Source organism: Streptomyces sp. SYSU D01066-1 (assembly GCF_054956795.1).
Genome location: NZ_JBUDHV010000032.1, coordinates 1 through 54000, shown reverse-complemented (window position 1 = coordinate 54000; position 54000 = coordinate 1). Strand labels below are relative to the sequence as shown.

The following is a 54000-nucleotide window of genomic DNA, read 5'->3' as shown; positions in this document are numbered from 1 at the left end:
GTACGTCGCGGGCCAGGCGGCAGACGATCGGCCAGCCCCGGCCGCCCACCCGCCAGCGGCCCTGCCGGTCGGCGGGCGGCCGGGGCACCGGCAGTTCGTCACTGCGGTCGCTCACCGAGACCCGCAGCCCGGGTCCGTCGACGTCGACCCGGAAGTCGGTGACGCCGCCGCCGTGCAGGATGGCGTTGGTGGTCAGTTCCGAGGCGACCAGTACGGCGTCCGAGAGGGCGTTCGCGTCGCACCGGGTGCCGCCCTCCCGGCAGCGCGCGGTGACCGCGCGTTCCACGGCCCGCCGGGCCTCGGCGGGTTTGCTCGGCCGGGGCGGCCGGTACGGTCCGGCGCCCTCGCGCCCGCTGCTGTTCCGCTCGGTGGCGGAGAAGGTCATGGGCCTCTCACACATCCGTCAGCTCCCTGTCGTGTGGAACATCGTGTGGAACCGAGCCGGAGCCCGCCCTGCCCTCGGCTGCCTCGTGTTCCGGCTGACCTCTGTCCGCACCCGCAAACCTCGGGGCCTCCGTACGGTCCAACGGCCATACGGCCGCCCTGCCGGGGGTACGCGGTGTGCATGGCGGATGTTGTGGACTCGGACGAACTGCTGCGGCGCATGCACCGGGCGCGGGCCTGCGCGGCCCAGGAGGAGCGGACCTGGCGGACCCGGCGGGACGAACTGCGGTCGACCGACCCGGAGGGGGCGCGGGAGGCCGAGGTGCGGTCGGTGGCCTACGAGGCGGTGCTGCGGGTGCTGGACGAGGTGCTGACGCCCGGCCGGCGCACCGAACGGGACTGACCCCTCGGACGGCGCCGATTGCGGTGTCCGGGGCGGGGAAGCCGCAGGGCATGGCCATCGATCACACTCAGGCTCCGGTCCTCCAGGCTCTCGCCGACTACCGCCGGGAGGGCCGGCTGTCGTTCACGCCCCCGGGGCACAAGCAGGCGCGGGGCGCCGACCCGGCCGTCCGCGAGGTGCTGGGCGACGCGGTCTTCCTCGGTGACGTACTGGCGACCGGAGGGCTCGACGACCGGCTCACCCGCGACCGGGTGCTCCAGCGTGCCCAGGAGCTGATGGCCGACGCCGTCCACGCCGAGCACACCTTCTTCTCGACGTGCGGCAGTTCCCTGTCGGTGAAGGCGGCGATGCTCGCGGTCGCGGGACCGCACGAGAAGCTGCTGATCGGCCGGGACGCGCACAAGTCGGTGGTGTCCGGCCTGGTGCTGTCGGGCATCGAGCCGGTCTGGGTCGAGCCGCGCTGGGACGCGGAGCGCCACCTCGCCCATCCGCCGTCCGCGGCGGAGTACGAGGCGGCCTTCGCCGACCACCCCGACGCCAGGGGCGCCCTGATCACCAGCCCGACGCCATATGGTGCCAGCGCGGACCTCGCCGCCGTCGCCGAGGTCTGCCACCGGCGCGGGCGGCCGCTGATCGTCGACGAGGCGTGGGGCGCGCACCTGCCCTTCCACCCGGACCTGCCGTCCTGGGCGATGGACGCGGGCGCCGACATCTGTGTGACCAGCATCCACAAGATGGGCAGCGGTCTGGAACAGGGTTCCGTCTTCCACCTCCAGGGCGACCTGGTGGAACCGAAGCTGCTGGGCATGCGCGCGGACCTGCTGAGCACCACCAGCCCGTCGGTGCTGATCTACGCGGGGCTGGACGGCTGGCGCCGCCAGATGGCACTGCGCGGGCAGGAGATCATGGGCGGCGCTCTGGAACTGGCGGCGGAGGTGCGGGCCGCGGTCGAGGAGATCGACGGGATGCACGTCAACGACCGGGCGGACTTCTGCGGCCCGGGGCTGGCCGACGGTTTCGACCCGCTGCCGGTGGTGATCGACCTCGACGGGCTCGGCATCTCCGGCTACCAGGCCGCCGACCTGCTGCGCGAGCGGCGCGGCATCGTCGTCCACCTCTCGGACCACCGGCGGATCGGCACGCAGATCACCCACGGCGACGACCAAGACACCACCGGGGAACTGCTGGCGGCGCTCAAGGAGCTGGCGCGGGCCGCTCCCGAACTGCCCGACGCCCCCCGGGTGGCGGTCCCGTCACCGGCCGGGCTGCGGATGGCGCAGGTGCGGCTGCCGCGGGACGCGTTCTTCGGGCCGACCGAGGACGTTCCCGTGGAGCGGGCGGCCGGCCGGATCGCGGCGGAGATGATCACCCCGTACCCGCCGGGCATCCCGGCCGTCCTGCCGGGTGAGCGGCTGACCGAGCCGGTGCTGCGCTATCTGACCAGCGGCCTGGCGGCTGGCATGTACCTGCCGGATCCGAGCGACCCGGCACTGGAGACCGTGCGGGTGGTCGCGGAGAACGCCGGCTGAGACCCGGGCCACGGCCTCCGGCACGGCAGTTCCGGCCCGGCGGGTCCGGGTCGGGCGGCCCGTGCCGCGCCGGACCGGCCCGGACCGGATCGGACCGGATCGGCCCGGATCGGCACTCCCGGGACGGCCGGGACCGGACGGGCGCCGGTCGGTCCGGCCCGGCGCGGCACAACGCGGCACGGCACAGCGCGGCACGGCACGGTGACGCGGACGGCGCCACCGCCGACACCCGGCGCTCCCGGCCGCACTCCGGTCACACCCCGCACGGCCCGCCCCCGACCCGCACCGTGCGACGGGCGGGGCGGGTGAGACGGGTGAGACGGCTCACTTCTCCCGCCCCGGGTTCAGGGAACGCCCACAGATGGTTTAGCGTTCACCTATACGTGGTGACGGAGTCGATCCGCGCGGTCCTCCGGTACCACTGTTCACGGCCCTGGTTGGATCCCCCCGTCCAGCCAGGGCTTTTTCACGCCGTCACGGAACCTCCCCGCCCGCCGAGGTGCCCGAGTCCGCGCCGGCCGCTGAAATGGGCGTAGGGAAGAACACCGGAACCGCATCGCCGGCGAGGAGTTCCGTGTCATGACCAAAGCGATCAAGCTGCTCAGCGCCCTCCCCCCGCCCCAGCGGGCACGCCTGACCGAACTGGCCGAGGAGGTCCGCTTCCCGGAGGACACCCGGATCTTCGAGGCCGGCGGCGTGGCCGACCGCTTCTGGGTGATCCGCTCCGGCGCCGTCTCCCTGACCCAGCAGGTGACGCCCCTGCGGAGCGTGCAGGTCGCCGGCCTCGGCGCCGGCGACCTGCTCGGCTGGTCCTGGCTGTTCCCGCCGTACCGCTGGGACTTCGGCGCCGAGGCCTTCAGCGCGGTGCGCGCCTACGAGTTCGACGCCGCCGCGGTGCTCCGGCTCTGCGAGGACGACCCCGGGCTCGGCGTGGTCCTGGTGCGGTCCGTCGCCGAGATCCTGGCGCACCGGCTGGAGGCGACCCGGGGGGAGCTGCTGGATCAGTACGCGCTGCACCGGCGCGGCGACCCGCTGTAGCGCGTCAGACCCGGTAGCGGCGCAGGGCGGGCACCGTCAGGGCCAGGCCCAGCATCACCGCGACGACCAGCAGCCCGCCCCCCGTCACCGCGCCGCGCGCCCCGAAGGCCGAGCCCGCCGTGCCGTGCAGCACGTCGGCCAGGCGCGGTCCGCCCGCGACGACGACCGTGAAGACGCCCTGCATCCGGCCGCGCATCTCGTCGGTCGCGGCGGACAGCAGGATGGCGCCGCGGAAGACCATGGAGACCATGTCGGCGACGCCCGCGACCGCGAGGAAGACCACCGCGAGCCACAGGCTGCCGCTCAGCCCGAAGCCCGCGACGGCCGCGCCCCAGGCGACGACCGCGCCGATCACCATCCAGCCGTGCCGCCGGGCCCGGGAGAAGGTGCCGGAGAACAGACCGCCGACCACCGCCCCGATGGGGATCGCCGCGTACAGCAGCCCCAGCGCGAGCCCCTCGCCCCAGCCCGCGTACGTCTCGGCGGCGAGCTGCGGGAACAGCGCCCGGGGCATGCCGAACACCATCGCGACGATGTCGGCGAGGAAGGACAGCAGCAGCACCGTGTGCCCGGCGATGTAGCGGAACCCCGCCACCACCTCGCGCAGGCCCGCCCGGCGCCTGCCGCCGGTCAGCGGCGGCAGGGCGGGCAGCCGGTGGACCGCCCACACCGTCACGCACAGGGCGACCGCGTCGATGAGGTACAGCTCGGGCAGGCCGATGACCGGGATCAGGACGCCCGCGAGCAGGGGCCCCACCACCTGACCGGTCTGCATGACCGTCGAGCCGAGGGCGTTGGCGGCGGGCAGTTCGCCCTCGGGGACCAGCCGGGCGATGGAGGCGCTGCGCGCCGGGGAGTTCAGTCCCCAGAAGGCCTGCTGGAGCGCCAGCAGCACCATCAGTACGACGACCGACTCCAGGCCGGTGACGGCCTGCGCCCAGAACAGCAGCGAGGTCACGGCTATGCCGCTGTTGGTGATCAGCAGCAGCTTGCGGCGGTCCATGGTGTCGGCGACCGCGCCGCCCCACAGCGCGAACACGACCAGCGGCACCAGTCCGGCCAGGCTGGCGGCGCCCACCCAGGCCGAGGAGCCGGTGATGTCGTAGATCTGCTTGGGCACGGCGACGGCGGTGAGCTGGCTGCCGACGGCCGTGACGATGGTGGAGACCCACAGCCGGCGGAAGGCCGGGCGGCGCAGGGGGCGGGTGTCCATCGCCCAGCGGCGCCAGCCCCGGCGCGGGGCGCCGGGCGCGTCGTCGGGGCCGGAGGCCTGGGCCCGGGGTTCGGTACTGCTGTCGCTCGTGTCCACGCATTCCTACTTGGTCGTTACATCTTTCGGCTCCCTCACTATCGCAGGGCAGTGGGGCGGCACGGTGTGACGGGCGTCAACTCCCGGCGATCAGCGAGACACCGAGGACGAACATGACGGCGGCGACCAGGCCGTCCAGGACCCGCCACGCCGTGCGGCCGGCGAGGAGGCGGCCGAGGTGGCGGGCGCCGAAGCCGAGCGCGGCGAACCAGGCGAGGCTCGCGAGCGCCGCGCCCAGGCCGAAGCTCCAGCGCAGCGGGCCGCGGTCGGCTGCGACGGAGCCGAGCAGGAAGACGGTGTCCAGGTAGACGTGCGGGTTGAGCCAGGTCAGCGCCAGGCAGGTGAGCACCGCCCGCCGCCGGGAGCCCGCCGGGTCCCCCTCCTGCGCCCGCAGCACGCCGGCCGGCCACAACACCCGCCGGGCGGCCAGGGCGCCGTACCCCAGCAGGAAGGCCCCGCCGATCCAGCCGACCGCCGTCAGCGCGCCCGGCCAGGCCACCAGCAGGGTGCCGACCCCGCCGACGCCCAGGGCGATCAGCACCGCGTCGGACAGGGCGCAGATGCCGACCACGGCCAGGACCGCGTCCCGGCGGACGCCCTGACGCAGGACGAAGGCGTTCTGGGCGCCGATGGCGACGATGAGGGAGAGGCCGGTACCGAAGCCGGCGGCCGTGGCGGTCAGGGCGTTGTCCATGCCCTTGACGCTAAGCGAGCGGCCACCGGGCGTACAGCTAAAGATTCTTACGTATCCTTAGCCCTCGTGAAGGTGACGCGATGACGGCATCGGCGACGGCGGCACTGGGCGACCTGCCCCTGGACCAGGTGCGGACCCTGCTGGCGGTGGTGGACGAGGGGACGTTCGAGGCCGCCGCGGCGGCGCTGCACGTGACGCCGTCGGCGGTGAGCCAGCGGGTGAAGGCCCTGGAGCAGCGCATCGGCCGGGTCCTGCTGCTGCGCACCAAGCCGGTGCGGCCCACCCCGTCCGGCGCGGTGCTCGTGCGGCTCGCCCGGCAGGTGGCGTGGCTGGCCCGGGACGCCCACGCGGAGCTGGGGCTGAGCGGGGCCGGTGAGCCGGTCCGGGTGTCGGTGGCGGTGAACGCGGACTCGCTGGCGACCTGGTTCCTCGACGCCCTCACCCGGGTGCCGCGCGATCCGCCGCTCTGCTTCGAACTGCGCCGCGAGGACGAGGACCACACGGCGGCCCTGCTGCGGGAGGGCGTGGTGATGGCCGCGGTGACCTCGTCGCCGGACGCGGTGCCGGGCTGTTCGGTACGGCCGTTGGGGCGGATGCGCTACCTCCCGGTGGCCGCACCGCGGTTCGCCGCCCGGTACCTGTCCGGGCCGCTGCGCCAGGCGCTGGCGAAGGCGCCCGTGGTGGTCTTCGACCGGCGCGACGACTTCCAGGACGGCTTCGTCCGCCGGCTCGGCGGCGGGCACGGGTCCGCCGGCCCGGTGCGGCACTACGTCCCCACGTCGGAGGGGTTCGTCCAGGCCGTCGCCGCCGGCCTGGGGTGGGGCATGGTCCCCGAGCCGCAGGCCGAACCCCTGCTGCGCAGCGGCCGGTTGACCGAGGCGGCCGCCGGGATGACGGTCGACGTGCCGCTGTACTGGCAGCAGTGGAAGCTCGACTCGCCGGCCCTGGCCACGGTGGCCGAGGCGGTGCTGGCGGCCGCCGCCCGGGCACTGCGGGGGTAGGGGCTCCCCGCGCGAGGGGGAACTGCCGTACCCGGAAGCGACTTTGCGGCCTTCCGCCCGTTTGGCCCCACGTCCTCGGGTCACCCGAGGGTGAGCAATCCGAATCCGTGACAGCGCGATACGACGATCGCAGGTGACTTTGATGGACGACTGGCGAGAGCACGCGGCCTGCCGCGCCGAGGACCCCGACCTGTTCTTCCCGGTCGGCACCTCCGGCCCGGCCCTGTTTCAGACCGAGCGGGCGAAGGCGGTCTGCCGGCGCTGCCCGGTGCGGGAGCGGTGCCTGGAGTGGGCCCTGGACTCGGGGCAGTCCATCGGCGTCTGGGGCGGGACCGACGAGAACGAGCGCCGTGCCCTGAAGCGGCGCCTGGCGTCCCGTCGGCAGACCGGCTGACCCGGAGGCGGAGCGGAGGGGCGGACGGCGCCGGGGCCGCGTAGGCTCGGTCCCGGTGCCGTCCGCCGCCGAAGGGGGCTGAGCCGTGAACGTCCGTGTGCGCCGCGTCTACGATCCGCCCGAGCCGGACGACGGAGCGCGGGTGCTGGTGGACCGGCTGTGGCCGCGCGGCCTGAAGAAGGACGCCGCGCGCGTCGACGAATGGCCCAAGGAACTCACCCCGTCCACGGAACTGCGCCGCTGGTACCACGCGGGCGAGGGCTCCTACGAGGAGTTCACCGGACGCTACGAGGCCGAACTGGCCGCTCCGGAGGCGGCCGGGGCACTCGACCGGCTGAGGGAGCTGGCGGACCAGGGGCCGGTGACGCTGCTGACCGCGGCCAAGGACACCGGCCGTAGCCACGCCGCCGTCCTGGTCCGCCTGGTCCGCGGGGACTGAACACCGTCGTCCCCTCCGGCCCCGGACTTCAGGCCGTCTGCCGTGCCGCCGCGCGTCCGGCCGCCCGCCCCGAGAAGAGGCAGCCGCCCAGGAAGGTGCCCTCCAGGGCGTTGTACCCGTGCGCCCCGCCGCCGCCGAACCCGGCCACCTCACCGGCCGCGTACAGGCCCTCGACCGGCGTGCCGTCGGCGCCGAGGGCGCGGGAGTCGAGGTCGGTCTGGATGCCGCCGAGGGTCTTGCGGGTGAGGATGTGCAGCTTGACGCCGATCAGCGGACCGGCCGCCGGGTCGAGGATCCGGTGCGGGGCGGCGACCCGGCTGATCCGGTCGCTGAGGTAGCGGCGGGCGTTGCGGATGCCCTGGACCTGGGCGTCCTTGCTGTAGGGGTTGGCCATCTGGAGGTCGCGGGCCTCGATCTGGCGGCGGACGGCGGCGGCGTCGAGGAGCGGCTTGTCGGTGAGCCCGTTCATCCGGTCGACGAGCTGTTCGAGGGTGGGCGCGGTCACGAAGTCGGCGCCTTCGCGCACGAAGGCGGCCACCGGCCCCGGGGCGCCCTTGCCGACGACCCGTTCCCGCAGGAAGGCCGCCCGGTCCTTGGCCGTGATGTCCGGGTTCTGTTCGGAGCCCGACAGCGCGAACTCCTTCTCCACGATCTTCCGGGTGAGGATGAACCAGGAGTGGTCGTAGCGCGCGACGTCCTGGTCGGTGCGCAGGTGCCTGAGGGTGCCGAGGGTGTCGTAGCCGGGCAGGCAGGGGTCGGGCAGGCGGCGGCCGAGCGCGTCGAACCACATCGGGGACGGGCCCGGCAGGATGCGGATGCCGTGGCCGGGCCAGACGGGGTCCCAGTTGCGCAGGCCCTCGGTGTAGTGCCACATGCGGTCGCGGTTGACCAGGCGGACGCCCGCCGCCGCGCTGATGTCCAGCATCCGTCCGTCGACGTAGGCGGGGACGCCGGTGACCATCTCGGCGGGCGGGGTGCCCAGGCGCTCGGGCCAGTACCGGCGGACGGTGTCGTGGTCGGCGCCGATGCCGCCGGAGGCGACGATCACGGCCTGGGCGGTCAGTTCGAAGTCGCCGGCCCGGTCGCGGTTGGAGGCGACGCCTCGGGGCGAGGTGTCCGCGGCGAGGACCGTGCCGCGCACGCCGCGCGCGGTGCCGCCCTCGACGATCAGCTCGTCGACGCGGTGCCGGTGGTGGAAGGTGAGCAGTCCGTCGCGCACGGCCTGCCCGGCGTACCGCGCGAAGGGCTCGACCACTCCGGTGCCGGTGCCCCAGGCGATGTGGAAGCGGGGCACCGAGTTGCCGTGTCCGTCGGCCCTCAGGCCGCCGCGCTCGGCCCAGCCGACGCTGGGCAGCAGCTTGATGCCGTGCCCGTCCAGCCAGGACCGCTTCTCCCCCGCCGCGAACTCGACGTACGCCCGGGCCCAGCGCACCGCCCAGGAGTCCTCGTCCTCGAGGCGGTCGAAGCCGGCGCTGCCCTGCCAGTCGCTCCAGGCCAGCTCGAAGCTGTCCTTGACGCCGAGGCGCCGCTGTTCCGGGGAGCCGACGAGGAACAGTCCGCCGAACGACCAGAACGCCTGTCCGCCGAGGTTGGCGGCGTTCTCCTGGTCGACGAGGGCCACCCGGCGGCCCCGGCTGGTCAGTTCGTGCGCCGCGACCAGTCCCGCGAGGCCCGCTCCGACGACGATGACGTCGGCGTCCATGGTGACCGTCCCTTCCTCGTTCCCCAGACCGTCCCGCTGCTCTCTGTTCCCGCGGTGTCCCGGCCGGCTCGCCGGCGGCGCGGTCGTCGGCCTCCGCGGCCGGCCACCCGGCACCCGCCCGCCCCGTCACCGCCGGTCCCCGTGTGAGACGGGAACGTATCCGATACGACGGGGCATGCGAACCTCCCGCACCCTACTTGGAACCCGGGTTCGATTGAGAGGTGTGCTCAGGGCACGGCCACGCACCTCCGGGGCTCCCTCCTCTACCTCTCGCCGCCCGGCCTCTGGTTGGCTGTGTCCGGTCCACCAGCCCCCTCAGAACGCGGAGTGAGCGATGAGCGCCGACGTGCGGCAGGTCGCGGACGGCACCTACCTGGTGCACGGCAGCGACACCAACTGGGTGATCCTCACCGACGGGGACGCGGCGACGCTGATCGACACCGGCTACCCCGGTGACCGGCAGGCGGTACTCGACTCGCTGGCGGCGGTGGGGAGTTCACCGGAGGCGGTGGCGGCCGTCCTCGTCACCCACGCCCACAACGACCACCTGGGCTCCGCCGAGTACCTGCGCACCGCGTACGGCGTGCCCGTCCTGCTCCACGAGGCCGAAGTACCGCACGCCCGGCGGGACTTCCTCCAGCAGGTCTCGATCCCGGCGGTGGTGCGCAACGCCTGGCGGCCGGGTGTGCTGCCGTGGATCGCGCACGCCGCCCGCGCCGGCGGCACCGCGCACCTGCCGGTCGCCGAGCCGCGGCCGTTCCCGGTGGCGGGCGCCCTGGACCTGCCCGGCCGGCCCGTCCCCGTGCACACTCCGGGGCACACGGACGGCCACTGCGCCTACCACCTGCCGGACGCCGGGGTGGTGATCTCCGGTGACGCCCTGGTCACCGGACACCGCATCTCCCGGACCGAGGGGCCGCAACTGCTGCCCCGCATGTTCGACCACGAACGGGCCCGGACGGTGGCGTCGCTGGACGTGTTCGAGAAGCTGGACGGCGATCTGCTGCTGCCCGGGCACGGGCCGGCGCACCGGGGGTCACCGGCCCGGGCGGCGCGACAGGCACGGGAGCGCGCCCAGTCCGCCGGCGGCGCACAGAAATCCGCTCGCCACCGTTGACGCGGAACTCCCCCGGCGTCCGGGCACAGCACGTCTAGACTCTGCCCATGTCGCCGCATGAGCCGGACCGGCTCGTTCCCCCTTCGGAGGTCCTCGCCTCGCTGGGGCTCCGCCTGCCGCCGGTCAGTCCGCCCAAGGGCCGGTACGTGCCCGCCGTCGTGAGCGGCCGGTTCGTCCTCGTGGCGGGGCAGATCCCGCTCGTGGACGGCAGGCTGGCGGCGACCGGGCGGGTCGGCGGGGAGGTGACGGTGGCCCTGGCCCGGGAGCTGAGCCGGCGCTGTGCCCTCGCGTCGCTGGCCGCTGTCGACGCGGTGGCGGGGATCGACCGGGTGAGCCGCGTCGTCAAGGTCACCGGGTACGTCGCGGCGGCACCCGGCTTCCGTGACCTGGACGCGGCCGTGGACGGTGCCAGCGGCCTCTACGAGGCGGTGTTCGGTGCCCGCGGCGCACATGCCCGTGCGGTGGCGGGGGTCGCGGACCTGCCTCTGGACACGCCCGTGGAGATCGAGACCCTCGTCGAGCTCGGCCGGTGACGGCGGGGCCGCGCCCTCACAGGGGGACGGCCGTGCCCGTGATGCCGATGCCGGTGCGCGGGTCCTCGGGGACGGTGACGGTGATGGTGCTCGGACGGCCCATGTCGTACCCCTGGAGGACGGTCAGCCGGGACGGCAGGGGGATCAGGCCCGCCTCCCGCAGATAGCCCCCGAGCGCGGCGGCCGCGGCCCCCGTGGCCGGGTCCTCGAAGACCCCGCCGGTGGGGAAGGGGTTACGCGCGTGGAAGAGCGTGGTGCTCTCCCTGAAGACCAGATCCACCGTCACCCAGCCGTGGCGGTCCGTCAGGGCGGCCAGGCGCGGCATCTCGTAGTCGAGGCGGGCCAGCCGGTCGCGCGAGGCGGTGGCCAGCACGACGTGCCAGGCACCGGCGTAGGCGGCCCGGGGCGGCAGGTGCGGGTCGAGATCCGACGGCCGCCACCCCAGGACGTCCAGCAACTGCTCCACCTGGGCGTCGGTCACCGCCGCCGTCCGCGGGGGCACGCTGGTCAGGGTGGCGAGGTGCCAGCCGGTGTCGTCGACGCCGGTGTGCACCGGGACGGCACCGGCCCGCGTGTGCAGGGTGAGGTCGCCCGCGCCGTACCGCCGGGCGAAGGCGACCGCGGTCGCGATGGTGGCGTGTCCGCAGAAGGGGACCTCGACGCTCGGGCTGAAGTACCGCACGTCCAGGTGGCCGTCGCCCTTCGGGAGGACGAACGCGGTCTCCGAGTATCCGACGTCCCTGGCGATGTCCGCCATGTCGGTCTCCGGCAGTCCGGTGGCGTCCAGGACGACACCGGCCGGGTTCCCGCCGTCCGCCTGTTTGGTGAAGGCGGCATAGCGCAGTACTTCCATGGTCACCACATCAGTCAGATCAGATCAGATCAGATCGGTTCGGTTCGGGGCCTGGTCCCGGCGGGCTCAGCCCCAGGCCAGCAGGTCCCCGGTGTCGGCGAGACCCAGGGAGAAGCCGAGAGCGATCCGCCGGCCGCCGTGACTCGGTGTCACGGCGTGGTAGTTGCGCGAGTCGAAGAGCAGGCCGTCCCCCACGGCGGGCCTGATCACCAGGGACTCGTCGTCCCGCACGCACTCCTCGGTGAAGCCGTACGAGCCCAGGGACCGGTGGCGCTCGTCCTCGGGCCGCCAGCGATGGCGCCAGATGACGGTCTCGCCACCGGTCTCGGGCACGGTGACGTAGACGTTGAAGGCCAGCTGTGCCACGAGCGGCGTGTCGAGCAGCGGACCGGAGAACTCGCGTCCGGCGTCGTCGTAGTGCACCAGGAATCCCCCGGGGGCCTCGCGCGCCACTCCGGCGCCCAGCTCACGGCCGCCGCGGCGTCCGACGCCCACCGTGCCGGGCCAGTCGGCCCCCAGGGCGCGTCGCGCCATCTCCCAGGGATCGAAGGGAAGGGACAGCCTGCGCCAGCCCGCGCGCGCCGCCTCCAGAGCCGGCCAGTAGGCGTCGGCCACGCCACCGTCGGCCCGGTAGTCGCTGACGCCGATGCCGAACCGCATCACCATGGGCTGGACGCGTTCCGCACCGTAGTTGTCGAACTCGGCTGCCAGCAGGGACCGCGCGACGCGGTCGCACACCGACGGGGGGAACAGGTGCGGGACCCGCACGGCCGCACAGCGTCCCGACGCCAGGTCGGCGATGTGGCCGCGGCTGAAACCCGTGGCGGTGACCACGCGGAAGAAGGGGTCGTGCACGTCCGTCGAGGCCATCGCCGTGTCACTGGTCATGGCTGCTTCCCCTCTCAGCGGTTTCCGTCGGCCGCCGCGCCATCATCCCAACAGCAGCGCGGGGCTGTAAGCCAACTTCGCGTCGCGCTCCAGGGCCCGGTGATCCTCCTCGATGGACTCCAGCGCGAGGCGACGGGCCGACTCCAGCCGATCCTGGTCAGCGTCGAGTTCGGCGTCCTGGTCCGTCAGGAGACGGTCGTGCGGTTCCGGGTGGAAGGAATTCATGCAACGGGCTCCTCTGCGATGGTCTGCGACACTCTGTGATCGACCTCTCACTCAGAGAGTGACGGACAGCGATAGTAGGCGCAATAGCCCAGCCGAGTAAGGAACTTGGGGATGTCGATCAGTCGTCCGTTTCCGCACCGTCCGCTCCTCGCTCCGTTTTCCCCTCCCTTCGCTCCGTTTCCCCTTCCCTTCGCTCCGCTTTCTCTTCTTTTCGCTCCGGCCGATCCGGACGATCGAGCAGGTCTTCGATCGCGTCGAGAAGCCGTCGATTGCGCATCGTCTCCGGATGGCGCGGACCGAGCACCCTTTTCCGGTCCTCGAGCAGGCGTTCCGTCTCCCGGTGCGCCCGGCGGATCTTCCCCTGGAGCAACAGCACCTGGCACCACGTGTGCCGCAGGGTCATGGCGAGCACCGAGTCGGAACCCTGTGCGCTGTCCTTCAGTGCCTGACGGATGACGTGTTCCGCCTCATCGGCCCGCTGGGTTTTCAGCAGGCACCGCGCCAGGGTCTGCCGAATGCGAAGCGTCTCCATGGTGGACGGTGACCACCTGTCGAGGCTTATCCGAAGTATTTCGCGCAATTCCGCCTCTGCTTCGGAAGTGCGACCGAGAACGAACATGGCACGCGCGAGGCTGTGCCGGACGGCGACCGTATCGGAGTGGTCGGGTCCGTGAACGATCATTTCGGATTCCACCACGGACCTCAGCAGGCGCTCCGCCTCGTCGAAACGGAACTGTTCGAGAATGCTCCGGGCCAGCTTGTGCCGGCTGGCGAGCGTTCTGCGGTCCTCCGGTCCCAGCAACTCCTGGCGGGCGGCCACGATCGCCCGCAGGTCCGATTCCGCGGTGGGGTAGTCACCGCTCTCCAGCGCGATGCGCGCCTTCTCGTGACGCACTTCGAGGATCTCGTCGTCGTCCGGCTGGAACCCGATCGCGTCGCAGTTGTCCAGGACGGCGGTGGCCAGCTCCTGGGCCGGTCTGAGCAGTCCCACGGCGATCAGGTACCGCAGGGTGCGCCGGGCCAGCTCCAGGGCGCCGCGCAGGACCGTGTCACCGCGGACGTGCTGGTCACCGGCGACGCAGTCGCGGACGACCTCCATCGCGTGCGGGGCGATCGCGGTCCAGATGTCCCAGCTCGGCGGATCGTCGGGGGGTGAGACCCGGGTGACGTCCAGCAGCAGGTCGACGAGGAGGCCGTAGTAGTCGGACCTGCGCCGCTCCATTTCCGCGTCGCCCCGCAGCAGCGCGTGGACGACGGGGTGGAGCGTCAGGCTGCGCGTCAGATGGCTGCTCTCCGACTCGGGGCGGCTGATGCGCTCGATGAGACCGAGGTCGTCCAGCCCCTTGAGCACCGCGTTGCGCCGGCGACGGTCGAAGTCCGGCAGGAGCGGCGACTCGTCGATCGCCCGGCTCTCCAGCAGCGGCCGGTACGGGATGGGCGCGATGCCGAGGCAGGCGAACACCCGCAGCAGCGGACCGGCCTGGGGCAGCCCCCGCTCCGCCAGGAGGTCCAGCGCTATGCCGCAGACCTCGGCCATGGCGGACATGCCCAGCAGCTCCTCCAGATCACTGGCCGCCGTGCCGGGCGGCGACGCGCTCCTGGCCTTGAAGACCTCGCGGTAACTGTCGAAGTCGTGGATCGCCGGGTCGTCCAGGGAGGGGGCCGCGCGGTGCACGGAGTTGAGGTACGAGGCGGCGCCGTGCAGGGCCAGCGGCAGCCCGCCCAGCGCCCTGGACAGCTCACGGGCCTGTCTGCGGGTGCCGCCCTGCGAAGCGGTCTCCAGGAGGAGTTCCGCCCCTTCCTCCGCTTCCAGGGCCGGCACCTGGTGCACGGTGCACGGCGGGAGCCAGCCGGCCGCCGAGTGGTCCCGGCTGGTCACGACGACCAGCCCGTCGGCCCGCACCGGCTGGCGTATCCAGCCGTTGCCGTCGGCCGCCCGGCTCGCCCCGGAGGCCAGCCGGTCCGGGGTGTCGGCATTGTCGATCACCAGCAGCCAGGGGTCCGGGCAGGCCTCCAGATAGCGCCACACCAGGTCCATCGAACTGCCGTCACCACGGAACGCCTGTTCGATCTCGCCGGTGGGGGCGCCCAGCTGGCGGGCGACCTCGCGCATGCAGGTGTTGATCTGGGGCACGGTGACCCACCACACCCGCCGTGACCCCGCCGTCCGGTGAGCCGCCTCCAGAGCGATACGGCTCTTGCCCGAACCCCCCAGCCCGGTCAGGACGCGCACCCTCGGCTCGTCCGCGGCGGGCGGGGCCAGGAGGTCGGCGATGATGCCGCGCGGGGCCCGGCCGTACAGCGGGGCCTCGCGTTTGCCGTAGGGCGGACTCACCGAGACGCCTCCCTGCCGCTTCGGCAGCAGCACCTGCTCGTCCCGGCCTCGGGCGGGTCCGGCAGGTTCCTCCGCGCCGGCACGCCGGGGCGGCACGAGCGGCGCGGGACTCCGCGCCGCCTGCCGCTCACCGTCTTTCAGGAGCTGGGCCAGCAGGTCCCGCAGGACCCGGTAGGAGGCGCTGTCGTGGTCGGCGGGCTGCACGATCTGGAAGTGGTCGCCCGGCACGGTGGCGCCGTCCGGGAAGACCCCCCTCGCCTCCCGCGCCGGGACGACGCGGTCCTCCGTCCCGCCGTACGCCTGGATCGGGATGCGCCATCCGCTCTCGGTGTCGCGGTCCGCCCCCACGACCGCCCGCATGACGGTCCGCTCGGTCTCCAGGACCTCCCGCCGGTATGGCCGCAGCTGCCGCTCCTGCGCGTGGCGCCAGAAGAACAGCGAGCGGCGCAGTGACAGGAAGAACGTCGAACCGTGGTTCGGACAGGCGAACATGACGATCTGCGCGATGCGGCTCAGCGCGGGGCCCCGGGCCTCGTACAGCGTCCGGGCCAGGAAACGCTGGACGATCAGGCCGCCCTGGCTGTGACTGACCAGGACGACACGGCCCGTTTTCGGTATCTGGACGCGCAGATACGTACCGAGCGAATCCGCTATGTCGTCGTACTCGGCGATCGCGCGGTCGGGACGGAGCTTGATCTTGGGACTCTCGTAGGGAAAGCAGTGGGCGGCCACACCGCGCAACGTCTCGTCGGCGGCGAGCAGTTTCCGGAACTGGTCCCAGACTTCGACCGACGAGAACAGGCCGTGCACGAACACCACATGGACGGCAGTCCGTGATCGCAATCCCACAGGCGTCGTCATCATCAACCGCCACCCCCTGTACCGGTGGAATATCCACCAGCCATGCACATCGCCCGTTATACCCGCCCGCAAACCGATGAGCCGTAACCGGAAAATAATTCAATCCTGATGAAGCAATCAACACAAAAGGAGACCACAGTTCCTCCTTGACCGGTCGTGAACGGGCATCGCGTCCCCGTCCCAGTCGGCGCGATGTCACCGTCGCCGCCGTCGCCGTACGGGAACGCGAGCGGCGGGTTTGTCACCGGAGCACCGGCCGGACCGTTCCCGGACGGGCCGGCCTCCGAGCGGGCCCGGCACGACATCGGGCTGGACACCGCCGTCCGGGACCACATCGCGAACGTCCTGCCCACGGCCCGCGAGACGCTTTGGCCCACGGCCGAGGACCGGCTCACGCGTGGGGCACGACGGCCACCGGGCACCCGGCGTGGTGCAGCACCCCGTGGGCGACCGAACCGATCCGGGCGCCGACGGCCGAGCGGCGGGCACGGCGGCCGACGACCATCAGCTGGGCGCCCCCGGCCACCGACAGCAGGACCTGCCCGGCGCTGCCCATCTCCACGTGCTCGACCACCGGCACGTCGGGGAAGCGCTCCCGCCACGGCCTGAGCGCCTCGGCCAGCGCCTTGCGCTCGTAGGGCTCCAGGCCCCCGGCGTCGTCCAGCAGCTTGAGCGAGGCGGGGCTGTAGGAGAACAGCGGCGGCAGGGTCCAGGCCCGTACCGCCCGTACGGTGGCCCCGCGGGCGGCGGCGGCCTCGAACGCGAACCGCAGCACCTCGGCGCTGTCCTCCGCCTCGCCCTGCTGGCCGACGACGATCTCGTGCCCGGCCACCTCGTCGGAGGGGCGGTCACCGGCACGGACCAGGACGACGGGCCGGGTGGCCTCGGCGATGACCTGCTGGCCCACGGAGCCCAGCAGGAAGCCGAGGACCGCCCCGTGGCCGCGTGAACCGAGCACCAGTACCCCGGTGTCGGCCGCCACGGCGACCAGGGTCTCCACCGGGTCGCCCGCCACCACGTCGGTGGTGACGTCCAGGCCGTGGTGGCGGGCCGTCACCGTGCCCACCGCCTCGGCCAGCGTCTGGCGCACCCACCGTTCCTGCGCGTCCCGGTCCCCGGCCCGGTCCACCGCCTCCGGCTCGAACCGCCAGACGTGCACCACGCGCAGCGCCGCCCCGTGCCGGACGGCCTGCCGGGCCGCCCAGGCCAGTGCCGCCAGGCTCTCCTCCGATCCGTCCACCCCTGCCGTGATCGGGCGCGTCATGCGGTTCCTCCCTGCGTCGTGGTGATGCCGTGCGCTGCCAGTCTTCCTTACGCACCCGCCCGTCACGGCACCGGAGCGGGGACGGGCGATCACCGGCCGGGCCCCTCCAAAGGCGCCCGGCCGCTGGTGGGCCGGGGCGCTCGGCCCGGTGGTGGGGACGGCTTCCGGGGGCGCACGGGATCCGGCCGGAGCCGGACCGGCCGCCGGTGCTGTCCCTCGTCCCGGTGCCGGACGCCGGGACCGCCGAGGACCGGCCGGGTCCGTCGTGCCCCGGCCCGTCGGCCGGGCGCCCGAGGCCGCCCGGCCGGTCGCCCCGGGCGCGCGCCGCGCCGGTGCCGGACGGGGCGACCGGTCCCGGGGGTGGCGACGACCGGCCCGAGGGGGACGGCTTCCGTGCGCCGCCCCGCCGCCGGGATCGCGCCCGCCCCGCCGGCCGGCCTCCCCGAGGACCGGCCGTCACCCCGGCCGGCCCTCGCCGTCGGGAGCGGCCCCGGCGGGAACCCCCGCGCCGTTCCGCCCGTTCACCCGGCACCCCCACCGGAGCGTGCACCCGACGACAGGGCGGTGTCATGAACGAGTTGGTCCCGGGCGGAAATCTCCCCCTGCCAGGCGGTCCCGTTCAGGTGCGGGTACCGGGCGGCTTCGACGTGTCCGCGCTCGTCACCGGCGACGGCGGCAAGGTCGACGGCGACGGCGACTTCGTCTTCTACAACCAGCCTCAGGCCCCCGGCGTCCGGCTGCGGGACGACGCGCTCACCGTCGACCCGCGCGCCCTGCGCACCGGCGCGACCCGGGTGACGGTCGCCGTCAGCGCCGCCGACCCGGACACCGAGCTGAGCACGCTGCCCTCCCCCACGCTGCGGGTGACGGACGCGGACGGGCGCGACCTGGCCCGGTTCACACCGCCGCGCCCGGCGCGCGAGACGGTGCTGCTGCTCGCGGAGCTCTACCGGCGCGGCGACGGCTGGAAGCTGCGGGCCCTGGGGCAGGGCTACGCCGACGGACTGGCCGGACTGGCCCGGGACTTCGGGGTGGACGTCGTCGACGAGGCCCCGCCGGCGGGCGCCGCGGCGAACTCGGCGCTGGGCGACGGTCCGGCCCCCGTCCTGGAGGACGGCGGCTTCCTCCGGGAGGCCGCCTGCGCCCGGGCCGCCGTCGGTTCCCCGCCGGTCGTGCTCGACGCCCGGCTGACCGCCGCCGCCCGCGCGCACGCCTCGGCGATGGCCGCCGCGGGCACGCTGAGCGTGCAGACCCGGGACGGCGTCTCCGTCTACCAGCGCGTCCTCGCCGCCGGATACGCCTACCTGACCGTCGGCGAGCACCTGGTGTCCGGGCCGCGCACCCCGGGCGAGTTCATCGCGTACTGCCTCAGGACCGAGGGCGCCCGGCGCACCCTGCACGACCCGGCCCACACCCACGTCGGCCTGGCCCGCGTCACCGGCGGGCCCGCGGGCGACACCTACTGGACCGTGCTGTGGGCCTCGCCGCTGACCGCGGCCGGCCTGGCCCGGACGGGCGCCGAGGTCGTCGCCCTCACCAACCGGGAGCGGGCCGCGGCGGGGCTGCGGCCGCTGGCCGCCGATCCGCGGCTGACCGCCGCCGCGCAGGCGCACAGCGCGGACATGGTGGCCCGGGACTTCTACTCCCACACCTCCCCCGACGGCGGCGGCCCCCGGGACCGGGCCGTCGCCGCCGGTGCCGCGCACGGCGCGATCGGCGAGAACATCGCCTGCGGGCAGCGCTCCCCGGCCGCCGTGGTGGAGGGCTGGATGAACAGCCCGGGCCACCGCGCCAACATCATGGGAACCGACTTCACCCACATCGGGATCGGTCTGGCCGGCGGCGGCCGGGCGGGCACGTACTGGACGCAGTTGTTCGGGGGCTGAACCCGATCTTGGCGAATGGGGCCGGTCCGGGACAGGATGCCCGCATGAAGGGTGACCTCTTTACCAGTGAGCACATGGTCCAGCCCGCCCAGGCGCCGGGCATGACCGTCGAGAACTCCAAATGCATCCGTTACGCGGTGAACGGCGAGATGCTCGCCCGCCAGGGCGCCATGGTCGCCTACCGCGGCAACCTCCAGTTCGAGCGCAAGGGCCAGGGCGTGGGCGGCATGCTCAAGCGCGCCGTCACCGGTGAGGGCCTGCCGCTGATGGCGGTGCGCGGGCAGGGCGAGGCGTGGTTCGCCCACGAGGCGCAGAACTGTTTCGTCGTGGAGGTGGACCAGGGCGACGAGTTCACGGTCAACGGCCGCAACGTCCTGTGTTTCGACGCCTCGTTGTCGTACCGCATCGCCACCGTCAAGGGCGCCGGCATCAGCGGGGGCGGCCTGTTCAACAGCGTCTTCACCGGCCAGGGCAGGCTGGGGCTGGTGTGCGAGGGCACCCCGCTGGTCATCCCGGTCTCCCCGCAGTACCCGGTGTACGTCGACACGGACGCGGTCGTCGGCTGGACCGCCGGGCTCCAGACCTCGCTGCACCGCTCCCAGTCCATCGGCTCGATGCTGCGCGGCGGTTCCGGTGAGGCCGTCCAGCTGATGCTCCAGGGCCAGGGGTACGTCGTGGTCCGGCCCAGCGAGACGACCCCGCAGAAGGCCCAGCAGCACTGAGCGGCCCCCCTCGCGCACGTGATCGGAATCGAATGAGTTTGATCGGTATTGAAGAGGTCGAAGCCGTCGCGGAGCGGATCGCCGGACATGTCCTGCGTACTCCGACGGTGTCCGCTCCCGGGCTGTCCACGCTGCTCGGGGTTCCGGTCACCACCAAGCTGGAACTGCTCCAGCGCACCGGTTCGTTCAAGGCGCGCGGCGCGGTGGCGAAGCTGCTGTCGCTGGGCGAGGCGGAGCGGGCCGCCGGGGTGGTCGCGGTCAGCGGCGGCAACCACGGCATCGCGCTGGCGGTCATGGCCGCCGGCCTCGATGTGAAGGCCACCGTGGTGATGCCGCGCTCGGCGCCCGCCCGTTCCGTACGGATCGCCGAGGAGGCGGGCGCGTCGGTGCGGCTGGCGGACGGCATGGCCGAGGCGTTCGCGCTCGCCGGCCGGCTGGGCGAGGAGGGGCTGACCCCGGTGCACCCCTTCGACGACCCCGTGGTGATCGCCGGGCAGGGCACCGTCGGCCTGGAGCTGGCCGCCGACGCCGGTGACCTCACCGACGTGCTGGTGAGCATCGGGGGCGGCGGGCTGATCGCCGGGGTGGCGGCGGCGCTGCGGGCCGCCCGTCCGGACGTACGGGTGTGGGGCGTGGAGACCGAGGGCGCCGAGGCGATGTCCCGGGCGCTGGCGGCGGGCGGACCGCTGCCGGTCGAGCTGTCGTCGATCGTCTCCACCCTCAGCGCCCCGGCCGTCTCGCGGCTCACCTACGAGCATGTCCGCGCGCTGGTCACCGAGGTGCTCGTGGTGTCCGACCGGGAGGCCGTACAGGGGTCGCTGGAACTGGCCGAGCACGCCAAGCTGTGGACCGAGCCGGCCGCCGGCTGTCTGCTGCCCGCCGCCCGGCGGGTACGGGAGAGGGTCGGCGACGGGGCCCGGCTGGGGCTCGTGGTGTGCGGGGGCAACGCGACGGTCCCCGACATGGCGGCCTGGTCCGCCCGCTTCGGGCTGGGCTGAGGGCTGGGCCGAGGGCGGCTCCCCCGCCGTCGGCACCATGTCCGCCGGGTCCCCCTGCCGGGCCGTTTCCTTGCGGCCCGGCGGGGGACCCGGCGGACATGGTGCAAATCGGATACACGATGATGACCGAGCAGGCCGGCCCCCGTGAACTGGTCGGCCACGTGGTCCGGGCCGAGGAGGTCGGGTTCGACTTCTCGGTCACCTCGGACCACTACTTCCCGTGGCTGCGCTCTCAGGGGCACGCCCCCTACGCGTGGAGCGTGCTGGGCGCGGCGGCGCAGGCCACCCGGCGCATCCCGCTGATGACGTACGTGACGTGCCCGACCCTGCGGTACCACCCGGCGGTGGTCGCGCAGAAGGCGGCGACCATGCAGTTGCTGTCCGAGGGGCGGTTCCGGCTGGGGCTCGGCTCGGGCGAGAACCTCAACGAGCACGTGGTGGGGCGGCGCTGGCCGACCGCCGACGTACGGCACGAGATGTTCGAGGAGGCCGTCGAGATCATCCGGGCGCTCTTCGAGGGCGGTCACGTCACCTACCGGGGCAAGCACTTCGACGTGGAGTCCGCGAAGCTGTGGGACCTCCCCGACACTCCGCCGCCCCTCGGCATGGCCGTCTCCGGCGAGCGGTCCTGCGCGCTGGCGGGCCGGTTCGCCGACCTGGTGATCGCCACCGAGCCCAAGCCGGAGCTGCTGGAATCCTTCGACCGGCACGGCGGCGCGGGCAAGCCGCGGGTGGGCCAGCTGCCGGTGTCGTACGACCCCGACCGGTCCACGGCGATCAAGCGCGCCCATGACCAGTTCCGCTGGTTCGGCCTGGGCTGGAAGGTCAACTCCGAGCTGCCGCACCCGGATTCCTTCGCGGCGGCCACCCAGTTCGTCACGCCGGACGACGTCGCCGGGTCGATCCCGTGCGGCGACGACCCGGACGCCTTCGTGGAGGCGGTGCGCCCCTACGCCGAGGCGGGGTTCACCGAGATCGCGCTGGTGCAGATCGGCGGCGACTCCCAGGCGGCCTTCCTGGACTGGTCCGAGAAGACCCTGCTGCCGGCGCTGCGCGAGGCACTGGGCGGGTCCTGAGCACGGCCGCCCGGGAACAATCACCCGGACGCCGGAGCATTGTGCCCGAGACGGGGGTACCCGCAGGGTTCCAGGCAAGTTCTTTTCCGGAGGCCCTTTCGTGAACCCCCCCGTGCACCACACGCTCGTCGTACAGCTCCAGGCGGGTGAGACGGAGCGCTGTCCCGTCTTCGCCCACCTCGAGTACGACGCCGCGGACCCGTTCGCGCTGACCGCGGTCTTCAGCCACGACGGTCACGTACTGGCGCGCTGGGCGCTGGACCGGGAGATGGTGGCCGAGGGCCTGCTGCGTCCGGTCGGGATCGGTGACGTACGGCTGCGGCCCGTGTCGCGGGGGACGCTGGACGAACTGCGCGTGGAGTTCCTGGGCGACCCCCGCGCCGACGGGGGCCGTCATCACGCCGTGGTGTTCGCCTGGGCCCCGGCCGTCGCGGCCTTCCTGCGGGAGACGTACGCCGTCGTGCCCCCGGGCCGGGAGGAGTTCCGCGTCGACGACTTCCTGGCGGAGGTCATCGACGCGGGCTGAGCCGGTGGTTCAGCCCGAGGTGTGGCGGTGGCGCGTCCACAGGGGGATGACGAACCAGCACAGCAGGTACCAGGCCACGACGCCCGCGACCAGCCAGGGCACGAAGCCGTCGTGCGTGGCGACGCGCAGGATCAGCAGCAGGGACGCGGTCGTCGTGGCGAGCAGCAGCACCAGGCCGAGCAGGGTGAGCCGGGAGGCCCAGCGCACGGCCTGGGGCTTGACGCGCCGTCCGGAGACGAGCCGGTGCAGGGAGACCGGCCCGATCAGCGCACCGGTCGCGGCCGCGCCGAGGACCACGGTGACCAGGTAGATGCTCCGGTCCGTGTCGGACAACTGCTCGTACTTGGGCTGGAAGACGACCGTCAGCAGGAAGCCGAACAGGATCTGCACGCCCGTCTGCGCGACCCGGACCTCCTGGATGAGTTCCGTCCACATCCGGTCGGCGCGCTCCTCCTCGGTCTCGTCGCGCCCCCGGCGCCTGCCGGTGTGCTTCGTCGCGTCCGCGTCCGCCACTGGTCCTCCCGGTCGTCACGATGTGCCTGACAGCTTCCCGCCTTCTCCGTGCGCAGACACGGCGGCGGCCGGGCTCTCCGTTTGGGAGGTCCGGGCCCGGTTACACGGACGGCGACCGAAGCACCGTACGAGGAGGTCGCCAAGGATGTCCGACACGCAGCTCACCGTGACGCTCAGCGGCGGCGGGATCGACGACGCGCAGGCGGTCGTGCACGCGCTGGAGGGCGTGTTCGGGGCCCCGGACGACCCTCCGGCGGACGACCGGGCCACGGTCCGCACCGCCACCTTCAGCTCCCCGTCGGCCCCGGACGCCTCCCGGGCGCCCGCGGCCGGCCCGCGGCTGTCCGCCCCGGTGACCGTCACCGTGCAGGGCACGCCGCAGGCCGTGACGGCGGCGAGCGAGACGCTGGCCCGCGTCTTCACGGTCCACGACGAGGGCGCCGCCTCCGGCGACCAGGAACAGGAGCGGGAACTCCACCTGGTGCCGTGAGGCGGCCGGGGCCGGCTACCAGCGGCCTTCGACCTGGTCCTTGACGCGCCGCTCGTACAGGTCCGTGACGGCGGCGAGCGTGGCGTCGGACAGCTCGGGCAACGCGGCGGCGTCCGCGTTGGCCCGGGCCTGCTCGGGCGAACGGGCGCCGGGGATCACCGTGGTCACGCCGGGCTGCTGGACGATCCAGCGCAGCGCCAGCTGGGCCGGGGTGTATCCCTCGGGGGCGAGCGCGGCGAACTCGGCGGCGGCCTCGACCCCCGTCGCGAAGTCGACGCCGGAGAAGGTCTCGCCCTGGTCGAAGGCCTCGCCGTGCCGGTTGTAGGTGCGGTGGTCGTCGGCCGCGAAGACGGTGTCGCGGGTGTACTTGCCCGACAGCAGACCGGAGGCGAGCGGCACCCGGGCGATGATCCCGACACCGGCCTGCCGGGCCGCCGGGAGCACCTCGCGCAGGGGCTTCACGCGGAACGGGTTGAGGATGATCTGGACGCTGGTGACGTTCGGCCGGGCGATCGCGGCGAGCGCCTCGGCGCAGGTCTCCACGCTGACGCCGTAGGCCTTGATCCGTTCCTGGGCCACCAGGGTGTCCAGGGCGTCGAACACCTCGTCCGAGGAGTAGACGGGGGTCGGCGGGCAGTGCAGCTGGACCAGGTCGAGGACGTCGACACCGAGGTTGCGCCGGGAGCGGTCGGTCCAGGCGCGGAAGTTGTCCAGGACGTAGTTCCGCGGCACCTGCTCGACGCGGCGCCCCATCTTGGTGGCGACCATGACGCGCACACCGGGCCGGCTCCGCAGGAACGCGGCGATGGCCCGCTCGCTGCGGCCGTCGCCGTAGACGTCGGCGGTGTCGAAGAAGGTCACGCCGGATCCGGCCGCCGCCTCCAGTACCGCCCGGGCTTCCTTGTCGTCGACGTCACCCCAGTCGGCGCCCAGCTGCCAGGTGCCCAGACCGATCACGGAGGCGTGCTGACCCGACCTGTCGAATGAGCGTTCTTCCATGGCGTCAGTCTGTCATCCGCCGGCCTCGGCGAGGGCCCTGGTCCGGGTGGCGCGTGCCGTCTTCGGGTCCAGCCGGCGCTCTGCCCGGCGCAGTGCGCCGTCCACGTCGTCGGCCGCGACGGCCAGGTCGGCGGCGGGCGGCCGGCCGACGGTGATTCCGTGCCCGTACTCCACTCGCGCCCCGGGCGAGCGGGCGCGGGCGGCGGGGACCTCCAGCAGCCGGTGCCGCCCGATCCCGTGGCCGGGGCCGCCCCGGTGGCGTGCCGTCAGCGCTCCGCCGTGGGCGACGCCGTCCCGCCAGGTCACCGCGTGCTCTTCGTCGGCGCGCGCCGACTCGGGGCCGTGACGGTGGAGCCTGTCGAGCGGAGGGCGCCAATAAGTGACGCCCCGGCCGTGGGCGGAGCCCTCCGGACCGCGTTCGTGGACGGTGATGTCCGGGTCGGGGCGTCCCTCTTCGACAGGATCGACGGATACAGCCCGGTGGGCCCGCCGCCCACGCAGGCGATCTTCACAGACCCTCCCGGAGCGCCACAAAAAGGCCACTTGGTCCGCAGAGGAACAGCCGATTGCCGGCCGATCAGGAGATTCGCCCCACGGGCCACGGGTACTCGGTCGGTCCACCCGACGAAAGCCGAAGGAGGCAGTGCCTGATGTCACAGGTAGAGGAATCCATCGAGGTCGGCGTGCCGGTCCACACCGCCTACGACCAGTGGACCCAGTTCGAGTCCTTCCCCGAGTTCATGAGCGGGGTCGAACGCATCGAGCAGCGCACCGACACCCTGACGCACTGGGTGACGAACGTGAACGGGGTGCGCCGGGAGTTCGACGCGCGGATCACCGAACAGATCCCGGACGAGCGGGTCGCGTGGACCACGGTCGCCGGTGAGGCCCAGCAGGCGGGGGTGGTCACCTTCCACCGCCTCGACGACGATCACACCAAGGTGATGCTCCAGATGGAGTTCCAGCCGGAGGGCGTCACCGAGAAGGTGGGTGACAAGCTCGGGGTCGTGCGACGGCAGACCAAGGGCGACCTGGAGCGCTTCAAGCACTTCATCGAGGAGCGCGGCCACGAGACCGGGGCGTGGCGCGGCGTCGTGTGACGCGCTCCGCCGCTACCCGGCCGCCGCCGTGCGGCACTCCGGGTGGCCCCAGCCCTTGTCGTTCTTGGCGATGGACTCGCCGGCCGCGTAGGAGCGTCCGCACAGGCAGCGCCCGGCGAACTTGGCCTTGATCGTCCGCGTGGAGCCTTGGCCGGGGTGTCCGGCGCGGGCGGCGGCTCGGGAGAGCCCAGGGTGCTGCCCGCCGCCTCCTGGACGACGGCCGCGTGGCTGGCGGCCCGGTCCGCGAAGTCGTTGAGCCGGTCCCCGTCGACCTGGTGGGCCGGTACGTAGCGGAACTCGACCGAGCGGCCAGCGAGCAGCTCGTCGATGCGGACGACCAGTTCCTGATTGGCGACCGGCTTGCCGGCGGCGGTCTTCCAGCCGTTGCGCTTCCAGCCGGGCAGCCAGGTGGTGACCGCCTTCATCGCGTACTGGGAGTCCATCCGGACCTCCAGCGGCACCGCCGGGTCGGTCGCGGCCAGCAGCCGCTCCAGCGCAGTGAGTTCGGCGACGTTGTTGGTGGCCCGCCCCAGCGGGCCGGCCTCCCAGCGGTCCGGGGTCTCGCTCTCGTCCGCGACGACCCAGGCCCAGGCCGCCGGGCCGGGGTTGCCCTTCGAGGCCCCGTCGCACGCGGCCACAACACGTTCACGCATGGGCTCGATGATGCCATGGCCGGGTGCGGCCCCCGGCCGGGGCCCTGGCGCCGGGTACCTGGGGCTCAACGGCGGGAGGCGACGGCCGGGAGGCAGGGAATGTCCGTGCCCTTCGGCGTCTCGCCCCGGGCGGCGGTGCCGCCGGTCACGGCGCCTCCCCGGCGAAGGCCTTCTCCAGGGCGGCGACGTCCAGCTTGCGCATCGACTCCATCGCCTTGTTCGCGCGGGCGGCCTTCGCCGGGTCGGGGTCGGCGAACATTTCGAGGAGCCGGCGCGGCACGACCTGCCAGGACAGCCCGAACCGGTCCTTCACCCAGCCGCAGGGACCCAGCTCGCCGCCGTTCTCGGTCAGCCGGGCCGAGTAGTGGTCGACCTCCTCCTGGGTCTCGCAGGCGACCTGGAAGGAGACCGCCTCGGTGAACGTGAACTCCGGTCCGCCGTTGAGCGCGACGAACTTCTGCCCGTTGGCGGTGAAGTCGACGGTGAGCACCGCGCCGGCGGGGCGGCGGCCCCCCTCGGGGTAGTGGGTGATCCGGCCGATGCGGGAGCCGGAGCCCTCGAACACCGAGACGTAGTACCGGGCGGCCTCCTCGGCCTGGTCGTCGAACCACAGGCACGTGGTGAATCCGTCGCTGGTCATCGGTACCTCCTGGGCGCGTGGAACGCGGTCGTCTGTGTCGACCGGCGCGGGGCCGGAAACTCATCGGCCGCCTGGCATTCCCTTCGACCGGGGCCGGCCCGTGTGCCTACGATCCCGCCGTGCTCTCCTTCCCGCCCGCCGACGACGGCGCCCTCCGTCCCTTCCGCCTCGACGTCCCGCAGCGCGACCTCGACGACCTGCACGACCGCCTGGACCGCACCCGCTGGCCGGACCAGCCCGCCGGCGCCGGCTGGGCGTACGGGGTGCCGCGGGACCACCTGCGGGAACTGGTGCGGTACTGGCGCCACGACTACGACTGGCGGGCCGCCGAGGCGGAGCTGAACGCGTGGCCGCAGTTCACCACCACCGTCGACGGCGCCAACGTGCACTTCGCCCACGTCCGCTCCCCCGAGCCGGACGCCACGCCGCTGGTGATCACCCACGGCTGGCCGGGGTCGATCGCCGAGTTCCTCGACGTGGTCGGACCGCTGACCGATCCGGCCGCGCACGGCGGCGACCCGGCCGACGCCTTCCACGTCGTGGTGCCGAGCGTGCCCGGGTTCGGTCTGTCGGGGCCCGCCCCGGACACCGGCTGGGAGGCGGGCCGGATCGCCGACGCCTGGGCCGAGCTGATGCGGCGCGTCGGCTACGACCGGTACGGCCTGCAGGGCGGCGACTGGGGCGCCGCGATCTCCCGCGAGCTGGGCCGGGTCCATCCGGAGCGGGTGATCGGCGTGCACCTCAACCTGCTGCCCGGCGCCCAGCAGGCCACCGAGCCGACCGCCGCGGAACTGGACGCCCTCGGCCCCGCGGAGCGGGAGCGCACCCTCCGGTCGTGGCGCCGCTGGGAGGCGTGGTCCCGTGAGGGCACCGGATACGCCGTGCAGCAGTCCACCCGGCCGCAGACCCTGGCGTACGCGCTCACCGACTCCCCCGTCGGACAGCTCGCCTGGATCGTGGAGAAGTTCGCCGAGTGGACGGACCCGGCCGGACTGCCGCGGGAGGCGGTGGACCGCGACCGGCTGCTGACCAACGTGATGCTGTACTGGCTGACCGGGACGGCCGGTTCGTCGGCCCGCCTCTACTACGAGCGGGCGCACGCCACCGGCCGGGCCGCCGCCCCGCACGAGCCGTCCACCGCGCCGACCGCGGTCGCCTCCTTCGCCGCCGATCCGCAGATCCCGCTGCGGCACAGAGCCCACCGCACCGAGAACCTGGTGCGGTGGACGGAGTTCGACCGGGGCGGACACTTCGCGGCGCTGGAACAGCCCGGACCGCTGGTGGGCGATGTGCGGGCCTTCTTCCGGCAGTTGCGCCAGGGGCGGGCCGGCTGACCGCTTCGCCCTCGGCGGATCTGCCGCGGGCAGAGAAAGCCCCGGCCGACAGTGGGGACGACGGCACGATCCCAAACGGAGCGAAGGAGCGCCGATGTCCCCACTCATCACCCGTACGCCGCCGCGAGCGCGGGAGGACGACACCCCGCCGAGCCGGTTCGACGACCACCTCGCCGCGCAGTTGCTCGCCCAGCGCATCGTCGTACTGGGCACCCAGGTCGACGAGGTCTGCGCGAACCGGGTCTGCGCCCAGTTGCTGATCCTGTCCGCCGAGGACCCGCGCACCGACATCAGCCTGTACGTCAACTCCCCCGGCGGCTCGGTCCACGCGGGGCTGGCCGTCTACGACACGATGCGGCTGATCCCCAACGACGTCTCCACGCTCGCCGTGGGATTCGCCGCCAGCATGGGGCAGTTCCTGCTCAGCGCGGGCGCGGCGGGCAAGCGGTACGCCCTGCCGAACGCGCGGATCATGATGCACCAGCCGTCGGCGGGCATCGGCGGCACCACCGCCGACATCGAGATCCAGGCGGACAATCTGGAGTTCACCAAGCGGACCATCGAGCGGATCACCGCCGAGCACACCGGCCAGTCACCCGAGACGATCTCCCGGGACGGTGACCGGGACCGCTGGTTCACGGCCGAGGAGGCCAGGGAGTACGGGATCGTGGACCGGGTGGTGGAGTCCCTCACGGACGTCCGCCCGGCCGTCACGCGGCGACGGATGGGGCTGTGACCATGGGGACGTACACCATTCCGAACGTCGTGGAGCGGACCCCGCGGGGCGAGCGCTCCTACGACGTGTTCAGCCGCCTGCTGGCGGAGCGGATCATCTTCCTCGGCACCGAGATCGACGACGGCGTCGCGGGCGTCGTCATCGCCCAGCTCCTGCACCTGGAGGCGGCGGCCCCGGAGCGCGAGATCTCGCTCTACCTCAACTCCCCCGGCGGCTCGTACACCTCGCTGATGGCGATCTACGACACCATGACGTTCGTCCAGGCGCCGATCTCGACGTTCTGCGTCGGCCAGGCGGCCTCCACGGCGGCGGTGCTGCTGGCGGGCGGCGATCCCGGGCGGCGGTTCGTGCTGGAGCACGCGCGGGTGCTGCTCGGCCAGCCGGCCAGCGGGGGCCGGCAGGGCACGGTCTCCGATCTGGCGCTCCAGGCGAAGGAGATGGTGCGGATCCGCTCCCAGGTCGAGGAGGTGCTGGCCCGGCACACCGGCCGCGAGGCCGCCGCGCTGCGGGCGGACATGGACCGCGACAAGGTGTTCAGCGCCCGGGAGGCGGTGGCCTACAGGCTGGCCGACGAGGTGCTCGGCCGGCGGCCCCTGACGGTCTGAGCCGCCGGTTTGGCGCCCCGCCCGGGGCGGGGCGCCGAGCCGCGCCGGGCGGAGGGTCCTGGGCGGTCCCGGGGGCGGGCCCTGGACAGTGCCGGGCGGCGGGTCCCGGGCGGCCCCGGGGGCCGGTCCCGGACCGTGCCGGGCGGTGCCGACGTGGTCAGGCCGCCAGGCAGAGCCCGTCGGGGCGGGAACGGGTGCCGTCGTGGGCGGGAGCCGGGTGGCGGACCGTGCCCCGTACGAGTTCGCCGTGGGCCCGGGTCAGCAGATCGCCGAGGCCCAGACCGAGCGCCCGGGCGGCGGCGGCGAGCACCTCGGAGGATGCCTCCTTGCGACCGCGTTCCACCTCGGACAGGTACGGCATGGAGATCCGGGCCGCCTCCGCCACGTCCTTCAGCGTCCGCTCCTGGGCGAGGCGTTCACGCCGCAGGACGCCGCCGACCAGGTGGCGCCAGAGCGGCTCCCGGGAAGCGGGGGACCGGCGAGCGGCGGGCGGGGACCCGGTGCGCGGGCGCAGGGGGATGACACGGGCTTCGTCCGGTGTTCGGCTGCTCACCTTCCCAGCCTAGGGGCGACCGGCGGGAGAGGAAGGGGCACGCGTTCCGCCCTGGGGGAAACCGGGGCCCGCGCGCCGCGGTACCGCTTGTGCGTGGGCGGGCGGCGGCACGGATATCCTGGGCGGGCGGTACCGGGTCATCGGGGCGGCACGCGCCGGTCCGGCCCGGGTATCCGCACTCCGGACGGATGCAGGGAGGCGTCGAGACCGTGACTTTCGTGGCAGGGGCGACGGACACCGCCGCGGTCCGGCCGCGGGCACCGCGCGCCGGGAGGACCGCGGACGGCGCGTTGCCGCCGGGAGCGGTGGACGGCCGGTCCGTGGCGCCGCGTGACGCGCGGGAGCTGTCCCGGCAGTTCTTCCAGCGGCTGTCGGTCCTCGAGGAGGGGACGCGCGAGTACCAGTACGCGCGGGGCACCCTGATCGAGATGAACATGTCGCTGGTGCGGTTCGCCGCCGGCCGGTTCCGTGGCCGCGGCGACGACATGGAGGACGTCGTCCAGACCGGCATGATCGGCCTGATCAAGGCCATCGACCGGTTCGAGCTGTCGCGTGAGGTGGAGTTCACCTCCTTCGCGCTGCCGTACATCGTCGGCGAGATCAAGCGCTTCTTCCGGGACACCACCTGGGCGGTGCACGTGCCCAGGCGGCTCCAGGAACTCCGCGTCGAGCTGGCCAGGGCCCGTGAGGAACTGTCCAGCCGGCTGGACCGCGAGCCGACCGTCGCCGAGCTGGCCACGCTGATGAACCTCAGCACGGACCAGGTGATCGAGGCGCAGATCGCCGCCAACGGCTACCGCTGCTCGTCGCTGGACGCCGCGCTCACCGGCGACGGCCCCGAGAGCGGCGAGTCGGTCCTGGCCGACTTCATCGGCGTGGAGGAGGACGGGCTGCGGCTCGTCGAGGACCTCCACTCGCTGGCGCCGCTGATGGCCGGGCTCAGCGAGCGCGACCGGCAGATCCTGCACCTGCGGTTCGTGGAGGAGGTCACCCAGGCGGAGATCGGCGAGCGGCTCGGCTGCACGCAGATGCACGTCTCCCGGCTGATCAAGCGGATCATCGCCCGGCTGCGCGAGGGCATGCTGGGCGAGCTGGACCGCGTCTGAACATGGTGACGGGGCCCACGGCCGTGGGCCCCGTCACCATGTTCAGACGTATCCGTGTTCGTGCGGTTCCGCTTCGGGACCGTGCGCGTTCGTTCGGGTTCATCGAGTTCACCGGGCTCACCGGGCTCATTCGGTGAGGGGGACGACCGCGCGGACGCGTTTGCCGACCGGAACCCGTTCCACGACGAGTTCGCCGGCCAGCGCGTGCACGATCTCCAGGCCGTGCCGGCCGACCCGCTCCGGGTCACGGGGAAAGCGTTTGGGCAGCGCCGCGCTGCTGTCGTAGACGGAGACCGTCACCGACGTGTCCGTGCCCTCCAGTTCCAGGATGTAGGGGCCCTGGCTGTGCCGGTCGGCGTTGGTGACCAGTTCACTCACCACCAGGAGCACCGCTCCGTCGGCGGGGCGGCCGATCGTGGCGCACCACTCGGTCCTCAGCTGCTGGAGGAAGAGCGAGGCGAAGGAACGCGCCTCGGCGATGCATCCGGGCTCGCCGGTGTAATGTGCCGCCCGCCGTAGCGGTTCCACGGGCACGTCGAAACCAGTCGGTATCACTGCCCCGTCCAGATGGTCGATCATGCGTTTCTCTCTCGGAAGCCGGACTGGCCGGACGCTGCTGCACCAGTCCTGGTACCCCGCTGTCGGCCGTGCATGTCCCCTCATTCTGACTGCGGGAATTGTCACAGCCGCACGGGGCACCCGGTCCGTGACCGAAGCCGTCGCGCGGCGGCGGCCGGGGCGGACCGGCGGAGGTGGACCGTGGCCTGGTGGACGTGGCTCGTCGTGGTGGTCGCGGTGCCGGCCGCCGCACTGCTGTTGACGCTGGCCGTACAGGCCCGGCGGCGGGCCGGCACGGTCGTCGCGGTGCGGCCCGGGCGCCGGTCCGGCGGGAAGGGCGTGCGATGAACGAGCTGATGGCCGCGCGAAGTCTGACCACCCGGCCGGTGGTGACCTTGGGCGGCGACGCGCTGGCACAGGTCAAGGACACCGTCTTCGACGCGGAGGCCGGACGGATCACGGGTTTCACGCTCAGCGGGCGGGGCCTGCTGTCGGGCCCGCTGCGGCAGAGCCTGCCCTGGTCCGCGGTGCACGCGCTGGGCCACGACGCGGTGCTGGTCCGCGACCGGCGGGAGCTGGTGGAGACGGCCGCCGTGGTGGCCCGCCGGGAGGCGGCGCAGGGCCGGGTGCTGGGGGCGAGGGTGCTGACGGACACGGGCACCGACATCGGCACGGTGCTCGACGTGGTGGTGGAGGGCGGTCGCAGTGGCCGGGTGGCCGGCTTCCGGGTGGCCGCGAGCAAGTCGCTCGCGCCGGGGTCCCGACGCCGCCGGCGCCAGGTCTACGTGCCGCGCGGCGAGACCCTCGCCGTGTCCGGCCGGGCGCTCGTCCTGCCCGCGGACGCCGTCCGCCATGTCGTGGGAAGTCTCGGCGAACTGGCCGCCGCGACGGCCGGTGGCGTGCCGGGCCACCGCGGGGGGCCCTCGTCATGACGCTGTTCTCCGAGATACGGGGTCTGCCGGTCCTCACCCTGACCGACGCCGCGGAGCTGGGGACGGTGACGTCGCTGGCCCTCGACACCGGCTCGGGCGCGGTCACCCACCTCAGGCTCCGCGGCGGGCGAGCGCGCCGGGAGACGGTGCTGCCCTGGGCCGCGCTGCACGCCGTGGGACCGGACGCCGTCCTGGTGCGGTCGGCCGGCCCCGCCGGTCCGGTGCCGCCCCCGTACGACCCGGTGGGCAGCCGGGTGCTGACCGACGCGGGAGACGAACGGGGCACGGTCGGGGACATCGCCTTCGATCCGGGCACCGGCCGGGTGCTGACGGTGGTCACGCCCCTCGGGGACATCCCGGCGGACCGGTTGCTGGGCCTGGGCGACTACGCCCTGGTCGTCCGGGCCGACTGAGGCCGCGGCGGGCGGCGGACGGCTCCGTGCGTCCCGCTCCGCGGGCGAGGAGGGCAGACGGCTCCGTGCGTCCCGCTCCGCGGGCGAGGAGAGCGGACGGCTCCATGCGTCCCGCTCCGCGGGCGAGGAGAGCGGACGGCTCCATGCGTCCCGCTCCGCGGGCGAGGAGGGCAGACGGCTCCATGCGTCCCGCTCCGCGGGTGAGGAGAGCGGACGGCTCCATGCGTCCCGCTCCGCGGGTGAGGAGGGCAGACGGCTCCATGCGTCCCGCTCCGCGGGCGAGGAGAGCGGACGGCTCCATGCGCCTCGCCCACCGGGCGGAGAGGTCGGACGAATCCATACGCCCCCGACCACCGGGCGGAGACGACGGACGAATCCATACGCCCCCGCCCGGCGGGCGGGGGCGGCGGGTGCTGCTTAGCGTGGCGGGGTGAGTGTGCGCACCTCCTCCGGCTGCGGCTGGACAGCGGCGCTCGGCACGGTGCTGGCCGGGCTGGCCGCCTCCTTCCTTGTCGCCGCGCTCGGGCTGTGGGCGGCCGGGGCGGCCGGCCTGCCCGACGGTGCCTTCTGGCGGGTCGTGGCGGCGGTCGTCGTGACCGCGCTGGGCGGCACGGTGGAAGTGTCCGGGGACGCCGGGAACCTGGCCGGCACCGAGGCCGGGCTCACCGTGATGCCGCTGTCGGTGACGCTGGCCGGGGCGCTGGTGGTGGGGCGGCGGTTCCTCGGGCCGCTGCGCCGCCGCACCGTGGCCGACGGACCGGGGCTGGCGTGCTGGGCCGGCCGGATCGCCGTCCTGTGGCTGCTCGCCCTGGTCGCCCTGGCCCTCACCGCCCGGCACACGTTCGAGGTCTCCCTCGGCCAGGGGTGGCTGGACGACCTCGGCGACCTGTTCGGCCTCACCCCGACCGCCGGCTTCACCACGGACGTGCCGTCGACGGTGTTCTCCGGCCTGCTGTGGCTGGCGGGCGTACTCCTCGTGGCGCTGCTGGTGACGCGCGGGGCGCCGCTGTCCGGGAGGCTCGCGCGCTGCCGGTCGGCCGCGCGTCCGGCGGCGTACGCCATGGTCGCCCTGCTGCTCGCCTGCGTCGCGGTCGGCGTAGTCGTCGCGCTGGCCGTCGCGGCCACCCGGGGGCGTCCGGCGCAGACCCTCGCCGTGGTGCTGCTCGGGCTGCCCAACCTGGTGTGGCCCGCGCTCACCATCGGCATGGGCGGCACGTGGAACGGGCGGGTGGAGGGACCGTTCGGGCTGCCGTTGCCCCACGTCCTGGACGAGGTGCTGCGCACCCCGGACGTCTCGACCGTGAATCTGGAAACGCTCACCGGCCAGGACGGCCGGGCCTGGTGGCTGCTGGTCGCCGCCGCGGTGCTGCTGCCGGCCGCCGGGTGCCTACTGGTGGCGCGGTCCCCGGCCGGGACACCGGCCTGGCGCAACGCCGTGCGGATGGCCTGCGCGCTGGTGCCGACGGTGCTCGTGATCGGTCTGACCGGCCGGGTCTTCGCGCGGTACGGCCTGTCACTGCTGGGCATCGGCGACCTGGGCGGCCGGCTCTCCGGGGAGCTGTTCCTGCGGCCCCGGCTGTGGACCGTGATCGGCCTCGCTGCGGGCTGGGGACTGGCCGCCGGGTTCCTCGGCACGCTGATCGCACGCCTCGCAACCCGGCGGCGCGGAGGTCAGCCGAAGGCGGCGGCGAACGCTCCGGGCTCGTAGGAGCCGCCCTTCTGACGGGTGATCACGGCGAGCCGGTTGGCCGCGTTGATCAGCCCGACCAGGCAGACCAGCGCGGCGGTCCGGTCGTCGTCGTAGTGCTCGCGCACCAGCTCCCAGGTCTCGTCGGACACGCCCTGGTGGGCGTCGGCGAGCCGGGTGCCCTCCTCGGCCAGGGCCAGCGCGGCCCGTTCGGCCTCGGTGAAGACGGTGGACTCGCGCCAGGTGGCGACCAGGCTGAGCCGCACCACGCTCTCCCCGGCCGCCGCGGCCTCCTTGGCGTGCATGTCGACGCAGTGGCCGCAGCCGTTGATCTGACTGGCGCGCAGTGACACCAGTTCCTGTGTGGACCTCGGCAGGGGTGACTGGTGGAGCACCACCGCCGTGCCCGCGAACCGCTTGGCGAACTTGGCCGCGATCTCGTTCTCGAACAGGTCGAACTGGGCTTCCATGGTGTCGTCCTCACTCGTGTCCGGGCGTCGGATGCCCATAGGACGCCCGTGTTCCGTTCCGTGTGACAGGGCGGGAATGTGACGTGCGCCACCGGCCTGGGGTGTCACGGAACCTCCCCGGGCGGAGTCTCGGGTACATGACGACAGAACCCGACGATCAGGCCACCGAGGCGTTCGTCGCCCATCGCGACCTGCTGTTCACCGTGGCCTACGAGATGCTCGGCTCCGCCGCCGACGCGGAGGACGTGCTCCAGGAGACCTGGCTGCGGTGGGCGGGCGTCGATCTCGGCGAGGTGCGCGACCGGCGGGCCTACCTGGTCCGGATCACCGCCCGCCAGGCGCTGAGCCGGCTGCGGACGCTGGGCCGCCGCAAGGAGTCCTACGTCGGTTCCTGGCTTCCGGAGCCCCTGCTGACCACCCCGGACGTGGCCGAGGACGTCGAACTGGCCGACAGCGTCTCGATGGCCATGCTGCTGGTGCTGGAGACGCTGGCGCCCGTCGAACGGGCGGTGTTCGTGCTGCGCGAGGTGTTCGACCTGGGGTACGGGGAGATCGCCGACGCCGTCGGCAAGAGCCCGGCCGCGGTGCGGCAGACCGCGCACCGGGCCCGGGCCCACGTCGCGGCGCGCCGGCCGCGCGGGACCGTCTCCCCCGCCGACACCCGGGACGCGCTCGACGCGTTCCGGCGGGCGGTCGAGACGGGCGATCTGCAGGGACTGCTCGACGTCCTCGCACCGGACGTCGTGCTGCTGGGCGACGGCGGCGGGGTCCGGCAGGCCGTCCTGCGGCCCGTCGACGGCGCCGGCAAGGTGGCCCGGCTGCTGCTCGGCGCGCTGGGCCGGCTCACCGCCGAGGTCTCGCTGCGGCCGGCGGAGGTCAACGGCCACCCGGCGCTGGTCGTGCGGCTCGACGGCGGCCTGGACAGCGTGCTGGCGGTGCGCGTCGACGACGGTCTCGTCACCGGCCTGTACGCCGTGCGCAACCCCGAGAAGCTGTCGCGCATGGAGCGGGAGACGGTGCTGCGCCGGTGACGCCGGTCAGGCGACGGGCACCACCAGCGCCGGGCCGGTGCGCTGCATGCGCAGGGCGTCCACCGACTCGGCGAGCAGTTCGTACTCGGTGGTCTCGTCGCTGGTGGCGACCCGCACCAGCCGCCCGGCGGCCAGTTCCTCGCCGACCAGTTCCTGCTGCACGACATCGGCGCACCAGGCGCGCAGCGCCCGCGGGACGTCCGGGGCGTCGTCGGCGACCGGGGTCAGGGCGCCGCGCGGCAGGTGCGGCCGGTCGGGCTGCGGATCGAGCCGCTCGGCGATCCAGAAGGCGCGGTCGCGCAGCCACCACAGGGCGAGGGCGAGGGTGGGGGCCCGGTAAGTCCCCAGGGGGACGCCGATCCGCCGCCCGTCACAGACTCCGTACGCGGTGACATGGCACAGGAACTCGTCGTGCACGTCTCCCCTCCCCCGTCGCGTGCGTCGTGCGCTGTGGGCGAGGGCGCTGTCGCGTGGCGTGATGCGCCCTAAGAGTCGAGTATGTTCACCGCTGAACCACTGTCACCACGTCTTTCCGGCCAGAGTCTTGGCATATTCACAGCTTCGGCTGGCCGGAACCACCCCTATACCGCGACGAGTTCGTCGATCCGGGCCAGTTCGTCGGCGTCGAAGTCCAGGTTGCCGACGGCCGCGACGCTGTCCTCCAGCTGGGCCGGGCTGCTCGCGCCGACCAGCGCGGAGGTCACCCGGCCCCCGCGCAGCACCCAGGCCAGGGCCATCTGCGCCAGGGACTGGCCGCGCGACTTGGCGATCGCGTCGAGCGCGCGCAGCTTGGCGACCAGGTCCTCGGTGACCGCCTCCGAGTTCAGGAAGGGGCTGTCACTCGCCGCCCGCGAGTCCTGCGGGATGCCGTCGAGGTAGCGGCCGGTCAACAGGCCCTGCTCCAGCGGGGAGTAGGCGATGGAGCCCACCCGCAGCTCGTCGAGCGCGTCCAGCAGGCCCTCGCTCTCCGGGCGGCGGTCGAGCATCGAGTAGCGCGGCTGGTGGATCAGCAGCGGCGTGCCGAGGTCGGCGAGGATGCGCGCGGCCTCGCGCGTCTGCTCCGCCGAGTAGTTGGAGACGCCGACGTACAGCGCCTTGCCCTGCCGCACCGCCGAGTGCAGGGCGCCCATCGTCTCCTCGAGGGGCGTGTCCGGGTCGGGGCGGTGCGAGTAGAAGATGTCGACGTACTCCAGGCCCATCCGCTTCAGGCTCTGGTCGAGGGAGGAGAGCAGGTACTTGCGCGAACCCCATTCGCCGTAGGGGCCGGGCCACATCAGGTAACCGGCCTTGGTGGAGATCACCAGTTCGTCGCGGTACGGCGCGAAGTCGGCCCGCAGCGCCTCACCGAGGGCGGACTCGGCGGCGCCGGGCGGCGGGCCGTAGTTGTTGGCCAGGTCGAAGTGGGTGACACCGAGGTCGAAGGCGCGGCGCAGGATGGCGCGCTGGGTCTCCACCGGGCGGTCCGGGCCGAAGTTGTGCCACAGGCCGAGCGAGAGCGCGGGGAGCTTCAGGCCGCTGCGTCCGGTGCGCCGGTAGGGCAGGGTCGCGTAGCGGTCGGGGTGTGCGGTGTACAACGCGTCTCCAGGAGGATCGGTACGACGGGACCGGCTCCCACTCTCGCGCCCCTCTTGGCGAGTGGTCCAACAGGAGAATCCGATGGGATTCAGCGACTACGCTTCTCAGTCGTGGAACTACGCCATCTCCAGCACTTCGTCGCGGTCGCCGAGGACCAGCACTTCACCCGGGCGGCGGAGCGCCTGGTCGTCTCCCAGTCGGGCCTGTCGGCGTCCATCCGGGCGCTGGAACGGGAGCTGCGGGCGCCGCTGTTCGTGCGGACCACCCGCCGGGTGACGCTCACCGAGGCCGGACGGGCGCTGCTGGGCGAGGCGCAGCGCGTCCTGGCGCAGGTGCGGGCGGCGCACGAGGCGGTCGCCGCGGTGCAGGGCGTGCTGCGCGGCACGCTGTCGGTGGGCACCGAGCAGTGCATCGCCGGGGTGCCGGTGGCCGGGCTGCTGGCCGGTTTCCGCCGCCGTCACCCGGACGTGGAGATCCGGCTGCGGCAGACGGGCTCCGGCGAACTGGCGGAGGAGGTCGCCGCGGGCCGGCTGGACCTGGCCTTCGCCTACCGGATCCAGCCGGACAGCGACCGGCTGCGCTCGGTGGCGCTGTCGGCCGAGCCGATGACCGTGCTGTGCCACCCGGGCCACCGCCTCGCCGAACGGGGCGCGGTACTGGCCCCCCGCGACCTGGCCGACGAGGTCTTCGTCGACTTCCACCCGGACTGGGGGCCGCGCCGCGTCACCGACACCGCGTTCGCCGCGGCGGGCGTGCGGCGCACCGTCGCGCTGGAGGTCAACGACGTGCACGGGCTGCTCGACCTGATCGACGAGGACCTGGGCGTGGCCGTCGTACCGCGCCACTTCCGGCACAAGCGGGCGTCCCTCACCTGCCTGCCGCTGAAGGAGACCGACGACGTGCTGTACGAGACCGTGGCCCTGCTGCCGCCCCCGCAGGCCACCAGTCCGGCGGCCCGGGCGCTGATGGCGCTGCTGGAGACGAGGAGCGCCTGACGGGCTCGTGCGCCATGGTGGACGTATGCATGCCAAGGACATCCTCATCGAGGGCTACGGCCGCGTCCGGGAAGAGGTCCACGCCGCCGTCGGCGGCCTCGGCCCCGACGGCCTGACCGCCCGCCCCTTTCCCGACACCAACTCCGTCGCCTGGCTGCTCTGGCACCTGACCCGGGTCCAGGACGACCACGTCGCGGACGCCTTCGGCCTGGACCAGGTGTGGCTGGCCCAGGGCTGGGAGAAGCGCTTCGGCCTCGGCCTGCCCACCCGGGACACCGGGTACGGGCACAGCCCCGCGCAGGTCGCGAAGGTACGGGTGGACTCGGCGGACCTGCTGACCGGCTACTACGACGCCGTGCACGAGCAGACGCTCGGCGCCCTGCGCTCCCTGACCGACCGGGACCTGGAGCGCGTGGTGGACGAGAGCTGGGACCCGCCGGTCACCCTGGCCGTCCGGCTGGTCAGCGTCCTGTCCGACGACCTCCAGCACGCGGGGCAGGCCGCCTACGCGCGCGGGCTGCTGCAGAGCACGGCGTCGTAACCGGGCAGCACCACGTCCTCGATCAGGGCGTTGCGCTCGTCGAACGGGATGAAGGCGCTCTTGAGGGCGTTCACCGTGACCGTGCGCAGGTCCTCGGCCGTCCAGCCCGCCTGCTCCACCAGCAGGGACATCTCCCGGGTCATCGTCGTGCCCGAGACGAGGCGGTTGTCGGTGTTGAGGGTGACCCGGAAGCCGAGGTCCTTCAGCGCGGTGATCGGGTGCTCGGCGATGGAGGCCGCGGCGCCGGTCTGGAGGTTGGAGGTGGGGCACATCTCCAGGGCGATCCGGCGGTCCCGCACCCAGCCGGCCAGGCGGCCCAGCTTGCCGGCCGCGAGGTCGGGGATGTCGTCGGTGATGCGCACGCCGTGGCCGATGCGCTGGGCGCCGCACACCTGGACCGCCTGGTGGATGCTGGGCAGGCCGTACGCCTCTCCGGCGTGGATGGTGAACGGCACGTTCTCGCTGCGCAGGTGGGCGAAGGCGGCGAGGTGGTCGGCGGGCGGGAAGCCGTCCTCGGCGCCGGCGATGTCGAAGCCGACGACCCCGGCGTCCCGGAAGGCGACCGCGAGGTCGGCGGCCTCGCGGACGCGGTCGAACATCCGCATCCCGCACAGCAGGGTGCCCACCCGGACGGGCGTGCCGGCCGCCTCGGCCTTCGCCATGCCGGCGGCCAGCCCTTCCTGGACGGTCTCGACGACCTCGGGCAGGGTCAGCCCGCCCCGCAGCATCAGCTCGGGGGCGTAGCGCACCTCGGCGTAGACCACGCCGTCCGCGGCGAGGTCGAGGACGTACTCCTCGGCGGCGCGCAGCAGGCCGGCGCGGCTCTGGAGCACGGCGAGGGTGTGTTCGAAGGTGGCTATGTAGCGCACCAGGTCACCGGAGTTCGCCGCCTCGTAGAACCAGGCGGCCAGTTCGTCGGGGTTGCCGGCGGGCAGGGTGTGGCCCGCCTCCCGGGCCAGTTCCACAACGGTGGCGGGGCGCAGGCCCCCGTCGAGGTGGTCGTGCAGCACGGCCTTGGGGAGCCGGCGGAGGGTGTCGGTGTCGAGCGTGGTCATGCGTCGGTGTCCTCGGGGGATGTGGTGGGCTGGAGCAGGTCCCAGCGGTTGCCGTACAGGTCCTGGAAGACCGCGACCGTGCCGTAGGGCTCGTGCCGGGGTTCCTCCAGGAAGGTCACGCCGGCCGCCGTCATACGGGCGTGGTCGCGGGCGAAGTCGTCGGTGTGCAGGAAGAAGCCGACGCGCCCGCCGGTCTGGTCACCGATCCGGGCGCGCTGCCGCTCCCCCCTGGCCCGGGCCAGCAGCAGCGCGGCGCCGCCCGCGGTGCCCGGCTCGACGACGACCCAGCGGGAGCCGTCGGGCCGGGGGGTGTCCTCGGCGAGGCGGAAGCCGAGGGCGCCGGTGTAGAAGCGGACGGCCTCGTCGTAGTCGTCGACGACGAGGGTGACCAGGGCGATACGGGGCATCGGGACCTCTCCGGGCGGGGTGAGGGGAGAGGTTAGTACGGATGACAGTTATACGTAAAACTGCCACCCGTACCACCCGCCGTCGGTCCTCCGTGTCAGCCGAGTCGGGCCAGGTCCTCCCCGGTGAGGCGCAGGGCGCCCGCGGCCACGTTCTCGGCGAGGTGGGCGGGGTCGCCGGTGCCGGGGACGGCGAGCACGTGCGGACCCTGGTGCAGGGTCCAGGCGATCCGGACCTGCGCGGGGCTCGCGCCGTGCGCCCGGGCGACCGCGTGGACGTCGGCGTCGTGGTCGGCGGCGGCCCGCTGAGGCCCGGCCTCGCCGGCGATGGCGTAGAACGGCACGAAGGCGATGCCCTGGTCGCGGCACAGGCGCACGAGTTCGTCGGTGGCGGGGTCGTGGAAGCCGAGGCCGTAGCGGTTCTGGACGCAGACGACCGGAGCGATGGCCTGCGCCTCGGCGAGGTGGCGCGGCTCGACGGCGGAGAGGCCGAGGTGGCGGATCAGGCCTGCCCGGCGGAGTTCGGCGAGGGCACCGAAGTGATCGGCGACCGAGTCCTGGCGCATGCGGCGCAGGTAGACGACGTCGAGGTGGTCGCGGCCGAGCTGGCGCAGGTTCTCCTCGACGTGGCCGCGCAGGTCCTCGGGGCGCGCGGAGGTGCCCCAGGCGCCGGACCAGTTCCGGAACGGGCCGACCTTGGCGGCGATCACCAGATCGTCGGGGTAGGGCGCCAGCGCGCTGTTGATCAACTCGTTGGCGGAGCGCAGGGAGGAGAAGTAGAAGGCGGCGGTGTCGATGTGGTTGACGCCGAGGTCGAACGCCCGGCGCAGCACGGTGAGGGACCGCTCGCGGTCGCCCGGCGCGCCGAGGTGGAAGGCGGCGCTGCCCGTCAGCCGCATCGCGCCGAGGCCGACGCGGCGGACGGGCAGGTCACCGAGGGTCCAGGTGCCGGAGGCGTGGGCGGTGATCGTTTCCGAGGTCATCGGCGGACTCTGGCACACGCCCGGTGTCACGGATCAGCAGTACAGGTTGCCGCCCGGGTCGACCCCGAGGATCTGCGCGAAGCGCTGGTACGTGGTCACCCGGCTCTGCACCTGCGCGGGGTTGCCCCCGTCGCATTCCACGTAGCCGTTGATGGAGCGGATGGTCTGGCCGAAACCGGCACCGTTGACCATGGCGTTGTGCGGGGTCATGGTGCCGGGGCCGGTCTGGGTGTTCCAGTACCACAGGCCCGTCTTCCAGGCCACGGCCGCGTCGTTCTGCACCAGCCAGGGGTTGTTGAGCAGGTCGATGCCGAGGGCGTCGCCCGCGGCCTTGTAGTTGTAGTTCCAGCTGAGCTGGACGGGACCGCGCCCGTAGTAGGCCGCCTGCCCCGCCGGACAGCCGTAGGAGCGGCTCCAGTCGCAGTAGTGCGCGTAGTTGGAGGTGTCCTGCTCGACGATGTGCACCAGTCCGCCGGTCTCGTGGCTGACGTTGGCGAGGAAGGCGGCGGCCTCCTGCTTCCTGACGGTGTCGCCGCCGGTGGTGGCGAAGCCGGGGTAGGCGCTGAGCGCGGCGGTGAGCCCGCCGTAGGTGTAGAACCCGTTCCGGCTCGGGAACATCTGGTTGAACTGGGCCTCGGAGACCACGAAGTTCCCGACCGGTGTGGAGCCGCCGTCGCAGGCGTACGGCTCCCAGTACCAGGTGCTGATGACCGGGTCGTAGCCCGGGTTGGCGTGTTCGGCGATGTACGCCTTGCCGTCGGTGTAGCGGACGATGTCACCGGCGGCGTACGACGTGCCCGCCACCCAGCTCGGATAGCTCGAACAGGCGGCGGCGGACGCCTGGGTGGCCGGCATCAGCACGGGCACGGCGCCGGCGAGGGCGAGGACGGCCACGACCGCGGAGATACGACGTCTCGGCACGGGATCAACTCCTTGGCGGAGCACGGCCGTTGCCGACACGGGGCAGGGTGGAGCGCGCCCTGGGGACGGCCGTGGCGGAGGGGGTGGTCAGCACACTCAACCGCATTGGTATGTACCAGTCAAGGGTGCAGACCAGTCCCGCTTCACCGCCCCGGGCGTACGACACCCCGGCCGTCCCGCGCCCGCGTTCCGGCGGCTCGCGCCGCCGGCCGGTCAGTCGTCGTCGGACGTCGGCACGACGACGAGGAACGCGTCCGACTTCAGGTCCATGACGACCGTCGCGGGCTCACCCTGGGCCCGTCGCGCGGCGGCGAACTCCTCGGCCGGCCACGAACCGCGCGGAGCTCCCGCCGGAAATCGCTCCAAGACCTTCGCGTCCATAGCGGCAGACACCTCCAGGAGGGGAAACCGGTGACCGATCGGCTCGGCCGGGTACGTTCCGCCTGCCCGCGTTCGTTCCGCGCATACCCCCTCCCCTGTCACCCCCGGCCGCACGGCGGGAGCCCTTCGCCCACCACTACACATAAGAGCGACATAAGGAGCAGAATGGGAATGTTGCGACACTCATCGCATACCGCATCAGACGCGGACGGTCTGCCAGTCAAAGGAGACGACCATGGCCAACGTCTCGCACACCAGAGGCGACACCAGAAGCGACATAAGCAGCCACCCCGACGCCCCGGAGATGCGGGCCCGGTACGACCGCGTGCTCGGCGGCCGGGACGTGGCACTCGTGGACGGGCCGGTCTTCCTGCTCGGCCTGTACTGCGCCGTGTCCCCCTGGATCCTCCACTTCACGACGAGCCAGCCCTCGCTGGTCGCCCACAACCTGATCGTGGGCATCGCGATCGCCCTGCTGGCCCTGGGGTTCACCCGGGCCCCGGAGCGCATGTACGGCCTCAGCGGAGCCATGTGCGCCATCGGCGTGTGGATGATCATCTCACCGTGGATCGTGGGTTCCTCCCCCGACACCGGAGTCGTCTGGAACAACATCATCATCGGCGCCCTGACCCTGATGCTGGGAACGGTCTGCCTCGCTACGGCGGCGAAGAGCGCCAAGCCCTAGCCGATCCAAAACCCCGACGGGCCGGTCCGCACCGCGCGGACCGGCCCGCCGCGTGTCCGGGTGCCGGCCGCGCGCTCCGGCGCCGGCCGGACGGGACTGTGTCCGTTCCCAGCGGGCAGACGCCCGGTGCGGAAGTCTTGACAGAAAGAGGCGGAGATGGAAGTCGACGGCATCATCAGCGCGATCGTGATCGGCATCGTCATCGGTGTCCTGGGACGCCTCGTGGTCCCGGGCCGCCAGCGCATCGGTGTTCTGTGGACCATCCTCGTGGGCATCGTGGCCGCGCTGATCGGCTCCGCGATCGCCGGCGCGTTCGGCGTGGCGGACACCGGCGGCGTGGACTGGGTCGAGTGGCTCATCCAGATCGGGCTGGCCGCGCTCGGCGTGGTCGCGCTGGACCGGGCGAAGGCACGACGCTGACGGCACAGCCGAGGACGCGCGAACGGCGACGGCACCCCCCACCGCGGGCGGCGCACCGGACCATCCGGAGCACCGCCCGCGCCGCTCTGACCGGGGTGGTCCGGTCGCTCCGGGGAGGGGCCAAACGCCATGGCCGCGCGGGACACCGCGCTGTCCCGTCCGCGCCGGCGCGCGGAGCCGGCCGCCGAAGCGCTGGGGGCCGGGACCGAGCCGTTCCGTCCGGCGCCGGTGAGCGGGGACGGCGCCGGGCCGGCCGGGGAGCACGGCCGGGGCGCGTTTGGTCCCCGCGGCCCGCCACCCCGAATGCGCGCTCGTCCGCTGGGCCGCGTCCCCCTCGCCGGCTCGGCGGGCCGCCCCGCCCGCCCGGAGGCGGGTCGTCACCGGCCCGCTTATGGTGAGCGAGGGCGCCGTTCTCCGGTCCCCGACGGGGCGCCCGGGAGGCATCGATGCTGGCCAAGCTGTCGGCCCGGCCCGCGGCCCTGCGCCGGGCGATACCCGCGGCCCTGGGCCTGTCCCTGCTGGGCGCGGGACTGCCCGCCGCCGCGGACCACTCCGCGGCCGACCGGCCCGGGCCCGGACTCTCCCGGTTCTACGACCAGCGGGTCACGTGGTCCGCCTGCGCGGGCCTGGACATGCCCGAGGACCTGCAGTGCGGGAAGGTCACGGTGCCCCTCGACTACGCCCGGCCGGAGAAGGAGACCCTCGACCTGGCCCTTGCCCGTTACCGGGCGACCGGCGAGCGCAAGGGCTCGGTGCTGCTGAACTTCGGCGGGCCGGGCGGCTCCGGCGTCAGCGAACTGTCCGCCGGCGGCGAGGACTTCATGCACCTCACCAACGGCTACGACGTCGTCTCCTTCGATCCGCGCGGCGTCGGCCGCTCCTCCCCGGTCAGCTGCGGCCCGGGCTCGGTCGAGATCGTGAAGGCGACCGACGGGGACGAGGGACTGAAGGACCCGCGAGGGGCGCTGGAGCGGCTGCGGAAGGCCGCGGTCCAGTGCACCGGGCACTCCGGGCCCGTGCTGTCCCACATGGGCACCGTGGACGCCGCCCGCGACCTGGACGTGATGCGCCGGGCGCTCGGTGACGACAAGCTCAACTACCTGGGCTTCTCCTACGGCACCCGGCTCGGCGCGGTGTACGCCGCGCGCTTCCCGCACCGGGTGGGCCGCCTGGTCCTGGACGGTGTGGACACCCTGACCGACTCCCTCACGGAACAGGGACTGGCGAGTGCGCGGGGACAGCAGACCGCGCTGGAGAACTTCCTCGACTGGTGCGTGCGGGACATCGCCTGCCCGTTCGGCACGGACAGCAGGGAGGCCCCCCGACAGGTCACGAAGCTCGTCGCGTCGCTCGACGACGAGCCGGTGCCCTCGGCCTTCGGTGCACCCTTCTCCGGGCAGGATCTCGTCGGCGCCCTCGGGGAGGCGCTCTACAGCCGGGAGCTGTGGCCCTCGCTGGAGCGGGCCGTCGCGCAACTGGTCGAGGACGGCGACTCGCGGCGCCTGGAGGGTTTCGTCCCCGGCGGGGTCGGCTTCCCCGTCCGGCAGGGCGCGGACGGCGGCCTCACCGACCCGCAGGACGTGCCGCTGGACAACCTCCCGGCGGCGCTGATGGCGGTCAACTGCGCCGACGACCCGGACCGCCCCACCGCCGGCCAGGTCGTCCGGTCCCTGGGCCGCCTGCGGGAACGGTACGAGCAGGCGTCGCCGGTCTTCGGCCGGTACCGGCTCACCCAGGTGCTGATGTGCTACGGCCGCCCCAAGGGCACCGACTACATCCGCGACCGGGTCAAGGACGTCGACACGCCGAAGATGCTGCTGGTCGGCACGCGCGGCGACCCGGCGACGCCGTACCACTGGGCGCAGGAGACGGCCGAGCGGCTGGGCCCCGCGGCCGTGGTCCTGGACAACAAGGGCGAGGGGCACACCGGGTACGCGTCCTCCGAGTGCGTGCACCGCAAGGTCGACGACTTCCTGCTGCACGGCTCCCTGCCGCCCGACGGCAGTTCCTGCGGGTCACGAAAGGACGAGGGGACGGGGCGCTGAGCCGTCGGCCGAGGACGAGTCCGGCGCCGTACGTCCCCGGCCAGGGGCGGGGCCCGGGCCGCGCCGCCCGCCGGTCCGCACCTCGGCTCCCGTAGCCGGTGTACGCGTCGGTCCACGGAAGGGTCATGGGAAGTGACCGGTCGAACCGCTCCCCCGGGACTATGGCATATGCCGCAGGCACCACCGTATCGTGTGTCGCCAAATCACTCACAGAGCGTCGCGGGCTGTGCGACAGTCAGTACGTTCCCGCGCCCGTCCCGTCCCCGCCTGGCCGTACCGTCTGCACACCGGAGTGCGTCATGCCGTCCCCTCTCCCCGCGGACCCTCCCTCCGCGCAGCCGCCGGAACACGGCTCGCTGGAGGCGTTGATCACGCAGACGCGGCGGCTCAAGGGCGAGGTGGACGCCGTACGGCGCGGTGCCCGCGGAAAGGGTGCGGACCCCCGGGGCCGCTGGCGACTCGCCCTCTACGACCTGGCCCTGCACCAGCTCGACGACCTCGACCAGCACTTGGCCCAGTTGCGGGACGGCCCGCCGCCCCGGACGGCGCCCGCCGGGTCCGCCGCCCGAACCGGTTCGCTGCTCAGCCGGGTCGGCAGCGCGGAGTGGAACCTGCTGACGGACGGGGCCGACTGGTCCCCGGAGCTGTACCGGATCCTCGGCCGCGACCCCGCCGCTGCCCCGCTCACCCTGGACGAACTGCCCTCCGTGGTCCTGGCGGAGGACCGGCCCACGCTGACCGCGATGGTCACCGGCTGCCTCGTCGACGCGCGGCCGATCAACGGCGAGTTCCGTGTCGTCCGGCCCGACGGCGCGGTACGGACGGTGCACATGCTGGGCGAGCCCGTCCTCGACGCCCACGGCAGCACCGCATCGATGTGGGCGGTGCTGCGCGACGTCAGCGAACTGCGCCGCAGCCAGCGGGCGGTGCACGACACCCGTGACTCCCTCCCCCTCCCCGCGGCCGGGCACCGGGTGCCGCCCCGGCCCCCGGCCGCGGGCGGGACGGTGCCGCCCCGCCCGTCCGGTCTCCCCCGGCTGTCCCGTGCGGCCGGTCTGGAGGTGGCCGTCGCGCTGCCGCCGGAGGCCGCCGGAGCGGCCGGCTCCCTGTGGGGCGACGCCTGCGAGACCGCCGAGGGCGTGACCTTCCTGAGCGCCGGCTCCCTCACCGGGCCCGGCCCGGACGGGACACCGGACACGGCGCTGCTGGCCGGCACCCTGCGCGGCATGGCGCTGGCCGGACTGGCCCCCGGAGCACTGCTCGACCGGCTCGGCCGGCTGCCCGGCGCCACCGCCCGGCCCGTGCTGGACGGCGTCCTGTGCTGTGTCTACCGGGCCGCCGACCGCACGCTGGTGTGGGCGCGCACCGGACGCCCCGCCCCGCTGCTCATGCGCGGCGGGACGGGGCGCGTGCTGGCTGCCGGGCGCGAGGAGACCCTCGAAGCCGGGGACCTGCTGCTCGTGCACACCGGGACGGCACCGGTCCACCGGCTCCTCGCCCTGGCCCCCCGTCTGGACGGGGCCGGCCCGGCACAGGACGCCGTACGGCTGGTGGCACGGGAGCTCGGCGCGGCGGAGCCGGCCGGACACCGGGACACCGGCTGCCTCCTGGCCGCCCGGGTGATGGCGTAGATGATCAGACGTGGGTCACGCGGAGGCGCTGTCGCCGGATTTCCCCTTCCCCCTCGGCTTCGGCAGCGCGAGCCTGATCTCCTCCCGCAGTTGCTGGATGTCCGGGTAGCTCGCGTACTCGGCGGTGAGCCGGTACATCTGGCGCAGCCGGTCCCAGGTGCGGTGGGAGGAGTTGGAACCCATCGCCATCAGGGCCAGCCGGGCGTAGCGGTCCGCCTGCTCCGGGTCGTCGGCGATGAAGCAGGCGGAGGCCATGGAGAGATGGTCGAAGATCTTCGACCGCCCGCGGGCCTCGGTCCGCAGGTCCAGCGCCTTCCCCGCGTAGTACTGGGCGTGTGCCGCCGCGCCCGGGTCGAACTCGGCCAGGGTGCGGTAGGCGAGCGCCGTCATGCCGTACAGGTCCTCCTCCGTGAAGAGCTGCATCCAGTCCGGCGGTTCGATGTCGTCGCGGTCGGAGACGAACAGGTCCTCGGCCTGGCCGAGGGTGCGGCGCATCGCCTGGCCCCTGCCCATCGACGCCTGCGCCCACGCCTCGATGGTGTGGAACATCGCCCGGGTGCGCGGCAGCAGCCGCTCCCCGGCACCGGACGTGGCGAGCTTCATCAGGTCCAGCGCGTCGTCGGGCCGGCCCAGGTGCACCATCTGACGGGCCGCCCGGGAGAGCGCCTCACCGGCCCGGGGCCGGTCACCGCCCTCACGCGCGGCGTGGGCGGCGATCAGGAAGTACTTCTGGGCCGTGGGTTCCAGGCCGACGTCGTGCGACATCCAGCCGGCCAGGACGGCGAGGTTGGCGGCGACGCCCCACAGGCGCCGCTGGAGATAGGGGGGGTGCCGGTAGGCGAGCATGCCGCCCACCTCGTTGAGCTGGCCCACCACCGCCTTGCGCTGGAGCCCGCCGCCGCGGGCGGCGTCCCAGGCGCGGAACACTTCGACCGAACGCTCCAGTTCCTCGATCTCCTGCGACCCGATGGGAGCGGCCTCGTAGCGGTCGAACCCGGCGGGGTCGGCGGTGTGCAGAGGACGGTCGAGGTCGGGAGCGTCGGCAGCCAGAGCAGGGTCGGTGTGCAGCCAGTCGTGCATGGCGCCGCTGAGTGCGGATCCCGCGGCGAGCGCGGCGCCCGCGCCCACCAAGCCGCGTCGGTTGAGCATGAGGTCCATTCCCGTGAATTCGGTGAGGACCGCGGCGGTCCGCCCGGGCGCCCACGGCACTCCGTCGGGATGTTCCTCGCTCCCGCCGCCCTGCCGTCTCCCAGCGCGCCCGTGCCGGACCAGACCGAGGTCCTCGATGGTCACGACACGGCCGAGACGCTCGGTGAACAGCACCGCCAGTACCCGCGGCACCGGATCGCGCGGGATCTCTCCCATGTCGATCCACCGCCGCACCCGCGAGGTGTCGGTCGCCAGCTGGGGGTGGCCCATGGCCGCCGCCTGCCGGTTGACCAGCCTCGCGAGTTCGCCCTTGGACCAGCCGGCCAGGCCGAACAGGTCCGAGAGCCGGGTGTTGGGTCGTCCGCTCACGTCAAGCCCCCAGGTTCTCGGCTGAGTTGACAGTAGCCTCGGACCAGTCGCCCGGCGACTATTCGCCAGGGTTCGCCAGGGTTCGCCAGATGGTGTGCCAGGGCCGGTCGGGTGTCAGGTAGGAACGCGTCACCCCGACTTGGCCGCCGCCGGAACACTCCCCAGGGTGACCCACGGCGGCCGGTCGGGCGGCGCCACCCACGTGCCGTGCGGGAACAGCACCGGCACACCGCGCATTCGCCGGCCCGGGCTGAACGGCTGGACAGGCAGTACAGCAGGCGGTCAGTGGCCGGCCCCAGGCATGCAGAGCAGGAACACGAAGGGATCTGTCTCGCCCATGTACGCAGCATCGTCCTCCGTGTCCGCCCCGCCCCGGTCGCCGCACGCCCGCCCGGCGGGCAGCGGTCCGTATCTGGCCCCTCCGCGACCGGCGGCCCCCGTCCTCGGCGCGGGTACGGCGCGGCGCGCCACCGGGCCCGGTGCTCCACCCCCCAGCGGGAGAATCGACTTGTCCGGCCCCCAGGGTGCCCAGCTCCGTACGGCGATCGCCGCCGTGCACCGGATCTGCCCGGAGTTCTCGCCGGTCCAGGTGCTGCGGCGCAGCGGACGGTCGGTCCTGCTGGTCGGTACCACGGGGCGCAACACGGCCGTCGCGAAGTGCCTCCTGGACCACTCCCCCGCCTGGGCGGAGCGGATCCGGCACGAAATAGCGGCCTACCGCACGTTCGTCCGGCACCGCCCGCCGGTGCGGGCGCCGAGGCTGATCGCGGCGGACCCGGACAACTGCACGCTCGTGATCGAGCGGATGCCGGGGCGGGTGGCCGCCGTGCAGCGGCACCCGATGGAGGCTCCGCCGCGGGCGGACATCAGGGCGGTGCTCGGCGCGCTCTGCCGGCTCAACGCCTGGCGTCCGCCGGCGGACGCCTTGGGGCAGCCCCTGAAGTACGCGGAGCGGATCTCCCGTTACCACGAACTGGGCCTGCTCACCGACCGGGACCTGGGCGACCTCCAGAAGCTGCTGCACGGCATCGCGCACGCGGCCGGGGGCCAGCCGATGGGCCAGTTCTGCCACGGCGACGCGCTGCTGTCGAACATCCTCATGTCACCGGCCGGTCCCGTGCTGGTGGACTGGGAGCACGCGGGCTGGTACCTGCCGGGCTACGACCTGGCGACACTGTGGTCGGTGCTCGGGGACGCGCCGGTGGCCCGGCGGCAGATCAGCCAGCTCGCCCAGTCGGGGGGTCCGGCCTCGCGGGACGCTTTCCTGGTCAACCTGATGCTGGTGCTGACCCGGGAGATCCGTACCTACGAGACGGCCGTGCAGCGTTCGATGCGCGACGCGGCGCCGGTGGCTCCGGGTGTCACGCCGTCGGGTGAGGAGCAGCGGCTGCTGCTGCGCCGGCTGCACGACGACTGCCAGCTGGCCCGCCGGGCCGTGCGGGCTGCGGTCGGCACGCGCTGAGCGCGAGGGGCCCAAAGGTCCGCGGTGTCTCCGCAGGGGCACGCCGCGGACCTCTTCGCGTGCCTGCCGCCCGGCACGGCCGGCGGTCCACTCCGCCGGCGCCGCCCCGGCCCGGGGGCCGCCCGGGAAGCCGGCTGTCCCCTCACTGACGTGGCGAGTCCTGTGGGAAGGGGCGTGACCGGCGTGTTGCCAAGCCGCCGGGCACCACGGGCGAAGGCCCGGCCCGCACACCCCGTCGGCGCCCCACGTCGCGGGAGGCTGCCCTGCGGGGACCCGCCCCGGCCCCGCTTCCCTCCCCGGCGTCCGCCGCGCGTGGGTACCGGCGCCGTACGAGGAGCTGGGGGACGGCGGCCACGCCCTGGGCTGAAGGCACGCCTCGCAGCGTGTGCGGTACCCCGCCGCGCCCGGCACCGAGGGCGCCCGGGACGGCGCGCTGGACATGGTGCGGCCCCGGCCCACGTGTCCTGGAACCACGCCCCGCGCTCCACCGGCGGCCGCATACCGAGCAGGTGAGGACGGGGGACGTGGCCCGGCACGCGGGCGGCCGGTACGCCGGCGCCGGCTCGGTTGGGCGGGGGCCCGAGGGGTTCCTGGCGCGGCCGGACGCCTGGTGCGCGGAGGCGATGCACCGGCGGTCAGCGCGGCCGGCGCAGTACCTGGCGAAGGAGTGCGCGGAGGTCGTGCGCTGCGCCTCAGCCTTGCTGGAACAGTTCCGCCGGGAGCGGCTTCAGCAGGGCGTAGAGGTCGTCGGTGATGGGGCGGTCCCAGGCGGCGATGGTCACCAGGACGTTGTCGCTGCGGTCGAACTGCACGCAGGAGATCCGGCTCTCGGAGAGCTTCAGGCGGCGCACGATCAGGAGGTTGTCGCCCTGCATCACGGGGGTGTCCTCGGTGCCGACGACGGTGACCTCCTCGTCGTTCTCCAGGGCCAGCAGCAACTGCGCCACCTCGAACGGGATCTCACCCTCGGGGACCTCGCGGGCCGGGGAGCCCTCCGGCAGATTGCCGATGATCATCGCGGGGCCGCGGCCGCCGAACAGGTCGTAGCGCAGGAAGACGCCCTGGCAGGTGCCGTCCGGCGCGGGCAGCAGACCGGCGCCCAGATTGCCGGGCCAGTCGCCCGGGTCCATGGCCAGTACGTCGAAGTCGGGCCCGGCGGGCGTGGCGCTGCGGCGGCGGAGGAACGACATGCCGCCCATGGTACGTGGTCGCGCCCGAGGCGCCCGGCGCCCTGGGCCGGACAGGGGGCCCGGGGGCCCGGGGGCGCGGGTCACTCCTTCGGTGGCGCGGGCGGCACCACCGCGACCGGGGCGGCGGCGTGCAGCAGCACGGCGTGGGCGACCGAGCCCATCATCCGGGCCGGTGCCAGCAGGCGCCGCCGGTGGCGGCCGACGACCACCAGGTCGGCGCCGGCGGAGGCGGCGACGAGGTTGCCGGCGGCGTCGCCCGGCACGACGTGGGTCTCGGCCCGGACGCCGGGGTGCCGTCCGCGGTGGGGTGCGAGCAGGCCGTCGGCGAGGACCCGGGTCTCGCTCGCCACGGCGACCTCGTCGATCACCGGGGCCACCGCCTGGCCGGGGGCCGTCATCCAGGTCTGCACCGGCCACGGGTAGGCGGCGACCGCCTGGAGGCGGGCGCCGCGCAGCGCGGCCTCGGTGAAGGCGAAGGCGAGCGTGGTCTCGTCGGGGCTGTCGACGTGCACTCCGACGACCACCCGGGGGCCGGGCTCGGCCGGGGCGGTGCCGTGGACCTCGCGGCCGGGACGGGGCACCACGACCACGGGGCACTCCGCGTCCCGGGCGGCCGCCAGCGAGCTGGAGCCGAGCAGGAGGCCGGTGAAGCCGCCGCGGCCCCGGGAGCCGAGCACCAGGAGCTGGGCCCCGGCGCCGAGTTGCGGCAGGGCCGCGGCGGGGACGCCGTCCGCGCCGACGTACTCGGCGGCCGGTCCGTCGTCCTGGTCGCGCAGCCGGGCGCGGGCCGCGTCGAGGACGGGGTCGTCGTCCGGGTCGGGCGGCGGAACGACGGCCACGGCCTCGGGCTGCGCCCAGGCGGCGTACTGCCGTACGTGCACCACCCGCAGGGGGGCGCCGCGCCTGCGGGCGGCGTCCCGGGCCCAGTCCAGGGCGCGCAGGCTCTCGTCCGAACCGTCGGTCGCGGCGATGACCGGCAGGGTGCTCATGGGTCCCTCACCTCCGGGGAGTACGGCCTTCTCCCTCCGGACCGGCCCGCTGGGGCGTGGTCCGGAAGGGGTGCTCAAGGTCGCGTGTCCGCGATAGCGCGCGGAACACCCCCTCCGGCGTGGCCGGCCGGCCCACCCGTGCCGCGGGGCGTCTCAGGTGAGGTCGAACTCCCCTTCCCGCGCTCCCGACACGAAGGCCCCCCACTCGTCAGGGGTGAAGATCAGGGAGGGGCTTTCCGGGCGGGCACTGTTGCGCATGGCGATGAACCCTTCGACGAAGGCGATCTGGACATCGCCCCGGCCGCGGCTGCTGGACTGCCAGTGCGCGTTGCTGAGGTCCAGCTCCGGCTTGTCCCAGCCGATGAGCGGGCGCTGGTGGGTGGTGGTCTCGGCCACGTCCGTGCTCCTCCCGGTTGCGTCGTCCGCGGGTCAGCCTAGCGATCGGGTCCGACCGCCAACAGGCCGTACGGGCGGGACCTTTCGGGAGGGCCGGTCCGTCGCGGGCGCGGACCGCCCGCCCGGTGCGCCGGGCCGGCCGGCCCGGCTGGCGCCTACTGGTCGAAGACGGCCTTCTGCACCTCGTTCGGCCCGTCGAAGCTGTCCTTGTCCAGTCCGTCGAGGCGGCTGACGACCTTGTCGTCGGCCTTGTTCTTGCGGGCGCGGTCGACGAGCGACTTCTTGTCCGCCGGGTAGTCCATGCCGCTGAGGGCCTTCTGCAGGTCGATGGGGCTGAGGTCGGCCATGGCGGCCTCCTTGTCCTACGGAACCACGGATACATGTGCGGATTGTCCGCTATGTCGCGGTACCCGGTCCGTCGCGGCGCATGCGCCCCTCAGCGCGTCGGGCTCTCCGGGACGGCCATCGCCGCGTTGTGCCCGGGTGTCCCGCTCGCCCCGCCGCCGTGGACCGCGCCGGCGCCGCCCAGCGGGACGTCCGGGTGCGGGGTCCGCACGCCCCGGCGGCCGGTGCCTTCCCGGGCGTACGGCCGGGGAGGCACATGCTGGAAGGTGGCACCGCCGGGCGGCCCGGGGCCGTGCCCAGGTCCGGCGGGGGCTTCGCCGCGACGCGGGGGCGGCCGTCCGCGCCGGTGGCCGGGCAGCCGGCGAGGGGCTCGGCCGGGTGGCGCCGAACCGGCCGGGCGCGCCGGGCAGCCGCGGCAGCAGCCTGCTCGCCTTGAGCCGCGCGCCCTCGGCGGGCGGCGGCGCAGG

Annotated in this window: 58 protein-coding genes and 2 pseudogenes (1 of these 60 only partly in view); 31 read left to right on the top strand and 29 right to left on the bottom strand. The window is 73.7% G+C overall.

All coding sequences use genetic code 11. The annotated features are described in order from the left end of the window. On the bottom strand, nucleotides 1–400 hold the 5' portion of the coding sequence (locus ACY1JF_RS24675; protein ID WP_462707423.1) for an ATP-binding protein. The gene continues 59 nt to the left of window position 1, outside the view; only the first 400 of its 459 coding nucleotides appear in the window; the start codon lies at nucleotides 398–400; the stop codon falls past the left edge of the window. Nucleotides 401–565: 165 nt separating this feature from the next. Between ACY1JF_RS24675 and ACY1JF_RS24670 the strand changes: the two genes are divergently transcribed. The 3 genes from ACY1JF_RS24670 to ACY1JF_RS24660 all read left to right on the top strand — a co-directional run bounded on the left by ACY1JF_RS24670 (nucleotide 566) and on the right by ACY1JF_RS24660 (nucleotide 3354). Next, nucleotides 566–787 (top strand): hypothetical protein, encoded by a 222-nt coding sequence (locus ACY1JF_RS24670; protein WP_462707422.1) that lies wholly within the window; start codon nucleotides 566–568, stop codon nucleotides 785–787. Between the two features lie 50 nt (nucleotides 788–837). Beyond that, nucleotides 838–2316: an aminotransferase class I/II-fold pyridoxal phosphate-dependent enzyme gene (locus tag ACY1JF_RS24665; protein ID WP_462707421.1), complete on the top strand. Its 1479-nt coding sequence runs from the start codon at nucleotides 838–840 to the stop codon at nucleotides 2314–2316. Nucleotides 2317–2895: 579 nt separating this feature from the next. Next, on the top strand, nucleotides 2896–3354 hold the full coding sequence (locus ACY1JF_RS24660) for a cyclic nucleotide-binding domain-containing protein (RefSeq protein WP_462707420.1): 459 nt from the start codon (nucleotides 2896–2898) through the stop codon (nucleotides 3352–3354). Nucleotides 3355–3358: 4 nt separating this feature from the next. Here ACY1JF_RS24660 and ACY1JF_RS24655 read toward each other — a convergent pair whose 3' ends face one another. Continuing rightward, complete coding sequence (locus ACY1JF_RS24655) at nucleotides 3359–4663, bottom strand: MFS transporter (protein WP_462707419.1); 1305 nt, start codon at nucleotides 4661–4663, stop codon at nucleotides 3359–3361. Between the two features lie 76 nt (nucleotides 4664–4739). Next, nucleotides 4740–5357, bottom strand: a complete 618-nt coding sequence (locus ACY1JF_RS24650) for a LysE/ArgO family amino acid transporter (protein ID WP_462707418.1) — start codon at nucleotides 5355–5357, stop codon at nucleotides 4740–4742. An 80-nt stretch (nucleotides 5358–5437) separates the two neighbouring features. On the opposite strand from ACY1JF_RS24650, the gene ACY1JF_RS24645 reads away from it, so the two are divergent. From ACY1JF_RS24645 to ACY1JF_RS24635, 3 genes are all read left to right on the top strand, one after another. Then, nucleotides 5438–6358: a LysR family transcriptional regulator ArgP gene (locus ACY1JF_RS24645; protein ID WP_462707417.1), complete on the top strand. Its 921-nt coding sequence runs from the start codon at nucleotides 5438–5440 to the stop codon at nucleotides 6356–6358. 142 nt (nucleotides 6359–6500) lie between these two features. After that, a complete protein-coding gene (locus tag ACY1JF_RS24640; RefSeq protein ID WP_462707416.1) occupies nucleotides 6501–6752 on the top strand; it encodes a WhiB family transcriptional regulator in 252 nt (83 codons plus the stop codon). Nucleotides 6753–6837: 85 nt separating this feature from the next. Continuing rightward, complete coding sequence (locus ACY1JF_RS24635) at nucleotides 6838–7191, top strand: DUF488 domain-containing protein (protein WP_462707415.1); 354 nt, start codon at nucleotides 6838–6840, stop codon at nucleotides 7189–7191. A 28-nt stretch (nucleotides 7192–7219) separates the two neighbouring features. On the opposite strand, the gene ACY1JF_RS24630 is transcribed toward ACY1JF_RS24635, so the two are convergent. Further along, nucleotides 7220–8893, bottom strand: a complete 1674-nt coding sequence (locus ACY1JF_RS24630; protein WP_462707414.1) for an FAD-binding dehydrogenase — start codon at nucleotides 8891–8893, stop codon at nucleotides 7220–7222. 334 nt (nucleotides 8894–9227) lie between these two features. On the opposite strand from ACY1JF_RS24630, the gene ACY1JF_RS24625 reads away from it, so the two are divergent. Together ACY1JF_RS24625 and ACY1JF_RS24620 are read left to right on the top strand one after the other, a co-directional pair. After that, nucleotides 9228–10010 carry an MBL fold metallo-hydrolase gene (locus ACY1JF_RS24625; protein WP_462707413.1) on the top strand — a complete coding sequence of 261 codons (783 nt, stop codon included), beginning with the start codon at nucleotides 9228–9230 and terminating at the stop codon, nucleotides 10008–10010. Nucleotides 10011–10057: 47 nt separating this feature from the next. Further along, on the top strand, nucleotides 10058–10543 hold the full coding sequence (locus ACY1JF_RS24620; protein WP_462707412.1) for a RidA family protein: 486 nt from the start codon (nucleotides 10058–10060) through the stop codon (nucleotides 10541–10543). Nucleotides 10544–10559: 16 nt separating this feature from the next. Here the strand turns inward: ACY1JF_RS24620 and ACY1JF_RS24615 are convergent, their stop codons facing one another. The 5 genes from ACY1JF_RS24615 to ACY1JF_RS24595 all read right to left on the bottom strand — a co-directional run bounded on the left by ACY1JF_RS24615 (nucleotide 10560) and on the right by ACY1JF_RS24595 (nucleotide 16969). Beyond that, nucleotides 10560–11396 carry a PhzF family phenazine biosynthesis protein gene (locus tag ACY1JF_RS24615; RefSeq protein ID WP_462707450.1) on the bottom strand — a complete coding sequence of 279 codons (837 nt, stop codon included), beginning with the start codon at nucleotides 11394–11396 and terminating at the stop codon, nucleotides 10560–10562. Between the two features lie 66 nt (nucleotides 11397–11462). Then, nucleotides 11463–12284, bottom strand: coding sequence for a 2OG-Fe(II) oxygenase (locus ACY1JF_RS24610; protein ID WP_462707411.1), 822 nt, complete (start codon nucleotides 12282–12284; stop codon nucleotides 11463–11465). Nucleotides 12285–12326: 42 nt separating this feature from the next. Next, nucleotides 12327–12509: a hypothetical protein gene (locus ACY1JF_RS24605; RefSeq protein WP_462707410.1), complete on the bottom strand. Its 183-nt coding sequence runs from the start codon at nucleotides 12507–12509 to the stop codon at nucleotides 12327–12329. Nucleotides 12510–12627: 118 nt separating this feature from the next. Further along, nucleotides 12628–15663, bottom strand: coding sequence for an alpha/beta hydrolase (locus ACY1JF_RS24600; protein WP_462707409.1), 3036 nt, complete (start codon nucleotides 15661–15663; stop codon nucleotides 12628–12630). A gap of 433 nt (nucleotides 15664–16096) precedes the next feature. Then, entirely contained in the window at nucleotides 16097–16969 is an 873-nt protein-coding gene (locus ACY1JF_RS24595; RefSeq protein ID WP_462707408.1) for a universal stress protein, read from the bottom strand. A gap of 569 nt (nucleotides 16970–17538) precedes the next feature. On the opposite strand from ACY1JF_RS24595, the gene ACY1JF_RS24590 reads away from it, so the two are divergent. The 5 genes from ACY1JF_RS24590 to ACY1JF_RS24570 all read left to right on the top strand — a co-directional run bounded on the left by ACY1JF_RS24590 (nucleotide 17539) and on the right by ACY1JF_RS24570 (nucleotide 22177). Further along, nucleotides 17539–18855, top strand: a complete 1317-nt coding sequence (locus tag ACY1JF_RS24590; RefSeq protein ID WP_462707407.1) for a CAP domain-containing protein — start codon at nucleotides 17539–17541, stop codon at nucleotides 18853–18855. A gap of 44 nt (nucleotides 18856–18899) precedes the next feature. Further along, entirely contained in the window at nucleotides 18900–19577 is a 678-nt protein-coding gene (locus ACY1JF_RS24585; protein ID WP_462707406.1) for an AIM24 family protein, read from the top strand. A 38-nt stretch (nucleotides 19578–19615) separates the two neighbouring features. Next, nucleotides 19616–20575: a threonine/serine dehydratase gene (locus tag ACY1JF_RS24580; protein WP_462707449.1), complete on the top strand. Its 960-nt coding sequence runs from the start codon at nucleotides 19616–19618 to the stop codon at nucleotides 20573–20575. A 98-nt stretch (nucleotides 20576–20673) separates the two neighbouring features. Next, nucleotides 20674–21651, top strand: coding sequence for an LLM class F420-dependent oxidoreductase (locus tag ACY1JF_RS24575; protein WP_462707405.1), 978 nt, complete (start codon nucleotides 20674–20676; stop codon nucleotides 21649–21651). Nucleotides 21652–21751: 100 nt separating this feature from the next. Further along, nucleotides 21752–22177 (top strand): SsgA family sporulation/cell division regulator, encoded by a 426-nt coding sequence (locus ACY1JF_RS24570; RefSeq protein WP_462707404.1) that lies wholly within the window; start codon nucleotides 21752–21754, stop codon nucleotides 22175–22177. Nucleotides 22178–22186: 9 nt separating this feature from the next. On the opposite strand, the gene ACY1JF_RS24565 is transcribed toward ACY1JF_RS24570, so the two are convergent. Continuing rightward, nucleotides 22187–22612 carry a DUF6328 family protein gene (locus ACY1JF_RS24565; RefSeq protein ID WP_462707448.1) on the bottom strand — a complete coding sequence of 142 codons (426 nt, stop codon included), beginning with the start codon at nucleotides 22610–22612 and terminating at the stop codon, nucleotides 22187–22189. Between the two features lie 223 nt (nucleotides 22613–22835). On the opposite strand from ACY1JF_RS24565, the gene ACY1JF_RS24560 reads away from it, so the two are divergent. After that, on the top strand, nucleotides 22836–23180 hold the full coding sequence (locus tag ACY1JF_RS24560) for a hypothetical protein (protein ID WP_462707403.1): 345 nt from the start codon (nucleotides 22836–22838) through the stop codon (nucleotides 23178–23180). A gap of 15 nt (nucleotides 23181–23195) precedes the next feature. Here ACY1JF_RS24560 and ACY1JF_RS24555 read toward each other — a convergent pair whose 3' ends face one another. Further along, complete coding sequence (locus tag ACY1JF_RS24555) at nucleotides 23196–24179, bottom strand: aldo/keto reductase (RefSeq protein ID WP_462707402.1); 984 nt, start codon at nucleotides 24177–24179, stop codon at nucleotides 23196–23198. Nucleotides 24180–24266: 87 nt separating this feature from the next. Further along, a pseudogene (locus tag ACY1JF_RS24550) lies at nucleotides 24267–24691 on the bottom strand (FAD-dependent monooxygenase); the annotation flags it as partial. Nucleotides 24692–24829: 138 nt separating this feature from the next. Here ACY1JF_RS24550 and ACY1JF_RS24545 point away from each other — a divergent pair. After that, nucleotides 24830–25279, top strand: a complete 450-nt coding sequence (locus tag ACY1JF_RS24545; protein WP_462707401.1) for an SRPBCC family protein — start codon at nucleotides 24830–24832, stop codon at nucleotides 25277–25279. Nucleotides 25280–25291: 12 nt separating this feature from the next. On the opposite strand, the pseudogene ACY1JF_RS24540 reads toward ACY1JF_RS24545, so the two are convergent. Continuing rightward, nucleotides 25292–25944: pseudogene (locus ACY1JF_RS24540) on the bottom strand (ribonuclease H family protein). Nucleotides 25945–26077: 133 nt separating this feature from the next. After that, nucleotides 26078–26572, bottom strand: coding sequence for a VOC family protein (locus tag ACY1JF_RS24535; protein WP_462707400.1), 495 nt, complete (start codon nucleotides 26570–26572; stop codon nucleotides 26078–26080). Between the two features lie 119 nt (nucleotides 26573–26691). Here ACY1JF_RS24535 and ACY1JF_RS24530 point away from each other — a divergent pair, with 119 nt between their 5' ends. The 3 genes from ACY1JF_RS24530 to ACY1JF_RS24520 all read left to right on the top strand — a co-directional run bounded on the left by ACY1JF_RS24530 (nucleotide 26692) and on the right by ACY1JF_RS24520 (nucleotide 29247). Further along, nucleotides 26692–27906, top strand: coding sequence for an epoxide hydrolase family protein (locus tag ACY1JF_RS24530; RefSeq protein ID WP_462707399.1), 1215 nt, complete (start codon nucleotides 26692–26694; stop codon nucleotides 27904–27906). A gap of 94 nt (nucleotides 27907–28000) precedes the next feature. Further along, nucleotides 28001–28642, top strand: coding sequence for an ATP-dependent Clp protease proteolytic subunit (locus tag ACY1JF_RS24525; RefSeq protein WP_462707398.1), 642 nt, complete (start codon nucleotides 28001–28003; stop codon nucleotides 28640–28642). Nucleotides 28643–28644: 2 nt separating this feature from the next. Continuing rightward, nucleotides 28645–29247, top strand: coding sequence for a ClpP family protease (locus ACY1JF_RS24520; RefSeq protein WP_462707447.1), 603 nt, complete (start codon nucleotides 28645–28647; stop codon nucleotides 29245–29247). Nucleotides 29248–29404: 157 nt separating this feature from the next. Here the strand turns inward: ACY1JF_RS24520 and ACY1JF_RS24515 are convergent, their stop codons facing one another. Beyond that, a complete protein-coding gene (locus tag ACY1JF_RS24515; protein WP_462707396.1) occupies nucleotides 29405–29800 on the bottom strand; it encodes a helix-turn-helix domain-containing protein in 396 nt (131 codons plus the stop codon). Between the two features lie 290 nt (nucleotides 29801–30090). Between ACY1JF_RS24515 and ACY1JF_RS24510 the strand changes: the two genes are divergently transcribed. Further along, nucleotides 30091–30906, top strand: coding sequence for a SigB/SigF/SigG family RNA polymerase sigma factor (locus ACY1JF_RS24510; protein WP_462707446.1), 816 nt, complete (start codon nucleotides 30091–30093; stop codon nucleotides 30904–30906). A gap of 126 nt (nucleotides 30907–31032) precedes the next feature. Here the strand turns inward: ACY1JF_RS24510 and ACY1JF_RS24505 are convergent, their stop codons facing one another. After that, complete coding sequence (locus tag ACY1JF_RS24505) at nucleotides 31033–31485, bottom strand: ATP-binding protein (RefSeq protein WP_215167157.1); 453 nt, start codon at nucleotides 31483–31485, stop codon at nucleotides 31033–31035. Between the two features lie 180 nt (nucleotides 31486–31665). Here ACY1JF_RS24505 and ACY1JF_RS24500 point away from each other — a divergent pair, with 180 nt between their 5' ends. The 4 genes from ACY1JF_RS24500 to ACY1JF_RS24485 all read left to right on the top strand — a co-directional run bounded on the left by ACY1JF_RS24500 (nucleotide 31666) and on the right by ACY1JF_RS24485 (nucleotide 34517). Then, nucleotides 31666–31812 (top strand): hypothetical protein, encoded by a 147-nt coding sequence (locus ACY1JF_RS24500; RefSeq protein WP_462707395.1) that lies wholly within the window; start codon nucleotides 31666–31668, stop codon nucleotides 31810–31812. After that, complete coding sequence (locus ACY1JF_RS24495) at nucleotides 31809–32396, top strand: PRC-barrel domain-containing protein (protein ID WP_462707394.1); 588 nt, start codon at nucleotides 31809–31811, stop codon at nucleotides 32394–32396. Before ACY1JF_RS24500 ends, ACY1JF_RS24495 begins: the two co-directional genes overlap by 4 nt. Further along, nucleotides 32393–32809, top strand: a complete 417-nt coding sequence (locus ACY1JF_RS24490) for a PRC-barrel domain-containing protein (protein WP_462707393.1) — start codon at nucleotides 32393–32395, stop codon at nucleotides 32807–32809. The genes ACY1JF_RS24495 and ACY1JF_RS24490 overlap by 4 nt, the downstream gene beginning before the upstream one ends. 430 nt (nucleotides 32810–33239) lie before the next feature. After that, the gene (locus ACY1JF_RS24485; protein ID WP_462707392.1) at nucleotides 33240–34517 is read left to right on the top strand and encodes a streptophobe family protein; all 1278 of its coding nucleotides are present in this window, start codon (nucleotides 33240–33242) and stop codon (nucleotides 34515–34517) included. Here ACY1JF_RS24485 and ACY1JF_RS24480 read toward each other — a convergent pair. Continuing rightward, on the bottom strand, nucleotides 34481–34966 hold the full coding sequence (locus tag ACY1JF_RS24480; protein ID WP_462707391.1) for a carboxymuconolactone decarboxylase family protein: 486 nt from the start codon (nucleotides 34964–34966) through the stop codon (nucleotides 34481–34483). The two genes, ACY1JF_RS24485 and ACY1JF_RS24480, sit on opposite strands and share 37 nt — an antisense overlap. Before the next feature lie 137 nt (nucleotides 34967–35103). On the opposite strand from ACY1JF_RS24480, the gene ACY1JF_RS24475 reads away from it, so the two are divergent. Then, a complete protein-coding gene (locus tag ACY1JF_RS24475; RefSeq protein WP_462707390.1) occupies nucleotides 35104–35997 on the top strand; it encodes an RNA polymerase sigma-70 factor in 894 nt (297 codons plus the stop codon). A gap of 6 nt (nucleotides 35998–36003) precedes the next feature. Here the strand turns inward: ACY1JF_RS24475 and ACY1JF_RS24470 are convergent, their stop codons facing one another. Then, nucleotides 36004–36414, bottom strand: a complete 411-nt coding sequence (locus ACY1JF_RS24470) for a hypothetical protein (RefSeq protein ID WP_215167151.1) — start codon at nucleotides 36412–36414, stop codon at nucleotides 36004–36006. Nucleotides 36415–36578: 164 nt separating this feature from the next. Next, nucleotides 36579–37571: an L-glyceraldehyde 3-phosphate reductase gene (gene mgrA / locus ACY1JF_RS24465; RefSeq protein WP_462707389.1), complete on the bottom strand. Its 993-nt coding sequence runs from the start codon at nucleotides 37569–37571 to the stop codon at nucleotides 36579–36581. A gap of 111 nt (nucleotides 37572–37682) precedes the next feature. On the opposite strand from mgrA, the gene ACY1JF_RS24460 reads away from it, so the two are divergent. After that, entirely contained in the window at nucleotides 37683–38567 is an 885-nt protein-coding gene (locus tag ACY1JF_RS24460) for a LysR family transcriptional regulator (protein ID WP_462707388.1), read from the top strand. 25 nt (nucleotides 38568–38592) lie between these two features. Continuing rightward, on the top strand, nucleotides 38593–39108 hold the full coding sequence (locus tag ACY1JF_RS24455) for a mycothiol transferase (protein ID WP_462707387.1): 516 nt from the start codon (nucleotides 38593–38595) through the stop codon (nucleotides 39106–39108). On the opposite strand, the gene ACY1JF_RS24450 is transcribed toward ACY1JF_RS24455, so the two are convergent. The 5 genes from ACY1JF_RS24450 to ACY1JF_RS24430 all read right to left on the bottom strand — a co-directional run bounded on the left by ACY1JF_RS24450 (nucleotide 39072) and on the right by ACY1JF_RS24430 (nucleotide 42852). Continuing rightward, nucleotides 39072–40163 carry an adenosine deaminase gene (locus tag ACY1JF_RS24450; RefSeq protein ID WP_462707386.1) on the bottom strand — a complete coding sequence of 364 codons (1092 nt, stop codon included), beginning with the start codon at nucleotides 40161–40163 and terminating at the stop codon, nucleotides 39072–39074. The genes ACY1JF_RS24455 and ACY1JF_RS24450 overlap by 37 nt on opposite strands. Further along, the gene (locus ACY1JF_RS24445; protein WP_462707385.1) at nucleotides 40160–40570 is read right to left on the bottom strand and encodes a VOC family protein; all 411 of its coding nucleotides are present in this window, start codon (nucleotides 40568–40570) and stop codon (nucleotides 40160–40162) included. The genes ACY1JF_RS24450 and ACY1JF_RS24445 overlap by 4 nt, the downstream gene beginning before the upstream one ends. Before the next feature lie 95 nt (nucleotides 40571–40665). Beyond that, nucleotides 40666–41550, bottom strand: a complete 885-nt coding sequence (locus tag ACY1JF_RS24440) for an aldo/keto reductase (RefSeq protein WP_462707384.1) — start codon at nucleotides 41548–41550, stop codon at nucleotides 40666–40668. Nucleotides 41551–41583: 33 nt separating this feature from the next. Then, complete coding sequence (locus ACY1JF_RS24435) at nucleotides 41584–42471, bottom strand: glycoside hydrolase family 19 protein (protein ID WP_462707383.1); 888 nt, start codon at nucleotides 42469–42471, stop codon at nucleotides 41584–41586. Between the two features lie 213 nt (nucleotides 42472–42684). After that, nucleotides 42685–42852 (bottom strand): hypothetical protein, encoded by a 168-nt coding sequence (locus tag ACY1JF_RS24430; RefSeq protein WP_462707382.1) that lies wholly within the window; start codon nucleotides 42850–42852, stop codon nucleotides 42685–42687. 235 nt (nucleotides 42853–43087) lie between these two features. On the opposite strand from ACY1JF_RS24430, the gene ACY1JF_RS24425 reads away from it, so the two are divergent. The 4 genes from ACY1JF_RS24425 (at nucleotide 43088) to ACY1JF_RS24410 (ending at nucleotide 47633) form a co-directional block, all read left to right on the top strand. Beyond that, nucleotides 43088–43537, top strand: a complete 450-nt coding sequence (locus ACY1JF_RS24425; RefSeq protein ID WP_462707381.1) for an SPW repeat protein — start codon at nucleotides 43088–43090, stop codon at nucleotides 43535–43537. A 156-nt stretch (nucleotides 43538–43693) separates the two neighbouring features. Then, nucleotides 43694–43957 (top strand): GlsB/YeaQ/YmgE family stress response membrane protein, encoded by a 264-nt coding sequence (locus ACY1JF_RS24420; protein ID WP_462707380.1) that lies wholly within the window; start codon nucleotides 43694–43696, stop codon nucleotides 43955–43957. A 446-nt stretch (nucleotides 43958–44403) separates the two neighbouring features. Further along, on the top strand, nucleotides 44404–46002 hold the full coding sequence (locus ACY1JF_RS24415; RefSeq protein ID WP_462707379.1) for an alpha/beta hydrolase: 1599 nt from the start codon (nucleotides 44404–44406) through the stop codon (nucleotides 46000–46002). Nucleotides 46003–46301: 299 nt separating this feature from the next. Beyond that, entirely contained in the window at nucleotides 46302–47633 is a 1332-nt protein-coding gene (locus ACY1JF_RS24410) for a PAS domain-containing protein (protein ID WP_462707378.1), read from the top strand. Nucleotides 47634–47648: 15 nt separating this feature from the next. Here the strand turns inward: ACY1JF_RS24410 and ACY1JF_RS24405 are convergent, their stop codons facing one another. After that, the gene (locus ACY1JF_RS24405; RefSeq protein WP_462707377.1) at nucleotides 47649–49151 is read right to left on the bottom strand and encodes a DNA-binding protein NsdB; all 1503 of its coding nucleotides are present in this window, start codon (nucleotides 49149–49151) and stop codon (nucleotides 47649–47651) included. Nucleotides 49152–49488: 337 nt separating this feature from the next. Between ACY1JF_RS24405 and ACY1JF_RS24400 the strand changes: the two genes are divergently transcribed. After that, nucleotides 49489–50613, top strand: coding sequence for an aminoglycoside phosphotransferase family protein (locus tag ACY1JF_RS24400; RefSeq protein ID WP_462707376.1), 1125 nt, complete (start codon nucleotides 49489–49491; stop codon nucleotides 50611–50613). Between the two features lie 692 nt (nucleotides 50614–51305). On the opposite strand, the gene ACY1JF_RS24395 is transcribed toward ACY1JF_RS24400, so the two are convergent. The 4 genes from ACY1JF_RS24395 to ACY1JF_RS24380 all read right to left on the bottom strand — a co-directional run bounded on the left by ACY1JF_RS24395 (nucleotide 51306) and on the right by ACY1JF_RS24380 (nucleotide 53535). Then, the gene (locus tag ACY1JF_RS24395; RefSeq protein ID WP_215167132.1) at nucleotides 51306–51803 is read right to left on the bottom strand and encodes a hypothetical protein; all 498 of its coding nucleotides are present in this window, start codon (nucleotides 51801–51803) and stop codon (nucleotides 51306–51308) included. Between the two features lie 80 nt (nucleotides 51804–51883). Further along, nucleotides 51884–52792, bottom strand: a complete 909-nt coding sequence (locus ACY1JF_RS24390; RefSeq protein WP_462707375.1) for a universal stress protein — start codon at nucleotides 52790–52792, stop codon at nucleotides 51884–51886. 153 nt (nucleotides 52793–52945) lie between these two features. Continuing rightward, a complete protein-coding gene (locus ACY1JF_RS24385) occupies nucleotides 52946–53188 on the bottom strand; it encodes a DUF397 domain-containing protein (RefSeq protein ID WP_403539839.1) in 243 nt (80 codons plus the stop codon). A gap of 155 nt (nucleotides 53189–53343) precedes the next feature. Beyond that, nucleotides 53344–53535 (bottom strand): DUF2795 domain-containing protein, encoded by a 192-nt coding sequence (locus ACY1JF_RS24380; protein WP_462707374.1) that lies wholly within the window; start codon nucleotides 53533–53535, stop codon nucleotides 53344–53346. Between the last annotated feature and the right edge of the window lie 465 nt (nucleotides 53536–54000).

Coding starts and splice junctions, on each gene's coding strand:
- ACY1JF_RS24670 (WP_462707422.1), top strand. CDS start 566: ATGGCGGATGTTGTGGACTCGGACGAACTGCTGCGGCGCATGCACCGG.
- ACY1JF_RS24665 (WP_462707421.1), top strand. CDS start 838: ATGGCCATCGATCACACTCAGGCTCCGGTCCTCCAGGCTCTCGCCGAC.
- ACY1JF_RS24660 (WP_462707420.1), top strand. CDS start 2,896: ATGACCAAAGCGATCAAGCTGCTCAGCGCCCTCCCCCCGCCCCAGCGG.
- ACY1JF_RS24650 (WP_462707418.1), bottom strand. CDS start 5,357: ATGGACAACGCCCTGACCGCCACGGCCGCCGGCTTCGGTACCGGCCTC.
- ACY1JF_RS24645 (WP_462707417.1), top strand. CDS start 5,438: ATGACGGCATCGGCGACGGCGGCACTGGGCGACCTGCCCCTGGACCAG.
- ACY1JF_RS24640 (WP_462707416.1), top strand. CDS start 6,501: ATGGACGACTGGCGAGAGCACGCGGCCTGCCGCGCCGAGGACCCCGAC.
- ACY1JF_RS24630 (WP_462707414.1), bottom strand. CDS start 8,893: ATGGACGCCGACGTCATCGTCGTCGGAGCGGGCCTCGCGGGACTGGTC.
- ACY1JF_RS24625 (WP_462707413.1), top strand. CDS start 9,228: ATGAGCGCCGACGTGCGGCAGGTCGCGGACGGCACCTACCTGGTGCAC.
- ACY1JF_RS24620 (WP_462707412.1), top strand. CDS start 10,058: ATGTCGCCGCATGAGCCGGACCGGCTCGTTCCCCCTTCGGAGGTCCTC.
- ACY1JF_RS24615 (WP_462707450.1), bottom strand. CDS start 11,396: ATGGAAGTACTGCGCTATGCCGCCTTCACCAAACAGGCGGACGGCGGG.
- ACY1JF_RS24610 (WP_462707411.1), bottom strand. CDS start 12,284: ATGACCAGTGACACGGCGATGGCCTCGACGGACGTGCACGACCCCTTC.
- ACY1JF_RS24605 (WP_462707410.1), bottom strand. CDS start 12,509: ATGAATTCCTTCCACCCGGAACCGCACGACCGTCTCCTGACGGACCAG.
- ACY1JF_RS24595 (WP_462707408.1), bottom strand. CDS start 16,969: ATGACGCGCCCGATCACGGCAGGGGTGGACGGATCGGAGGAGAGCCTG.
- ACY1JF_RS24590 (WP_462707407.1), top strand. CDS start 17,539: ATGAACGAGTTGGTCCCGGGCGGAAATCTCCCCCTGCCAGGCGGTCCC.
- ACY1JF_RS24585 (WP_462707406.1), top strand. CDS start 18,900: ATGAAGGGTGACCTCTTTACCAGTGAGCACATGGTCCAGCCCGCCCAG.
- ACY1JF_RS24575 (WP_462707405.1), top strand. CDS start 20,674: ATGGTGCAAATCGGATACACGATGATGACCGAGCAGGCCGGCCCCCGT.
- ACY1JF_RS24565 (WP_462707448.1), bottom strand. CDS start 22,612: ATGTGGACGGAACTCATCCAGGAGGTCCGGGTCGCGCAGACGGGCGTG.
- ACY1JF_RS24560 (WP_462707403.1), top strand. CDS start 22,836: ATGTCCGACACGCAGCTCACCGTGACGCTCAGCGGCGGCGGGATCGAC.
- ACY1JF_RS24555 (WP_462707402.1), bottom strand. CDS start 24,179: ATGGAAGAACGCTCATTCGACAGGTCGGGTCAGCACGCCTCCGTGATC.
- ACY1JF_RS24545 (WP_462707401.1), top strand. CDS start 24,830: ATGTCACAGGTAGAGGAATCCATCGAGGTCGGCGTGCCGGTCCACACC.
- ACY1JF_RS24535 (WP_462707400.1), bottom strand. CDS start 26,572: ATGACCAGCGACGGATTCACCACGTGCCTGTGGTTCGACGACCAGGCC.
- ACY1JF_RS24525 (WP_462707398.1), top strand. CDS start 28,001: ATGTCCCCACTCATCACCCGTACGCCGCCGCGAGCGCGGGAGGACGAC.
- ACY1JF_RS24520 (WP_462707447.1), top strand. CDS start 28,645: ATGGGGACGTACACCATTCCGAACGTCGTGGAGCGGACCCCGCGGGGC.
- ACY1JF_RS24505 (WP_215167157.1), bottom strand. CDS start 31,485: ATGATCGACCATCTGGACGGGGCAGTGATACCGACTGGTTTCGACGTG.
- ACY1JF_RS24495 (WP_462707394.1), top strand. CDS start 31,809: ATGAACGAGCTGATGGCCGCGCGAAGTCTGACCACCCGGCCGGTGGTG.
- ACY1JF_RS24490 (WP_462707393.1), top strand. CDS start 32,393: ATGACGCTGTTCTCCGAGATACGGGGTCTGCCGGTCCTCACCCTGACC.
- ACY1JF_RS24480 (WP_462707391.1), bottom strand. CDS start 34,966: ATGGAAGCCCAGTTCGACCTGTTCGAGAACGAGATCGCGGCCAAGTTC.
- ACY1JF_RS24475 (WP_462707390.1), top strand. CDS start 35,104: ATGACGACAGAACCCGACGATCAGGCCACCGAGGCGTTCGTCGCCCAT.
- ACY1JF_RS24455 (WP_462707387.1), top strand. CDS start 38,593: ATGCATGCCAAGGACATCCTCATCGAGGGCTACGGCCGCGTCCGGGAA.
- ACY1JF_RS24450 (WP_462707386.1), bottom strand. CDS start 40,163: ATGACCACGCTCGACACCGACACCCTCCGCCGGCTCCCCAAGGCCGTG.
- ACY1JF_RS24445 (WP_462707385.1), bottom strand. CDS start 40,570: ATGCCCCGTATCGCCCTGGTCACCCTCGTCGTCGACGACTACGACGAG.
- ACY1JF_RS24440 (WP_462707384.1), bottom strand. CDS start 41,550: ATGACCTCGGAAACGATCACCGCCCACGCCTCCGGCACCTGGACCCTC.
- ACY1JF_RS24430 (WP_462707382.1), bottom strand. CDS start 42,852: ATGGACGCGAAGGTCTTGGAGCGATTTCCGGCGGGAGCTCCGCGCGGT.
- ACY1JF_RS24425 (WP_462707381.1), top strand. CDS start 43,088: ATGGCCAACGTCTCGCACACCAGAGGCGACACCAGAAGCGACATAAGC.
- ACY1JF_RS24420 (WP_462707380.1), top strand. CDS start 43,694: ATGGAAGTCGACGGCATCATCAGCGCGATCGTGATCGGCATCGTCATC.
- ACY1JF_RS24415 (WP_462707379.1), top strand. CDS start 44,404: ATGCTGGCCAAGCTGTCGGCCCGGCCCGCGGCCCTGCGCCGGGCGATA.
- ACY1JF_RS24410 (WP_462707378.1), top strand. CDS start 46,302: ATGCCGTCCCCTCTCCCCGCGGACCCTCCCTCCGCGCAGCCGCCGGAA.
- ACY1JF_RS24400 (WP_462707376.1), top strand. CDS start 49,489: ATGTACGCAGCATCGTCCTCCGTGTCCGCCCCGCCCCGGTCGCCGCAC.
- ACY1JF_RS24395 (WP_215167132.1), bottom strand. CDS start 51,803: ATGTCGTTCCTCCGCCGCCGCAGCGCCACGCCCGCCGGGCCCGACTTC.
- ACY1JF_RS24390 (WP_462707375.1), bottom strand. CDS start 52,792: ATGAGCACCCTGCCGGTCATCGCCGCGACCGACGGTTCGGACGAGAGC.
- ACY1JF_RS24380 (WP_462707374.1), bottom strand. CDS start 53,535: ATGGCCGACCTCAGCCCCATCGACCTGCAGAAGGCCCTCAGCGGCATG.